General features: G+C 43.2%; 66 protein-coding genes and 3 tRNA genes. 5 read left to right on the forward strand and 64 right to left on the reverse strand.

Annotated elements, in window-relative coordinates:
- Positions 1 to 29 precede the first annotated feature (29 nt).
- The 5 genes from JW872_03415 to JW872_03435 all read right to left on the reverse strand — a co-directional run bounded on the left by JW872_03415 (position 30) and on the right by JW872_03435 (position 4,646).
- Positions 30 to 692 (reverse strand): hypothetical protein, encoded by a 663-nt coding sequence (locus tag JW872_03415; protein MBN1549683.1) that lies wholly within the window; start codon positions 690 to 692, stop codon positions 30 to 32.
- A gap of 33 nt (positions 693 to 725) precedes the next feature.
- Positions 726 to 1,358 (reverse strand): hypothetical protein, encoded by a 633-nt coding sequence (locus JW872_03420; GenBank protein ID MBN1549684.1) that lies wholly within the window; start codon positions 1,356 to 1,358, stop codon positions 726 to 728.
- Positions 1,359 to 1,495: 137 nt separating this feature from the next.
- The gene (locus JW872_03425) at positions 1,496 to 2,239 is read right to left on the reverse strand and encodes a hypothetical protein (GenBank protein ID MBN1549685.1); all 744 of its coding nucleotides are present in this window, start codon (positions 2,237 to 2,239) and stop codon (positions 1,496 to 1,498) included.
- A gap of 22 nt (positions 2,240 to 2,261) precedes the next feature.
- Positions 2,262 to 2,849 carry a hypothetical protein gene (locus JW872_03430; protein ID MBN1549686.1) on the reverse strand — a complete coding sequence of 196 codons (588 nt, stop codon included), beginning with the start codon at positions 2,847 to 2,849 and terminating at the stop codon, positions 2,262 to 2,264.
- A 66-nt stretch (positions 2,850 to 2,915) separates the two neighbouring features.
- Entirely contained in the window at positions 2,916 to 4,646 is a 1,731-nt protein-coding gene (locus JW872_03435; protein ID MBN1549687.1) for an ATP-dependent DNA ligase, read from the reverse strand.
- 98 nt (positions 4,647 to 4,744) lie between these two features.
- Between JW872_03435 and JW872_03440 the strand changes: the two genes are divergently transcribed.
- A complete protein-coding gene (locus JW872_03440) occupies positions 4,745 to 5,737 on the forward strand; it encodes a pentapeptide repeat-containing protein (protein MBN1549688.1) in 993 nt (330 codons plus the stop codon).
- 4 nt (positions 5,738 to 5,741) lie between these two features.
- On the opposite strand, the gene pgsA is transcribed toward JW872_03440, so the two are convergent.
- The 10 genes from pgsA to JW872_03490 all read right to left on the reverse strand — a co-directional run bounded on the left by pgsA (position 5,742) and on the right by JW872_03490 (position 13,313).
- On the reverse strand, positions 5,742 to 6,365 hold the full coding sequence (pgsA, locus tag JW872_03445; GenBank protein MBN1549689.1) for a CDP-diacylglycerol--glycerol-3-phosphate 3-phosphatidyltransferase: 624 nt from the start codon (positions 6,363 to 6,365) through the stop codon (positions 5,742 to 5,744).
- A 19-nt stretch (positions 6,366 to 6,384) separates the two neighbouring features.
- A tRNA-Met gene (locus tag JW872_03450) sits at positions 6,385 to 6,461 on the reverse strand.
- 17 nt (positions 6,462 to 6,478) lie between these two features.
- Positions 6,479 to 8,056: a protein translocase subunit SecD gene (secD, locus tag JW872_03455; protein MBN1549690.1), complete on the reverse strand. Its 1,578-nt coding sequence runs from the start codon at positions 8,054 to 8,056 to the stop codon at positions 6,479 to 6,481.
- A gap of 31 nt (positions 8,057 to 8,087) precedes the next feature.
- A tRNA-Leu gene (locus JW872_03460) sits at positions 8,088 to 8,174 on the reverse strand.
- A 49-nt stretch (positions 8,175 to 8,223) separates the two neighbouring features.
- Positions 8,224 to 9,645, reverse strand: coding sequence for a hypothetical protein (locus JW872_03465; GenBank protein MBN1549691.1), 1,422 nt, complete (start codon positions 9,643 to 9,645; stop codon positions 8,224 to 8,226).
- Between the two features lie 56 nt (positions 9,646 to 9,701).
- Complete coding sequence (locus JW872_03470) at positions 9,702 to 10,163, reverse strand: pyridoxamine 5'-phosphate oxidase family protein (protein MBN1549692.1); 462 nt, start codon at positions 10,161 to 10,163, stop codon at positions 9,702 to 9,704.
- 98 nt (positions 10,164 to 10,261) lie between these two features.
- Positions 10,262 to 10,771, reverse strand: coding sequence for a hypothetical protein (locus tag JW872_03475; GenBank protein ID MBN1549693.1), 510 nt, complete (start codon positions 10,769 to 10,771; stop codon positions 10,262 to 10,264).
- Between the two features lie 8 nt (positions 10,772 to 10,779).
- Positions 10,780 to 11,634, reverse strand: coding sequence for a DUF58 domain-containing protein (locus JW872_03480; protein ID MBN1549694.1), 855 nt, complete (start codon positions 11,632 to 11,634; stop codon positions 10,780 to 10,782).
- An 8-nt stretch (positions 11,635 to 11,642) separates the two neighbouring features.
- A complete protein-coding gene (gene serS / locus JW872_03485) occupies positions 11,643 to 12,878 on the reverse strand; it encodes a serine--tRNA ligase (protein ID MBN1549695.1) in 1,236 nt (411 codons plus the stop codon).
- 153 nt (positions 12,879 to 13,031) lie between these two features.
- Positions 13,032 to 13,313, reverse strand: coding sequence for an HU family DNA-binding protein (locus JW872_03490; protein MBN1549696.1), 282 nt, complete (start codon positions 13,311 to 13,313; stop codon positions 13,032 to 13,034).
- Positions 13,314 to 13,557: 244 nt separating this feature from the next.
- On the opposite strand from JW872_03490, the gene JW872_03495 reads away from it, so the two are divergent.
- Complete coding sequence (locus JW872_03495) at positions 13,558 to 14,361, forward strand: TatD family hydrolase (GenBank protein MBN1549697.1); 804 nt, start codon at positions 13,558 to 13,560, stop codon at positions 14,359 to 14,361.
- Positions 14,362 to 14,364: 3 nt separating this feature from the next.
- Here the strand turns inward: JW872_03495 and JW872_03500 are convergent, their stop codons facing one another.
- The 8 genes from JW872_03500 to JW872_03535 form a co-directional block, all read right to left on the reverse strand.
- Positions 14,365 to 14,826 (reverse strand): metal-dependent hydrolase, encoded by a 462-nt coding sequence (locus tag JW872_03500; GenBank protein ID MBN1549698.1) that lies wholly within the window; start codon positions 14,824 to 14,826, stop codon positions 14,365 to 14,367.
- Positions 14,819 to 15,967: a SpoIID/LytB domain-containing protein gene (locus JW872_03505; protein ID MBN1549699.1), complete on the reverse strand. Its 1,149-nt coding sequence runs from the start codon at positions 15,965 to 15,967 to the stop codon at positions 14,819 to 14,821. The genes JW872_03500 and JW872_03505 overlap by 8 nt, the downstream gene beginning before the upstream one ends.
- Positions 15,951 to 16,454 (reverse strand): ribonuclease HI family protein, encoded by a 504-nt coding sequence (locus JW872_03510; GenBank protein ID MBN1549700.1) that lies wholly within the window; start codon positions 16,452 to 16,454, stop codon positions 15,951 to 15,953. Before JW872_03510 ends, JW872_03505 begins: the two co-directional genes overlap by 17 nt.
- 6 nt (positions 16,455 to 16,460) lie before the next feature.
- Positions 16,461 to 17,177, reverse strand: coding sequence for a hypothetical protein (locus JW872_03515; GenBank protein MBN1549701.1), 717 nt, complete (start codon positions 17,175 to 17,177; stop codon positions 16,461 to 16,463).
- Between the two features lie 20 nt (positions 17,178 to 17,197).
- Positions 17,198 to 17,273 (reverse strand) — tRNA-Ile (locus JW872_03520).
- Between the two features lie 64 nt (positions 17,274 to 17,337).
- Complete coding sequence (locus JW872_03525) at positions 17,338 to 18,351, reverse strand: type I glyceraldehyde-3-phosphate dehydrogenase (protein ID MBN1549702.1); 1,014 nt, start codon at positions 18,349 to 18,351, stop codon at positions 17,338 to 17,340.
- Positions 18,348 to 19,220 (reverse strand): deoxyribonuclease IV, encoded by an 873-nt coding sequence (locus tag JW872_03530; GenBank protein ID MBN1549703.1) that lies wholly within the window; start codon positions 19,218 to 19,220, stop codon positions 18,348 to 18,350. Before JW872_03530 ends, JW872_03525 begins: the two co-directional genes overlap by 4 nt.
- Positions 19,221 to 19,227: 7 nt before the next feature.
- Positions 19,228 to 20,631, reverse strand: a complete 1,404-nt coding sequence (locus JW872_03535; protein ID MBN1549704.1) for a phosphomannomutase/phosphoglucomutase — start codon at positions 20,629 to 20,631, stop codon at positions 19,228 to 19,230.
- A gap of 106 nt (positions 20,632 to 20,737) precedes the next feature.
- Between JW872_03535 and JW872_03540 the strand changes: the two genes are divergently transcribed.
- Positions 20,738 to 23,449: an SMC family ATPase gene (locus tag JW872_03540; protein ID MBN1549705.1), complete on the forward strand. Its 2,712-nt coding sequence runs from the start codon at positions 20,738 to 20,740 to the stop codon at positions 23,447 to 23,449.
- Here JW872_03540 and JW872_03545 read toward each other — a convergent pair whose 3' ends face one another.
- From JW872_03545 to JW872_03745, 41 genes are all read right to left on the reverse strand, one after another.
- Complete coding sequence (locus JW872_03545) at positions 23,450 to 23,890, reverse strand: hypothetical protein (protein ID MBN1549706.1); 441 nt, start codon at positions 23,888 to 23,890, stop codon at positions 23,450 to 23,452.
- Positions 23,891 to 24,344: 454 nt separating this feature from the next.
- A complete protein-coding gene (locus tag JW872_03550; protein ID MBN1549707.1) occupies positions 24,345 to 24,887 on the reverse strand; it encodes a hypothetical protein in 543 nt (180 codons plus the stop codon).
- Positions 24,888 to 24,931: 44 nt separating this feature from the next.
- The gene (locus JW872_03555) at positions 24,932 to 25,543 is read right to left on the reverse strand and encodes a hypothetical protein (protein ID MBN1549708.1); all 612 of its coding nucleotides are present in this window, start codon (positions 25,541 to 25,543) and stop codon (positions 24,932 to 24,934) included.
- A gap of 105 nt (positions 25,544 to 25,648) precedes the next feature.
- The gene (locus JW872_03560) at positions 25,649 to 26,035 is read right to left on the reverse strand and encodes a hypothetical protein (protein ID MBN1549709.1); all 387 of its coding nucleotides are present in this window, start codon (positions 26,033 to 26,035) and stop codon (positions 25,649 to 25,651) included.
- A 21-nt stretch (positions 26,036 to 26,056) separates the two neighbouring features.
- Positions 26,057 to 26,623, reverse strand: a complete 567-nt coding sequence (locus tag JW872_03565) for a hypothetical protein (protein MBN1549710.1) — start codon at positions 26,621 to 26,623, stop codon at positions 26,057 to 26,059.
- Between the two features lie 90 nt (positions 26,624 to 26,713).
- Positions 26,714 to 27,250, reverse strand: coding sequence for a hypothetical protein (locus JW872_03570; GenBank protein ID MBN1549711.1), 537 nt, complete (start codon positions 27,248 to 27,250; stop codon positions 26,714 to 26,716).
- A gap of 34 nt (positions 27,251 to 27,284) precedes the next feature.
- Positions 27,285 to 27,776, reverse strand: a complete 492-nt coding sequence (locus JW872_03575) for a hypothetical protein (GenBank protein MBN1549712.1) — start codon at positions 27,774 to 27,776, stop codon at positions 27,285 to 27,287.
- Positions 27,777 to 27,846: 70 nt separating this feature from the next.
- Positions 27,847 to 28,203: a 50S ribosomal protein L17 gene (gene rplQ, locus JW872_03580; protein MBN1549713.1), complete on the reverse strand. Its 357-nt coding sequence runs from the start codon at positions 28,201 to 28,203 to the stop codon at positions 27,847 to 27,849.
- 3 nt (positions 28,204 to 28,206) lie between these two features.
- Complete coding sequence (locus tag JW872_03585) at positions 28,207 to 29,265, reverse strand: DNA-directed RNA polymerase subunit alpha (protein ID MBN1549714.1); 1,059 nt, start codon at positions 29,263 to 29,265, stop codon at positions 28,207 to 28,209.
- Between the two features lie 33 nt (positions 29,266 to 29,298).
- Positions 29,299 to 29,877 (reverse strand): 30S ribosomal protein S4, encoded by a 579-nt coding sequence (rpsD, locus tag JW872_03590; GenBank protein ID MBN1549715.1) that lies wholly within the window; start codon positions 29,875 to 29,877, stop codon positions 29,299 to 29,301.
- A gap of 39 nt (positions 29,878 to 29,916) precedes the next feature.
- Positions 29,917 to 30,300 (reverse strand): 30S ribosomal protein S11, encoded by a 384-nt coding sequence (rpsK, locus tag JW872_03595; protein MBN1549716.1) that lies wholly within the window; start codon positions 30,298 to 30,300, stop codon positions 29,917 to 29,919.
- 21 nt (positions 30,301 to 30,321) lie between these two features.
- Complete coding sequence (gene rpsM, locus JW872_03600) at positions 30,322 to 30,711, reverse strand: 30S ribosomal protein S13 (GenBank protein MBN1549717.1); 390 nt, start codon at positions 30,709 to 30,711, stop codon at positions 30,322 to 30,324.
- Between the two features lie 20 nt (positions 30,712 to 30,731).
- Positions 30,732 to 30,848: a 50S ribosomal protein L36 gene (gene rpmJ / locus JW872_03605; GenBank protein ID MBN1549718.1), complete on the reverse strand. Its 117-nt coding sequence runs from the start codon at positions 30,846 to 30,848 to the stop codon at positions 30,732 to 30,734.
- Positions 30,849 to 30,865: 17 nt separating this feature from the next.
- The gene (gene infA, locus JW872_03610) at positions 30,866 to 31,090 is read right to left on the reverse strand and encodes a translation initiation factor IF-1 (GenBank protein MBN1549719.1); all 225 of its coding nucleotides are present in this window, start codon (positions 31,088 to 31,090) and stop codon (positions 30,866 to 30,868) included.
- Positions 31,087 to 31,860, reverse strand: coding sequence for a type I methionyl aminopeptidase (gene map / locus JW872_03615; protein MBN1549720.1), 774 nt, complete (start codon positions 31,858 to 31,860; stop codon positions 31,087 to 31,089). The genes infA and map overlap by 4 nt, the downstream gene beginning before the upstream one ends.
- Positions 31,857 to 32,543, reverse strand: a complete 687-nt coding sequence (locus JW872_03620) for a nucleoside monophosphate kinase (protein MBN1549721.1) — start codon at positions 32,541 to 32,543, stop codon at positions 31,857 to 31,859. Before JW872_03620 ends, map begins: the two co-directional genes overlap by 4 nt.
- Positions 32,540 to 33,838: a preprotein translocase subunit SecY gene (gene secY / locus JW872_03625; GenBank protein MBN1549722.1), complete on the reverse strand. Its 1,299-nt coding sequence runs from the start codon at positions 33,836 to 33,838 to the stop codon at positions 32,540 to 32,542. The genes JW872_03620 and secY overlap by 4 nt, the downstream gene beginning before the upstream one ends.
- Positions 33,839 to 33,842: 4 nt before the next feature.
- The gene (gene rplO / locus JW872_03630) at positions 33,843 to 34,298 is read right to left on the reverse strand and encodes a 50S ribosomal protein L15 (protein MBN1549723.1); all 456 of its coding nucleotides are present in this window, start codon (positions 34,296 to 34,298) and stop codon (positions 33,843 to 33,845) included.
- The gene (rpsE, locus tag JW872_03635) at positions 34,285 to 34,800 is read right to left on the reverse strand and encodes a 30S ribosomal protein S5 (GenBank protein ID MBN1549724.1); all 516 of its coding nucleotides are present in this window, start codon (positions 34,798 to 34,800) and stop codon (positions 34,285 to 34,287) included. Before rpsE ends, rplO begins: the two co-directional genes overlap by 14 nt.
- Positions 34,801 to 34,820: 20 nt before the next feature.
- Positions 34,821 to 35,180, reverse strand: a complete 360-nt coding sequence (gene rplR / locus JW872_03640) for a 50S ribosomal protein L18 (protein ID MBN1549725.1) — start codon at positions 35,178 to 35,180, stop codon at positions 34,821 to 34,823.
- 19 nt (positions 35,181 to 35,199) lie between these two features.
- Positions 35,200 to 35,745 carry a 50S ribosomal protein L6 gene (rplF, locus tag JW872_03645; GenBank protein ID MBN1549726.1) on the reverse strand — a complete coding sequence of 182 codons (546 nt, stop codon included), beginning with the start codon at positions 35,743 to 35,745 and terminating at the stop codon, positions 35,200 to 35,202.
- Positions 35,746 to 35,754: 9 nt separating this feature from the next.
- A complete protein-coding gene (gene rpsH / locus JW872_03650; protein ID MBN1549727.1) occupies positions 35,755 to 36,150 on the reverse strand; it encodes a 30S ribosomal protein S8 in 396 nt (131 codons plus the stop codon).
- Between the two features lie 18 nt (positions 36,151 to 36,168).
- Positions 36,169 to 36,354, reverse strand: coding sequence for a type Z 30S ribosomal protein S14 (locus tag JW872_03655; protein ID MBN1549728.1), 186 nt, complete (start codon positions 36,352 to 36,354; stop codon positions 36,169 to 36,171).
- Positions 36,355 to 36,365: 11 nt separating this feature from the next.
- Positions 36,366 to 36,926, reverse strand: a complete 561-nt coding sequence (gene rplE, locus JW872_03660; GenBank protein ID MBN1549729.1) for a 50S ribosomal protein L5 — start codon at positions 36,924 to 36,926, stop codon at positions 36,366 to 36,368.
- 2 nt (positions 36,927 to 36,928) lie between these two features.
- Positions 36,929 to 37,165, reverse strand: a complete 237-nt coding sequence (gene rplX, locus JW872_03665) for a 50S ribosomal protein L24 (GenBank protein ID MBN1549730.1) — start codon at positions 37,163 to 37,165, stop codon at positions 36,929 to 36,931.
- Between the two features lie 12 nt (positions 37,166 to 37,177).
- Complete coding sequence (gene rplN, locus JW872_03670) at positions 37,178 to 37,540, reverse strand: 50S ribosomal protein L14 (protein ID MBN1549731.1); 363 nt, start codon at positions 37,538 to 37,540, stop codon at positions 37,178 to 37,180.
- 21 nt (positions 37,541 to 37,561) lie between these two features.
- Complete coding sequence (rpsQ, locus tag JW872_03675; GenBank protein ID MBN1549732.1) at positions 37,562 to 37,825, reverse strand: 30S ribosomal protein S17; 264 nt, start codon at positions 37,823 to 37,825, stop codon at positions 37,562 to 37,564.
- A gap of 11 nt (positions 37,826 to 37,836) precedes the next feature.
- Entirely contained in the window at positions 37,837 to 38,076 is a 240-nt protein-coding gene (gene rpmC, locus JW872_03680; protein MBN1549733.1) for a 50S ribosomal protein L29, read from the reverse strand.
- Between the two features lie 4 nt (positions 38,077 to 38,080).
- Complete coding sequence (rplP, locus tag JW872_03685) at positions 38,081 to 38,488, reverse strand: 50S ribosomal protein L16 (protein MBN1549734.1); 408 nt, start codon at positions 38,486 to 38,488, stop codon at positions 38,081 to 38,083.
- Between the two features lie 10 nt (positions 38,489 to 38,498).
- Positions 38,499 to 39,134 (reverse strand): 30S ribosomal protein S3, encoded by a 636-nt coding sequence (gene rpsC, locus JW872_03690; protein MBN1549735.1) that lies wholly within the window; start codon positions 39,132 to 39,134, stop codon positions 38,499 to 38,501.
- A gap of 4 nt (positions 39,135 to 39,138) precedes the next feature.
- Entirely contained in the window at positions 39,139 to 39,504 is a 366-nt protein-coding gene (gene rplV, locus JW872_03695) for a 50S ribosomal protein L22 (protein ID MBN1549736.1), read from the reverse strand.
- A gap of 18 nt (positions 39,505 to 39,522) precedes the next feature.
- Positions 39,523 to 39,813, reverse strand: coding sequence for a 30S ribosomal protein S19 (gene rpsS, locus JW872_03700; GenBank protein MBN1549737.1), 291 nt, complete (start codon positions 39,811 to 39,813; stop codon positions 39,523 to 39,525).
- A gap of 19 nt (positions 39,814 to 39,832) precedes the next feature.
- On the reverse strand, positions 39,833 to 40,651 hold the full coding sequence (gene rplB, locus JW872_03705) for a 50S ribosomal protein L2 (protein MBN1549738.1): 819 nt from the start codon (positions 40,649 to 40,651) through the stop codon (positions 39,833 to 39,835).
- Positions 40,652 to 40,668: 17 nt separating this feature from the next.
- Positions 40,669 to 41,028, reverse strand: a complete 360-nt coding sequence (locus JW872_03710; GenBank protein MBN1549739.1) for a 50S ribosomal protein L23 — start codon at positions 41,026 to 41,028, stop codon at positions 40,669 to 40,671.
- On the reverse strand, positions 41,013 to 41,684 hold the full coding sequence (rplD, locus tag JW872_03715) for a 50S ribosomal protein L4 (protein ID MBN1549740.1): 672 nt from the start codon (positions 41,682 to 41,684) through the stop codon (positions 41,013 to 41,015). The genes JW872_03710 and rplD overlap by 16 nt, the downstream gene beginning before the upstream one ends.
- Positions 41,681 to 42,313, reverse strand: coding sequence for a 50S ribosomal protein L3 (gene rplC, locus JW872_03720; GenBank protein ID MBN1549741.1), 633 nt, complete (start codon positions 42,311 to 42,313; stop codon positions 41,681 to 41,683). The genes rplD and rplC overlap by 4 nt, the downstream gene beginning before the upstream one ends.
- A 16-nt stretch (positions 42,314 to 42,329) precedes the next feature.
- A complete protein-coding gene (rpsJ, locus tag JW872_03725) occupies positions 42,330 to 42,635 on the reverse strand; it encodes a 30S ribosomal protein S10 (GenBank protein ID MBN1549742.1) in 306 nt (101 codons plus the stop codon).
- An 11-nt stretch (positions 42,636 to 42,646) separates the two neighbouring features.
- Complete coding sequence (gene tuf, locus JW872_03730) at positions 42,647 to 43,837, reverse strand: elongation factor Tu (protein MBN1549743.1); 1,191 nt, start codon at positions 43,835 to 43,837, stop codon at positions 42,647 to 42,649.
- Positions 43,838 to 43,868: 31 nt separating this feature from the next.
- Positions 43,869 to 45,941, reverse strand: coding sequence for an elongation factor G (gene fusA, locus JW872_03735; protein ID MBN1549744.1), 2,073 nt, complete (start codon positions 45,939 to 45,941; stop codon positions 43,869 to 43,871).
- A gap of 14 nt (positions 45,942 to 45,955) precedes the next feature.
- A complete protein-coding gene (rpsG, locus tag JW872_03740) occupies positions 45,956 to 46,435 on the reverse strand; it encodes a 30S ribosomal protein S7 (GenBank protein MBN1549745.1) in 480 nt (159 codons plus the stop codon).
- Positions 46,436 to 46,438: 3 nt separating this feature from the next.
- Positions 46,439 to 46,816, reverse strand: coding sequence for a 30S ribosomal protein S12 (locus JW872_03745; protein ID MBN1549746.1), 378 nt, complete (start codon positions 46,814 to 46,816; stop codon positions 46,439 to 46,441).
- 255 nt (positions 46,817 to 47,071) lie between these two features.
- On the opposite strand from JW872_03745, the gene JW872_03750 reads away from it, so the two are divergent.
- Together JW872_03750 and JW872_03755 are read left to right on the forward strand one after the other, a co-directional pair.
- Complete coding sequence (locus JW872_03750) at positions 47,072 to 48,205, forward strand: site-2 protease family protein (protein MBN1549747.1); 1,134 nt, start codon at positions 47,072 to 47,074, stop codon at positions 48,203 to 48,205.
- The coding region (locus JW872_03755) for a hypothetical protein (protein ID MBN1549748.1) at positions 48,202 to 48,777 on the forward strand (576 nt) is incomplete at its 3' end. The genes JW872_03750 and JW872_03755, both read left to right, overlap by 4 nt.

Raw genomic sequence — 48,777 nt, forward strand, 5'->3', positions numbered from 1 at the left:
ACCCTGGGCATTAGGATACTTGAACTGTTTTATTTTCCTAAAGCTACTCCACCAGGAGCAACAATCGTATCAATATGAACCTGGTCAACCTCTACGGATCTCCTAGATCCAGAACGCTCAGAGGCAGCTTTGAGATAGTTAGGTTTATCTCGAAGCTTTTCGATCTTCCCATCATTACCAAATGCGTGAATAGTAATTTTACTTATATATGCGGCCATATTAATCGATGATATGGTAATTTCAATATCCCACACATTTCCTGGCTTACGGCCTTGCATGTAATTAGAAATAACGACTATATCATCAAAATTTCCGTCTGGCGTCTTGGTAGTACAACGTACCGCATTGTCAGTCATCATCGCTATTTCAAATGAGTACATATCCGCAGCATTTGAACCTGTTGGGTTAATCTGAATCATCCCAGTTCCTTGCATGCCAGGCTTATTAAGCACAAATGGAACTATTGGTAGGTCAAGGCTTTCAAAATCTACTATTACAGGAGCCTCTGAATCATTCGTTGGACATACAAATGTTTTAGCAGGATAGGAACCAGCTTTTATTTCATAGATAAGAGGCATTTCCGATGTATACGAGCACTTTAGCTCATACACTAATCCCCACTCACCATAATTATAACCATAAGCAGTGTGTATCATTGCACACAGCATGAATGCACTCGTAATTTTCTTCATTCTGATATCATCCTTATTTCTACTGTATTCACCTCAGTGACAATTATTGCCTTCACAAGTAAATGATCCATAACCCAAGCTTAAGGATCCCTCGGTTGCTGCGACATGCACCTTTAGATCATAGGCCTGTCCTTGTCCTTGTATAGGCCACAGATATATGTACTTGTCCCAGGAACTATTGGATCCACCCCCGCTATCATTTGTCCAAAACTCGTAGTACACGTTAAATATGTTTTCTTTTGCAAAATTATTAGCACATTTACTTCCAAAGCTACATCCCCTAGTTCCCTTATATTTGATATAAATATTCCCTCTTCGTGCATGCCGTTGTGCTTCTGGATTACTGATAAAATCATATTCAACAGGCTGTGGAGTGTAATTACGACTATAGTAGTTCTTCTTTCTCAACCATGACACCCCCTGATCAGTGTAGAAAAAATCTGCATCAGAAAGATTATGCCCAACTAATTCAGCCACGGTATATTTCGTATTCTTGCTATTACAGGTAAAGTCTGGATTTGTAGACTGGCCTTGTCTCACTAATTGATTGCCAGATTTATAAATGCGGTTGATAGCATTGTTTGCAAAGCTTGTTACCTTTTTATTATATGGCAGAATTGTTGTGCTACACGCTAATAATACAAGAAGCCGCTTGGGTATTTCCATATTACATTCCCCTTTTTTCTTAGTACGGTTTATCTTCGTGCAATGGTAAAATAATCTCTTCAAAAAAAGCAAGTATTATGAAAAGAAAAAGCCACACCCAATAATATGAGTGCGGCTTTACAACATCAGCTTTAGAGTTATTTGGAGCTAGGGGGTTTAACTTTGCTCATCGGAATACCCGAAGGGATATTCACACCTAGCCCTCGGGTAGAAACAGCTTTCGTTCCCATCGTAGTTTGCCGAGCTTGCGTCCCCGCCGTAGAAGGGCTAGCACCGCACACCGTTAAAGAGGTATTATCTGCGGGACCACCTAAATATGCCGGAGGATCGGGCATAGGATAATTCTGTTGAGAGACATTATCGTATGAATGTCGAGTAATACCACTGATATAAGCAACTGCATTCGTGTAGATTATTATATCAATATCCCATACTGCACCCTCAGGATAATCCTTCATACAATCGGCTATATCAATTCTGTGTACAACGTCCTGAGTTGTTCCATCATCGAAGTTTACATTCTTGGTCCAGCACTCAATCATTGAATTATCAACCATTTTGATTTCGATAGGATACACCACACCAGAATCTGGCGTCGGTTCAAGTCTGACACCGCCAGTTGCTTTTCGTCCATGTCCCGCCTCGAAAGGCGCTGCCCAATCCCAAAATTCTTTCTTAGTTCCCTGCTGTAATGTCCGAGAATCAAATACCGGACTATCCGTGCCATCATCGCTTATTGCGCTCACCCTATAAGCAATCGGTGTCGAAGCAGAGTAGTTACAGGTAACTGAATATACAAGCCCAGATTGTCTCCAATTAATGACACTTCCTAACGCACTAGAACTAATCACAGTCAATATAAAAATAATACTCTTTTTCATATGCACCTCTAACATGCTTTCACTATTTAGCCCAACCGCTACAGTCACCCCTTGTTTTATCTCCATAACTGACATCGAAGCTTCCATCATACACTTTGACATGGAAATAAAGATTGTATTCCCCTAGGCCCCAACCAGCTGGTCCTATTGTGAAGTCTTTTTTGTTTCCACCAGAATCAAAATCAAGTGTTACCGTATAACAATTTGCTGCTACTGCATCATTGATACGAATCCTTAGGTTCCCATGTGTACGTTTACTTCCAGGATCATTAAGCCAATTAAAATCTTCGCTATCTTTTTTATAGTCCCGTGAGTAATAATTCATATTTTCAATCCACGATTGACCGCTATCGCTAAAGTAGAATTTTTTATTTTTTCTCTTACGAGCAACCAGCTCAGCAAATTGTTGCCATTCATGATACGCCCAATTTTCACTTGTTGAACCAACAGTGTAATTTGTTGAGGCATGAGCTCCTGGACCGTATTCATTTCCCTTGTATCTATAAATACGATCAGTAGTTTTATTTTCAAACCATGTCATTATCATGCCATATCTTGCAAAAGCTGAACCTGTCGCGCACAAAAGCGCTAACATCGCAATCTTCTTCATGCATCTCCCTTTAGAAAAGCACTATAAATAAGTTAGAAAAATAATAGTCATCGCAATAAGCAAAAATCAAGATTTCTTCATAAACTGATTGCGATACAATGTCTTAAGCTCATCTACCGAAGTTGCATCAATAGCACGTTTATCATCACGATAGCCCATGAAGCGTGGGAACCGCAATGCAAATCCAAGGTCACTTCCTGCAGCCCCTGCAGTATGTATGGGAGATTTAGTAATCTCATCAGCTCGCACCAAGCACACTAGCTCTGGTGATACCCAAACATCCGGAGTTAACGTGACGGGAAAAATAACCGACACCGGAGCCTTAGAAACTTTAAGAGCATCGCATTTTTTCTTTAAAAGTTTCCAGCCATCATCTTTCAGACCTGTACCTATCTTAGCAACCGTTTCAAACTGATCCTTTTTTTGATTATAGACACCTACAAGGAATGCCCCTATTCCAAATGATGCACGTTTACCATGCCCAGCATAATATCCCAAGATCACGCAATCGATCGTGTCATCAAGATGTCCCTCTTCTTGCCTCTTCAATTTAATCCAATTGAAATTCCGCTTTCCGGGTTGATAGGTAGAATCTTCACGCTTAACCACTAAACCTTCCAAGCCAGCTGTTATGGTTTCTGTAAAATATTTTTCTAATTCATCAGATGTCTGTATATGCCGCTCATCAATAACATGTACTACTAAATCTCCTGCCGGAATTAATGACAAAAGTTTTTTACGACGTTGTTTATGCGTTTTATCCAAAAAGCTTTCGCCATCAACGTAGAGGACGTCGAATAGAAATACCTGGAGTGGATACTCAGACATGGCTTCTGCAATCCCATGCTTACGTTTGCGTTTGACCGTTTCTTGAAAGGGCAAGAAGCTTCCGGTTTCACGGTCATATACAATTGCTTCGCCCTCACCAATAAACTCTTTAGCCTTAATCTTCTTACAAGCTGCCATTAAATCAGGAAACATCTCCGACATATCCTGCAGGTTCCTCGAAAAGAATTTTACCTTGCCATTTTTGACGTGAATCTGGATTCTGAATCCATCAAGTTTTGGCTGCGCTATACATGGCCCTATTTTTTCTATGATTGCTTTTGCGGTCGGTAACCGTTCCGCTGATGCCGGACGAATTGGAATCCCCACCTCAATGGTGGTCTTTCTAACGCCCTTGATCCCATCATTTTTGAGGCGATATGCAATCAAACCAATATCGGCAGATATGTTATATGCGTGTTCTAGATCTGCACGAAGTGATTTGTCTCCTTCTTCCATCCATGAAAGAGCATCAATCAGCGTCATATCAGAAAATCCAAGTCGTAGAGTTCCCAGAATGATACGTACGATATAGTTAGCAGATTGTGGTTCCATTGCTCGCAGCAATGTTTCGACAGCCTTGATCTTTTTTTCTTGAGAACCCGTTCCTGAAATCTTTTCAATCTCAACCAAGTCATCATAGACTGCTTCAAGAGATCTATGCCTTGTTATCGTCCAACTCCATTGCTCAAGTACGGAACCTAAATCACCCAGTCGTTTGCGCTCGGTGGTAACGTCCTTGATTGGGCAACCCAAAACGCGGGCAACCGCTTGAGCAAGCTGTTTTTCGGCAAGACCAAAATTATTTCCTTTATACGGCGGACGCAACATGCCAAGCGTCATATTACAGAGAATCTCCGCCTCTCTAGGAGTTGCTTCATGCAATAAATTCGCCAATTGTTTGGTCATTTCCAGACGACTGCTAACCTGTTCTATGCGAGAAAATATATGAGCAACTTCTTTAAATTTCACCGCAACTCCGATCTCATTTTCATGCCATCTGTATAGCAACACTCAACTCTTGCCATTTATGTACCATACTCCTCATCATAAAGAAAAAGGAATACGTCATGAATAAAAAACATCTCATTATTGGAAGCTTTATCACATTCGTCCTAATGGTCCTCACTAGGCTAACAATTTCATACACACAAAACACGGCATCCCCCTTTACTGCCGATACGCCAACTTGGAACGAACATATAATCACAGGAGTCAAAGGGGCCCAAATATTTGCCAATTCATCATCAAATGAAGTACTCAAGCTTCTGCCATGGATCTCTTTTATCATGTCCCAAAGCGGCATCACTGAAATTGACAATCAGACCACTCATCAATTCATTGCATATAAAGGGGAACAATTTGAAGCGATCCCTTTAGAAAAACTGACACTCAAGAAGAAAAAAATAAAATATGAAATAGAACCCTTTAAGAAAGAAACAGCAAGCGTCCGCGCCATCGTTCTCTCGCACCCTATCAAGTACAGTACCGAATCACCATCATCTATAATTATACCAGCACAAACAAAATCAACATTCAAGCAAGCGCTGTGGCCGTTACAATATACGAATGATATCCCGCGTATCGTATCAGATGATGATAACCATGAATTCAAGATTATTATCATACAATACGAAAATCCTGAAAGTACGTGTAAATGGTACGAAGATAGCAGATGTATAGAAGCGACAATATACAAAAACAATGAACGGTTAGACCATATGGTGGTATGTCTATGCGAGAAGATATTTGCAAACGCTCTGTGCGGGCTTCGTATCAATAAGAATTACACACTGGAGTTATACAACACTAATGAAAAACGTAGTTATAACTGGACCACTGATGGTTTGCCAAAACGATATGTTGGTAATCAGACGCACATTGATTTCTCGAAAGAGGAAAATTTACGCAGTGCTGATTTTAGTAATGCCGACTTAAGCTATTCCATATTCGATAATCAAGATCTATCCAATGCAAAATTTGATCATGCCTGCATCAAAGGAACAAGCTTTGCAGGCGCCAATCTTGTCGGTGCAAGTTTTATTGGAGTCACATCAAAATAACAAACTACGCTGTTGGCTCTTGCCATTCATCGTGTAGAAATGCTTCATCCTTCGGAGGCTTAATACCAAGATCACGAATGAAATGTCTGTAGTACCTAGATGCTGACCATAACGATAGCGTCAATGCACATATAAGCGCCAACAACTCTAGCTGGTTCCAGCCAGAGATATACCACAGCATGTGCTTGTTCGGGTTGAGAATTACAATCGTTACGTAAATCATTTGGAAAAACGTTTTGAGCTTACCAATAAAAGATACAGGAATCGCAATCCCCTGCTCGCTTGCTACTTGGCGAATACCAGTCACAAATAATTCACGAATTACCATAATCAAGACCCACACAAAGTAGATCTTATTGGCAGCAAGCAGCGCAATTAATGCAGAATATAACAATACCTTATCGGCAATCGGATCAAGAATTTTACCAATATCACTTTCTGCACCAAGTCGACGAGCAACATATCCATCCAGCAGATCAGTCACACTCAGGAGAACAAAAATCAACGCTAAAAGAATATTAATCCAGAAGACATTTAACGGCGCAAGATACACAAACAAAAAGGGGAGAAGAAAGGGAGAGACCAACATTCTAATGAGGGTAAGGACAGTTGGGATCAGGTCACGCATACAACGATTCCTAACAATTTGGTGGCGACGCTGGGATTCGAACCTAGGACCTCCGGATTATGATTCCGTTGCTCTAACCAGCTGAGCTACGTCGCCACTGAGTAAAAAGTATACTAAAATTTCAACGTTTGAACACCAATACGCTTGACCACAAAGGAAAAGATCGACCTCAAGAAGAACAGCCCAGTAACCAAAGTTGTCAAGATACCAATCATCAATGTGATGGCAAATCCTTGGACCGGACCCGTTCCAAATTTGAAGAGAACAACTCCCATGATAAACGTCGTAATATTTGCATCCAAAATAACCGCTAATGCCCCAGAGAAACCATGGTCAACTGCGCGTCCCAATGGAGCACCTACTGCCAACTCTTCCCTAATTCGCTCATAAATCAGAATTGAAGAATCGATCGCCATACCCAACGTTAGTACCAAGCCAGCAATACCAGGAAGGGTCAACGTGCCTCCAAACCAGGATAGAATCAAGAGAATCAAGAGCAAGTTATAGAGCAAAGTTCCAAAAGCAAATATGCCTGGCAAGCGATAATAAAACACACTAAAGAGAAATAAAAGCAGTAGCCCAAGCAAGCATGCTAGCGTACCCATTCTGATCGCTTCTGCGCCTAGCGATGGTCCAACCTGACGCTCTTCACCAAAGCTTACAGGGGCTACATAAGCACCTGATTTGAGTAAATCAGCCAATTCTTTAGCCTGCTCTTGGGTAAAGTTACCAGAAATAGAACCGCTGCTTCTGATTGCATCTTGAATCTGTGGCGCCGAGATCATTTCGTTATCAATGATGATCCCTAACCGACGTCCTATATTTTTGCTGGTAAGATCATGAAAGCGCCGACCGCCTTCAGTTGAAAATTCAAATGCAATTCCCCATCCTTTTACATCAACCACTTTTGGATAGGCATCCCTAAGCAACCGGCCCGTTACATCAGTGTGCCGCTGGACTAAATAGAATGCTCGTTCGGATTCATAGCCACGCTTTACCTTGCCCGGAACAACCATCATACCATCAGGAATTTCACCGTCATATTTATCAAGAAGCGCATCCATGTCATACGCTTCCTCTTCAACTAACTTGAACTCAAGCAACGCTGCCTTCCCAATCATCGCCTTAGCCCGCTCAGGATCATCTACATTGGGAAGCTCCACAATAATATTCCGATCTCCTTGTGCAGCAACGGTCACTTCACTAACGGCAAACTTATTCATACGGTTTTGTAGTACCGTAATATTGCTATCGATTGCTGACTTGCGAATACGCGCTTCTTGTCCTTTGCTCAACGTAAATACAATAGAAGCACCATCTTGCTTACCACGAATATCAGTTAGTTCATCACGTAAGAATCCGGAAACATCCCGTGCATCAGCATCAGAATCAAATGTCATAATAATTTGTTTATTAGTTACTTTGGATGAGTCTGGAAGTGGAAGTCGCGCATGTTTTAATTCATTACGAATAGTAGTGATATGTTCATAAAGCATATCCTCAACCGCCTTGTCAGTATCTACTTCGAGGGAAATATAGGTGCCTCCAACAAGATCTATTCCAAATTTAAGAGGTTTTGATTGAGCCCCAGGAATGAAAACAGGGGCAAGATAATACCCCCCGAGTAACGCTGCAAGAATCCATGCCGAAAATCCCGAAAAAAACAATCGTTTTTGATGTGCATATGCCATGCAAATCTCCCTTTTATCATTATGACGTTTTTGGTACCGAGGAGGGGACTCGAACCCCTACAGGATTTCTCCCACAGCCCCCTCAAAGCTGCGTGTCTACCAATTCCACCACCTCGGTGTTGACGAACATACCTATTCGAGCACTATAACAGATTTATAATGCCGTTTCAACGTGAAGTTTCGGCCTTTGGAGCAGCAGATCGGAACCATGAGATCACCCATGTCCAGGAGCGCGATGCGGTATCGCTGATCCACGATCCAGTAGAGCTAAATACTCCCTTGATTGAAGCAAACCAGCCCTTCTTTAATTCTTCAGGCTTAGTCTCTTTCTGGACAGAGCCAGCCTGCACTTGTTCAACCGAGTTTGGATCAATTTTCTTTTGAATCGCTACGCCACTTTCTTTGAGTGAATTAATACTGGACCGGATTGTATCCATATGACTATTAATCTTACTAATCGATGATGAAAAATATTGATTATATGGACCAGTAATATACTGATAAATCGCTTGTATATTCTTCAATAATGCATCCATGTAAAGATAGTGCTCTTTTGCCTTTTGGTCATCAAGCTCCTGACCAATTGCCTTGAATTTATCCCATGCCTGCCCTTCATAATCATGACACAGATTTATCTGCTTCATGAGTTCCAGCAGTGCAGCATCAAGAGCTTCATCTAATTCACTAATCGATTTAAGGTCTAAGCGTAATTGTTGAATTTCTTGTTTTTTTTCTGCAAGCGTTGCTTTGATTTCACGTTCCGCCTGATCAAGATCCCCTTGCACAAGACGATCCATTTCAATCTGTTTGATAAGTTCATCAATAATCTCTTCAAGCTCACCTTGAGCAAATCCTATATCAATGAAAAAAAGATTCGATGTCTTATCGATTGCATTACGCTGCGTAAAGAAACTCATACGTGCATCAATGACACGATCCATCAAATCCTTAATCTCTTCATACTTATCTTGGGCATCTTCCCAGATCACACGTTTTTGTAACCAGTTCCCACTTGAATCAATATCAAGAGTATCAATTCCCTCTCCATAATCGACTGGTTCTGGTGGCGTTACAGGAAGCTCTTCAGCTTCTTTATCTTCTACAACTGGTTGCGCAGACGGCATAGTCGATTCCTTAGGTTGAGGGAGCTCCACCGGCCCTAGATCTTCAAATTCAACCGGCTTTGCAAGATCCACTTCAGGGCTCGCGATAGGCTGTTCCGGTTGTGATGAAGAAAGCGGCTCTTCTTGCTCAGATGATGGCTCCTCTTCCGATGCAGACTGGTTCAAGGGTATAATATCTTCGGGCTCTTCTTGCGTCGACATATCCTCCGCGGTATCTTCATCTTGCGTCATATCCGCTGCGTCTGCACTCTCTGTATCGGTAGCATTGGCCGTTGGCGGAGCCGTTTCTTCGTCCTCTTCTTCGTAGTCCATCTCAGACTCTGAAAAAGCCGATTCATCAGTATCATTTTCTTCGATAGCATCTGCTGCTAAATCCGTTGCCCCCGTATCGGTTGCATCTTCCTGGGCACATATACATATCGTACACCCCATACCAATCATGAGAAACAACTGCCATAACTTCATAACATCAACCTTTTTTATGAAAAGAAAGATAATTCAGGCTGGAGTATAACGTAACTTTATAACGTTTTGGAGAGTTCTCGTAATTCGTCTAAAAGTGCAACCGAAAGCTCTTCAGCTTCTGGCGATGTATAATTCCAACGAACCCCGCTATCGACACGGCTCAATACCGAACGGTCACTCTTGATATCGATAATATCGACACGAACCACATTCATGAGTGGGTGCACAGACGATGGTGCACGCACGACACCTGCACGACCCAAGACACTGTAGGCAACGTTATTTTCATCAAGAAAACACAACATTACCTTTTTCTGCCAAACCATATTACGGTACCCTGTGTGATCCTTATGAATTGACATCAAGATACTTTCAAGCCCCTTGGGATAAAGGCATTGAATCGGCGTTGTATGGGGAAGGCCTTTTTCTGAAAAAGTCGCCAAAACCGCGACTGTCTTACCGGTTTTCAAAATAGCTATGAGATCATCAGGAAGCTTTACACCAACATGTTTCGCCATTATGATCAACCTTTCATTTAAACATGCTCATTAAAAATGCCGCAACTTAAAGGGATAGAGTCTTATTTAGTGTACCAGATGTGTCAAGTATATACTCGCTATATGGTCTCCCCAGAGGCCTTATCTGCAAGAATCCACTGCCGAACCACATTAACGTCTTGCGCATACTGCTCCGCACTACCGCTCTCGCCAGAAAATTTCAACGTACCAACACGCTGCAGCAACTCGCTAAGCTGGGCACTAGAGGTATTTTCTCTACCCAATTCCGCAAGCACCGCCTCCAGCTCTCGATCGCCAACGCTCATAACGTCAAGCTGATGCTGTTTATGAACATACTCACGCAAAACATTCGTAAGCATCACATACAAGTCATTAACCTCACCGTTATTCGTAACGAGAACATGTAACTGAGCAAGCGCCTCGTCACGGGGTACAGCATATGCAACCCGTCGACGAAATCGCAAGAGATACCGCACAACAGGAATAATAAGTAGACATGACACGAAGACAATAATTCCGAAAAACCACCATGTTTTCCAAAATGGAACGAACCAATAACCATAGTTGTCATATAACTCAGTCGAACTCAAACATAGATCTTCAGCCATATATATCCCTAGTACTGTAAGCGTCGTTTAAAAAACGTCACCATATCGCTGATCTTCCATGCCCCTGGTTCTAGATCAAGCACATCAACTCCATTCCTTTTAAAGACCTTGTTCTGCTCAATCATACGCTCCCGCAAAAATTTATTCACATGACGTACATCAACACAACATTCTTCTTGGGTTTCTGGATCAAACATTGTTATGAATCCCATTTCAGGAAGTTTCTTCATGCGGACATCACAACAACGAAGAGCAATAATTTCATGCACATGGCATGCCAATGACAACGATCGCGAAAATTGTTCATCAACAAAATCTGAAAGGGCAATTAAAAGTGCATTTTTTTGTTTGCACTCAAGAATGTAATTGAACGCCAATGAAATGCTTGTGCGAGCATGCGTTGGTTGAATCGTAAAAAGTTCCTTCATAACTCTATGAATATGCGCGCGCCCGCGAGCAGGCGGAATAAATCGATCAACCTCATTAGAAAAAATCAAAAGCCCAACAGAATCTTTACCATAGTCAGCCACTAAAGCCAATATTGCAGCAAGTTCCACCACCGCATCATGAGTTAATTGTTCACGTGAACTGAAAAACATCGACTGCGAACGATCCACCATCAGAATGATTGATCGGTTCCTTTCTTCAATGTACTCCCGTACCTGCAAGCGCTGCATACGTGCGGTGCTTTTCCAATCAATAAAGCGAACATCATCATTGGGGACATAATCTCGAATTTGCTCGAACTCAAAACCGGATCCCTTATGCGCTGTACTTACATCGCCAACATACATCCCACTCAACAACCGCCGCGTAGTAATTTCGATTTGACGAATTTTTTTTAGTACTTCAGGAGCAAGCATCGTCTTTCCTAAAACAAACCTTCCCGTTTAAGAACGTCAGGGATCACAATAGTACCATCTTTTTGCTGATAGGTTTCTATAAGCGCAACCATCAATCGCGACAACGCCAAGGATGATCCATTCAGTGTATGGACAAGCTGCGGCTTAGCGCCCTCTTTTTCACGATATCGAATACTACCTCGCCGCGCCTGGAAATCAGTACAATTACTACAAGAAGATACTTCAAAATACGCATTTTGCCCTGGCATCCATACTTCAATGTCGAATGTTTTTGCCGATGGGAATGAACAATCTTGCGTTGCTAGTAAACTCACACGATAGTGAAGCCCAAGCGCTTGCAAGATTTCTTCTGCGCATGTAAGCATGCGTTCTAGCTCTTGGCTACTATCTTCGGGTTTCGTAAATGCAAAAAGCTCAACTTTCTCAAATTGATGGACTCGAATAAGACCGCGCTCCGTTGCTCCATACCCCCCTGCTTCACGGCGAAAACAGCTCGTCCACGCACACAGTCTTTCTGGAAGTTGTTCAGAATGAAATATGTTTTTTCTGTACATATTAAGAAGACTTACTTCTGCCGTAGGAATCAAGTACAGATCTTCATCTTTTACCGCATAAACTTGATCTTTAAACTTGGGAAAATTACTTGCAACAAACAACGACTCTTCATTTACAAGTGCTGGCGGCAACACGGGACTATACCCATGCCTCATATTATGCTTCAGCATAAACATGGTTAGAGCATATACCAACTTGACAGCATCACCTTTGTAGAGAGGGAACTGACTTCCCGTCGTCACTGCTGCAGTTTCGAAATCAATCCATTGAGCTGCAACTGCAAGATCAAGATGGTGCTTTGGTGTAAATGAAAATGATGGCTGCTTACCCCACTCTCTGACTACCTGATTTTTATCTGGTCCCCCAACTGGTAAAGTTGTCTCTGGAATATTTGGACAGGAAAGATAGAGATCTGAAAACTCCGCACTTACCTGCTGAAATTCTTGTTCGGCCTGCTTTAATTTTTTACCAACCTCCGCAGACTGGTCACGCAACGCCTGTGTGACACCAGACTTCCCCTTATCGGCGAGGTCATTCCGCTGTTTCCGCAACGCCTCGATCCTCTGCTGCAACTCCCGGACAACAACATCAAGCTCAACAAGCCGTTCAGCGTTAAAGGATGGATCCTTTAATTTGAGCTTTTTGATAGTTTCTTCTGGTTGTTCACGTAGCAAATGACGATCGATCATGCTTTATTCCTTTATATGCATTTCCCCTTACACAATTTGGCTTACTATAGCTAAAAACCCAGAACGCTTCAAATAAAGAAAGGCCGTGGAAAACGGCCTTTCTGTGTAGATCAAGTTTTTCAGGTTCGGGTGTATTCCTACCCCTCCCTTTACTTAACCGATGGTACGTACGAGCTCTTTCAAGCCTTTGCCCGGCTTAAATCGAGGAACGTTAATTTCAGGAAGCTCAATACGCTCCTTAGTTGAAGGGTTAATACCCTTACGCGCAGGCCGACGAGATACCCAGAAAGTTCCGAACCCGGTCATAGAAAGTTTTGATCCCTTTTGTAGAGTCCTTTTCACAATACGTTCAAAAGCAGCAAGTACACGAGCAACGTCTTTTTTGCTGAACGTAGTTTCTTCACTAAGAGCGTTGATTAGTTCACTCTTGTTCATATGTGAGCTCCTTGAGAGTATGGTTAAATAAACATAACACTGCCATGCTATGTACACTTCACATTAGCGTAGCTTACTGTAGTTGCATTTCTGCCTTTGTCAAATATATCCTATTCCAAAAGGTTTTATTACCATCGGAGCAAAATGCACAATGCACATGATGCGTTTTTCGATAATGCGCAACACAAAGTGGTCGGCAACAAGAAGAAATGTTTTAAATGCACACTTATAATGAAGGAATATTATGTTTATCGACACGCATTGCCATATTAATATGATGGTAAAAAAAGAATTTGATGCTCCATTAACACAAAAAAATGTTGATCTGGCTTCATCTGTCGTCCAGGATGCTCATCATAAACACGTTATGAAGATCATTAATATTGGCACAAGCGTGCCTGAAAGCAAAAATTGTATTCTTTTGGCGAACACCTTTCCAAGCGTATATGCGACTGTTGCGCTTCATCCCAATGATTGCACAACACGCTGGATGGAGGATTTCAATATTCTTAGAAAGATGGTAGCTCAAAAAGAAAAAAACCAGATCGTCGCTATCGGAGAATGTGGCCTTGATTACCATTATCACGACCATGATAAACAACGACAGCACTATGCCTTTCATGCCCATATTGAATTAGCCCTAGAGCACCAATTACCGGTTGTTATTCATACCCGTGATGCTATAGAAGAAACGCTCAAGATTCTTGAACAATACACTCCTGATATACGAGGTGTCGTTCATTGCTTTTCAGAGGATCTTGCCATTGCACGAGAAATTATTGCATGGGGCCTCTATATCGGCATCGGAGGTGCCGTAACGTATCCTAAAAATGAAATACTGCAAACAGTTGCTCGTGAGATTCCTCTACAAAAGATCCTTCTGGAAACAGATGCGCCATTTCTCCCGCCCCAACAATATCGTGGCAAACAAAATCATCCAAAATATATCCCCCTGATCGGAGACTTCATCGCACAGCTGCGTCGCATTTCTTCTGAAGAAATTGCTCAAGTCACCACCTGCCAAGCAGAACAACTTTTTAAAATATAAGGGCTATAAACGTTTTATAGTACGTGCAACACCAAAATCAAGGAGTAAATGGGATAAAGCACCTATACCAAAAAATAATACCGACCACTGAGCAGGAACAACATATTGCGGAAAGGTTGTTCTGATATACAACCATGGAACAATGCAACAAAGGAGAATAAACCACGCTCTGTGAAAGATCCCTCTATGTCGAACAAAAAACGGAACTACTGACACCATACTCAGGGCTATGAAGAACTGATATTTTCCTGCCAGTAAAAAATAAATCAAGCCTGTGCTTACCGCATAATAAAAGATCTTGCGCCCTTTACTATGTGTATCAATGTCTGGAAAAAGAGATCCGAATAAACACCATCCAAGCCATTCCATACAGGTAATCCCTGTCGGATGAACATCACGGACGCCATACAACAAAAGTCCCCAGGCAACTACACCTCCAAGAAGGTGGCCTTTATAATTAGGCATGAGAAATTTCCGCTGCTCTCAGTTTCATAATGGTTGTCTCTGGATAGTAATAGTTGAGAATACGTTCATACGGCCAACAATCTTTAACCAACTGCCGTGCTCCCCATTGGCATAAGCCCATGTGGTGACCAAATCCCTTACCGTGCATCGTGATCTTACGCTCGGTTTGCTTCATAGTAAAACAAGCACTTTTCATATTTTCTGACAATGAAAGCAATTTGGATCCAGAAATATAGTGGTATCCACTGTTCGCTTTGATAAGAACACTCTTTACTACACCCGCACTATCTTTTTTATGTATCTGTACCGACTTAATACCACGAAGTCGAGGGATTTCTTTTCTAAGCAGCACCTCAAATTCTTGCAGCGTATATGATGTTGACCATTGATAGGATTTACATGACATGCAATGCGTACATGCATACGATCGTTTAAGATAGGGAGCATGCTGGAAGTTCATGCCCGATTTTTTTGCAGGAATAACTCCCCCGCAACAAATATCAAACATTGCTAATATTGGCTTTTCTTCGTATGCAAGAAATAAACCTTCTGTTTCTTTAACTGCCTTACGTAAAATTTCACGATTATGATAGCCACGGTACGTTTGATGCTTATTCGTACTCTTGATATGGTAAGGTTTCTTTCTTTTTTGCGCAGACATAATTTTTGCAATGGCATAGCTACGACACGTAATCGCAATAATCTTATTCATCTCTAGCGGCCATCCGGGAAAACTTTCAGCACGCAACACTGAATACAGATAATCTTCAAGATCCAATTGATTAATCAAGAGAGCTTGGTTGTCATACCAAATCGTATATAAAGTTCCCTGATAATAACGATCATCATAAAAGCAGTTCCCCTCTACCGGTTCTATTTTCACAATAGATATGCCTCGCACACAACGACCATTTTCGTCGTAAACAATCAATCCATGGATATCGTGTCCAATGGCAACTTGCTGGCACTGAGAACAGCGTGATGGGTCTTGTGGATTCGAGACATATACACCACGATCACCAGATATAATCCAATGTTTACCTGAATCTGATTCTTCATCGAGCAATACTCGTATTGTAAAATCTTGCGCCACGATTTGAAAAATAGCACAACAAACAAACCACTTACCACGCCACATCATAACTTCGCAACATCGCTATAAACGCTTCTGAAACTACAACCTTTTTATCAATTCCCTGATTTGCCAAAGCATCCGCTTGGGTATTTTTGTCGCGCATAATATGTTCTATGCCATAGGAAAATATGCTCAGCAGAGAAAATGCAGCTCGTTGAAGACGATGAAGTTCAGGGTGCTTCACTTTATATGTCCCCTGCATCTGACGGACAAGAAGTTCAGAATCGGATTTAATACAGACTTCATCACCTGGAAGCGCATGTTGTTTGAGATAAAAAATACCAAGTAATAAAGCCAAATATTCTGCTTGATTGTTAGTTCTAATACCGAGAAAATGTCCTTCTTGCACGATAGGTTTTGTTCCTTGACTCAAATATACACCTGCACCCGCTGGGCCCGGATTATTACGAGCCGCTCCATCAATAAACAAGACAAATTTCGGCTGAAGAGAACATGACGTACGGTCTGATTTAAAAAGAGACATCTGCTTCATGAAATCTTACTCTGCACCCACTAACACCGGATCATACAATAATCTGAAACATCCCTTGCACTGCAAGAGTGCACGACGTCTCAAGGCTAACAGATCCTGAGCGGGAAGCATAGTAAAACATGCGCTGCAACTATCATAGCTTACTGGAACAACTGGATCCGATACTGTGGTTTTCATACGAGCGTATTTTTCTAACCATTCTTCGGGAAGATCCTTGAGATATTTCTGCCGATCAACTTCGTGAGCTGCTATCGTTTCTTTCAAGGATGAAATCTCATCGCGGACAGTATGCAATTCTCGTTGTAGGGCCTCAAGGGCCTGTTCGTATGTTTCCTGAGAATCACGATATGTTCTGTCCGCCAGATCAAGTCTCTTCCATGATGAGATCAATATATCTTCGAATGAGTTTTGTTTTTCTTTTAATGTTTGCATTTCTTGTTTCATAGCCCGATACGCACGCTGATCTTGAACGTTGCCCAATTTTTTGCGAACAGCCTGTTCTTCCGTATCGAGAGCACGCATTTCCAATTCTTTTGTGTCAACATCCTGTTTCAGCTGCTTTAATTCTCTAGCTGCCGCGGCCCGAGAAGCGCTATGGTCAGCAATTCGCTGTTCAAGCTTTTTAGCATGTTCTGCCAGTTTTTGACAATTCTGAGAATACTGAAAGGTTTTTTGATCGTAGTTGATTAGGTCGATGAATCGCTTAAAGGGGGAATCTTCCATGAAGAACCTCTCTGGCAGCTTGGTGGGCCCACCAGGATTTGAACCTGGGACCTCTCGGTTATGAGCCGATTGCTCTGACCGCTGAGCTATGGGCCCGTTGTTTAGACGAGAACCAGTTATTCGAAAGAGTAAAGTAAAAAAGGCTCTGCGTAAAGTTAGATTAAGTAGATTCCGTAACGTATGATAGAAAATCGATTAAACGAACGGAATACGCCCACTCATTATCATACCAGCCATAGACCTTGGCCAGAGGACCACATACCTGTGTCATCTGCCCATCAATCACCACTGAATGGCTATTGCAGGAGTAATCACTCGAAACTAGCGGCTCCATCGTAAGGGCAAGAATTCCCCTCATAGACCCTTCGCTGGCATCCTCAAATGCTTCATGAATTGCTTTAATCGAGAGAGGCCTCTCTGCTTCAAAAACAAAATCTGCCAACGATACTTTTGCAACAGGAACACGAAGAGCATGCCCCTGAATCTTACCCTCCAGCTCTGGTATCACTCGTCCCATTAACTTGGTTGCACCCGTTGAAGTTGGCACAATATTTAAAGCTGCCGCACGATTCCTTCTTGGATCGCCGATGTCAACATCTAACAAGGCTTGTGTATTAGTATATGCATGAGTTGTTGCAATAAACCCGTATTTAATACCAAATGCTCTATTAAGTACATCTGACATTGGAACAAATGCATTCGTACTACAACTTCCTAAAGAAACAATGGAATGCTTTGTTGCATCATACTGACTCATGTTCACGCCGGGAATAATGGTGATATCCTCATCTCGAGCAGGAGCAGTAATAAGAACTTTATTCGCACCCGCCTGGATATGGCCCTGTGCTCCTTCACGCTTGGTAAAATGCCCTGTTGCCTCAACAACCCAATCAATATTCATTGCGCGCCAGGGCAACTTTTTCGGGTCACATTCTGCAATAATAGGAATAGCGTAATCATCAACAACAAGAACCCCTTTTTCAATCCGTGCGTCACCGGTGTATCTACCAAGTAATGTGTCATACTTGAATTCATGCGCAACAAATTCAGGATTTCCTGGACCAACATTAATAGCGCTCACTTCTATTTTTTTTCGCGCACGTTCATTTTGTAAAAAAGCACGCAAAAAATTTTTCCCAATTCTTCCAAATCCATTCAATGCTATACGAATCATAGCAACTCCTTCTTAACCTCGTGAGCCATATCAACAGTCGGTAACGACTCATGCCATTGTAGAACTTTTTTATAGGATGCATAGCACGCATCCTGAGATAGGGCTGGTAATTCTAGAATGACAGGAATATGCGCTAGCTTTTCATGTAGTATAAAGCGTTTTAGTGCCTCATCACAAATATTTCCTTGTCCAATGTCAGCATGTTGATCAATCCGCTTTCCTAGCCCCTTCTTGGAATCATTGAGGTGCAGCACAGTGACAGAATCAAGACCAATTGCAGACTCAAGAAGTGTAATAAAATCATCTTGTGCTTGAAAATCTGAAAGATCATATCCGTACGCATATGCATGTGCAGTATCAATACAAAAACAAATCTGATCAGGACGACGAACACGTCGCTTAACGTAAGCAAAATCATCAATCAAGCCACCAATTGAATAGCCGCCGTGTGCAACGTTTTCTAAAGTAATTTTCACTGGAATATCTTTTTGAGTAAGGCTATCAAGAGAAGAAACTAGTTCTTCCAAGCCACGTTGCTTATTGCGGCACCATTTAGCAGATCCTGGGTGAATAATGACAGCATGAAACCCAAGTAATGCTGCAAGTTTAATTTCTTTGCGAAGCGTATGGAAATTACGATGATCAGGCCGACACAGATTGGTTCTGTATGATGCGTGCACACATAGCATACCCATTTGCGAAGAAAGACTCTTCATCAAATCTCTTTCCTCATCGGTAACAGATAGCACCTTGCCTGACGCATGATCAGTTAAAAAACATTGGAGCATGGGCAACGAAAAGCGTAGCGCTTGATCTATAACCTCCTGCAGGGAATGTACCATCCTCAAATGCAGGCCGAGTAAGCGCATCTCTCATTCATCCTCGTAACATATGATCTAATAATGCTTCATCAAAAAATGGTTTAAGTGCCACAGCAAACTCATCTTTTAAGCGCTTGAGATCTTCTTGAGAAGATGCCTCAAATCGCATTGATATCATTGGCTGTGTATTTGAGGCGCGCACTAAGCCCCATCCGTACGGCATTGCAGCACGAATCCCATCAATAGTAATGAGATTAACATCTTCGCGCGCAGTAAAAAATTTCTTAACCGTATCAACGACATTCTGCTTGGCTTGCTCATCACATGAAATTCTGATCTCTGGCGAATGAACAGTTTGTGGAAAGGTAGCCAACATGTCCTTCAAGGATTTATCACTTTCGAGTAAAAGTTCAAACAAGCGAAGCGCTGCGTAAACACCGTCGTCAAATCCAAAATACCTATCCTTAAAGCAGAAATGGCAACTAAGTTCACCACCAACTAATGCCTCCGTTTCTGCCATTGCGCGCTTGATCATTGCGTGACCACATGGCGAGAATCGTGGTTGCCCACCCCATCGTGTAATCAGATCAACTAACGCGGTTGATGCTTTGACATCAAATACAACTGAACGTCCGGGATTGTTTTTTAAAATCGGTTTACTAAAGATCGCCAGAAGTTGATCACCCGGAATAAGCTCTCCGTCATGCGTCATAGCACCCATACGATCACAGTCTCCGTCAAGACCAATGCCAACATCATATGTTCCGCTTTGTAATTTCTTCTTGAGGTCTTCCATGTTTTTTGCAACAGAAGGATCTGCTTCATGATTTGGATATGAACCATCAACCTCTGGATACAATAACTCTACTTGTTTCCAACCAAATGCCTCGATTAAACGCGGGAGCACAATGCCACCAACAGCATTTCCACAATCAACAATTGCACGCAACGGCATGTTATGTAAGTTTTTAAAATTGTCTGCAAGCCATTGTACATAGAGTGACACAACATCACATTCTGTATAGGTGCCCTGACGTGATGCGTTGAGTTGTTTGCCTGCAAAAAACAGGTCGCGTAGTTCTGCAACTTGTTTACCAAATACCGATACTTTCCCGATACACATCTTGATTCCGTTGTACTCTGCAGGATTGTGTGAGGCAGTAATCATAACACCAGCATCAACTGGCAAGGTATGAAGAGAGAAATACATGACCGGGGTTGGACACATACCAATAAAGAGCACATCGATACCACTATCTTGTAAACCACGTACCAATTCATCTTTGATAGCAGGAGAATGGGTCCGACCATCCATACCTACAGCAACAAGTTGTAATTGTGGTTCTTTACGCCTCATATAATAAGCAAGTGATCGTGCAAAGGAATAAACGTTTTCAACGTTCAACTCTGATCCTACAATTCCACGGATATCATATTCTCTAAAAATATGTTTTTGCATGATACTCCTTATTGTGCATTTCCTGGCATAACGGCACCATAGCTTAGCAGATTGAGCATAGTTCGCTATACTTACTGCTCACTTTTTAGCGGACGGAGAATAGATCATGATCCCCCACCAATTACAGGTAAAAAATTTCCTGAGTTATGGTCCTGAATTACAAACTATTGTCTTCGGAGATCATCGTCTTATTTGTCTTTCCGGAAAAAACGGTCATGGTAAATCGGCATTACTGGATGCATTGACTTGGGCTATCTGGGGTCAAGCACGTAAAATTGGCAGTGCATCAAAAGCAGATGAAGGATTACTGCGACTTGGCCATACGCATATGATGGTAATTTTTGATTTTAGTTTTCATACAACGATGTACAGAATCCGACGGGAATTTCGTATAGCGCGAAGCAAGGGATACACCAATCTTGAATTCGGAATCATTGACCAAGAAATGGACCAGGTGATCCCTCTGACAGAGAAAACAACACGTGAAACACAGATAAAAATCGAAAACATAATCGGTCTTAATTTTGAGTCATTTGTAAACTCAGCATTTTTGCGCCAGGGACAAGCAAACGAATTTTCTAAAAAATCTCCAAAGGAAAGAAAAGATATTCTAGCATCCATTTTGGGGCTCGAAAAATTTGACCTGTTAAAAAAGGCAGCGCTTGAAAAAATTAAACATGCATATAATGAGCAAAAATCGCTCACCAAAGTGATTGAACGCATTCAAAATGAACTTAATCAAACGGGAGCGCTTACAGACCAACATACGAGAAACAAAGCAATGCTTGAAACCGTTGAACGCCAAGCAACCACACTAACCAAGGAACATGAGCAACTCTCTGCACAGCTTGAAAAGATCAACAAGCAGCTTCACGAACTATCACTACAGATCTACCGTGACGAACAATTACAAAAAGAAGAGCTTCAGTATTGGGAACAACTTCAAACACTCAAAACAACGTGGCATCAAACACGCGCAACAACACCAGTTACCTCATCTCTTGATCAATTAATGATTGATAAAAAACAGGTTCATGATCTCCTGACACAACAACACTCACGCCAAGAGCATGCCGCTCAACTTCATAAGCAACATGCCACAATCGTGTCACAAGAACATGCTCTGGCAACGCATCTCTACGCCGAACATGCAAATGCTCGCACGCATGCATCGCGTGAAATCGAACGACGTGCCACATTACTCGAAGCATTGAAGCAAAATCTCGCCGAACTACAACAACGTGTCACCAAACTAACCAACGATAAAACCTCACTTCACACACAACGGGAGCAAGTAACCAAAGAACAACAATCACTTCCCTCGTTAGAAACAATGCACACGCAAGAGCGGGAATATCGCAATAGCCAAGAACAATACAATAAACAGAAAATGCAACTCGAAGCGTTAAAACAGGAACATACCATGCTGTTACAAAAAACTGGCATGGCACTTGATAGCAACAACCCAAGCTGTCCTGTCTGTGAGCAAGCGGTATCTGCAGCACGCAAACGGTTCCTGCAAACACGTTATAACAAAGAACAACACGAGCTCGAACACAACATTAACACTGCAATCGCTACAACAAAACACCTAGAAGAGATCGTCTTAAACAACGAAGCCACCCTAAAGGACACTACAACCGTACGTGAACGGCATGCGGCATTCGCATCACGTCAGACAGAATTGATAAAGCAAGTCACTCAGATAGATGAAGAATTGACAGAACTTACACATCGCAAACAAGAACTTACAGATTCGATACGAACACACACATCACACCTTGAAGCCGCTCATAAAAAGCTCACCATGCTCGACCAAGACATGCCACTAGAACGATCAGATGAATATAAGAAACTACTGATACAAAAAAAGGAATTAGAACAAAATATTACTGAGAATGCTATAGACCAAGAACAGCTCAAACGACTTACTCATGAACTTCAGACGATTGAGAAACAAATCAGTGAGCATCTCACACAGGCCCAACGTGTTGCCCAACATGAACAATGCAAAACAAGAATGTCAGAATCGATTGCTTGCTTAAGAAAAATCAAAATTGAAAGAGCAGAGCTTGCACACTACCGTACTATACAACAGGAGCTTACTAAGCAACAGACAGAACTATGTAATCACAGCGAACAACTCCAACAAGAGCTTCGACTATTACAAGGCCGCACTACACAACTACTCCAAGAACGTGCAACGCTTGAACACCAACAACACGCACGAGATTCACTCAAAAAAGATCTTAACACATATACTGCGACTATTAAGCAGCATGACGAAACTATCGATACGTATCAGATTTTAGCTACAGCGTTTGGAAAAGATGGAATACAAGCATTACTCATTGAAGAAGCTCTCCCTGAAATAGAACACGAAGCAAATGCATTATTGGCAAAGCTAACTGAAAATCAATCACAAATCATTATTGAATCGGTACGTGATCTTAAAAAAGGCGGCATGAAAGAAACACTCGATATCATGATCTCGGATCCTGTTGGTATTCGATCATATGAGCTGTTCTCAGGTGGTGAAGCATTTCGCATTGATTTTGCACTCCGTATAGCAATCTCAAAACTACTTGCACGTCGCGCAGGAACGTCACTCCAGACACTAATCATCGATGAAGGATTTGGATCACAGGATGAAGAAGGGCTCTCACATATCATGGATGCACTTTATAAAATTCAGGATGATTTTGAAAAGATCATCATTGTATCGCACTTACCATCTATGAAGAATCAATTCCCGGTCCACTTCACCATCGAAAAGGGAAGTCGTGGAAGCACGGTCAGTGTTTCTTACAATGGCTAGTCACGCATTAATCGACATAACTCCTGAAACACAACACCTGGCTCGTCGTGCAGTAGGCTGCTCATCGTCATCGCTCCATGCCTCGTCATCATCAGGACCGCAGAAGACAAAACAGCACGGACTCATTGTTTGTGCGGCCTCCATGACTCGGTCACGAGCTTCTTTTTTTCGTTGTTGTTGATCTAGCCGATTTTCATAAGCCATTTGAATACGATGAGCTTCGAGATGTGCGTCTGCGGGGAACTGCTCTTTATTCACTATCGCTAATACTTGACCCAGATGGCTCACTACAACAAGCCACTTTTCAGGATCAACTTGTAAAAGCATCGCGCGCTCCCTCTCTGAGAGCCTATCCTCTCGCACTCTATACTGAACCATGGCCCAATTAGTATGAAACATACCCATACATAACAACATGATGCATTCATGGACCATATTCATAACACTCCTTCAGCATGATAGTGGTTGGTAATTTATGTAAGTAGGTAACACGATTTTTTCAGCAGCGAAAAGTGCTTTTTAAAATTGATTCATTTGATTAGAAGGGGTATATGAAAGAGAGTACAAATCTTAAGTAGACATGAGCGTTATGCAACAAAAAGGATGTTTTCTCTTGAGACCAACACAGCAAACAGACTCTTTTTACAAGCGTACGTGTACACAACATGACAGGCGCCACCCGTCCAATATTCTTAAGCATGGAGCCGTTGCCGCGCTCTCGTCGATGGTGTAATACGAGTCCAAATAAGCGCTCTTTATTGATGAGCAGTCGTGATCTGTTATTACTTCATCACAAACGTAGTGGGTTTGTTTTCTGATAATGATGTAAACACAAAAAAGAGGAACACCCATAATGAATGTTCCTCCAATATATTTATGAAAATTAAGCGTGCGATTATTCGGCCGCTTCAAGCTCCCACGGTAGTAACAACGCATCTTCTGCATCGATACCGTATTCTGCAGCTTCTTCTTCGTATTTAGCAGCACGCACTAAAGCATAGTGATTCCACAAACCAATAATTCCTGCAAACATAACAGCCACGCTTGCTCCAGCTATAGTTGCAGACTTTCTTGTCCATGGAGTATATGAAATGTCATCACCAATGATCAAAGTGTACTCTTCAGAAGACGGACCATCCTTTAAGGTATAAACACCCGAACTCTCCTGAACCTCTACATCAGCATTTTGCATTTGCCATGCAAATCCATCGGTTAGTCGATTTTTAAAGTAGATACCTTGTTCTGCATGACCTTCTTCGCTTACTTTTCTGATGGCGCGTTGAGACGCAACAACCATAGCTCCAGGAATTGAGTTCAGAGCTCTTACCCCCAATTCTCTAGCGGTAACCCCTAAAGCTCGCGCATGGTCAGCAAAACCTGCCTGTGCTGAAGCTGCAAACAATAAGCCTGGAATAATGTATTTAATGTTCTTCTTCATACGAGAGATTCCTTCCAAAGGAAAAAATAAAAATATGCCTTACCTTATACTGCTTCTTCGTACTCTAAATATTGCACGTCTTCTTCACATCCTACTTCACCGCAGCCACTGAGACTCTTGAATGGTATCTGGCGATTCATTCCACGATAAATCGCATATCCTCCTACTAAAAGGACAACTACTGTAGCTTTACCTTTATTCATCTCTAATACAGTTTTATCATCTTCAGGATTTAGAGCAGGATAATCACTGCCCCCACTCAAAAAAAATTTTCGCCGTGCACGTGGCGACGCCACAGGCTTCCATGGACTTGTTGCCATAGCCATATATCTGGTGTTTTCTGAAATCCCTTTGGGTTCATCATACTTTTCAACGCTATCGGTAGCTATTGCTGCACCATGCGCTACTGGGGTACCTTGACCTACAAACGACTGAGCTTGAAGATCTCTCTCCATTGCAGCTCTTGCAGCTGCTTGTGCATGAGTCATAGCTACTCTATCCGCAGCCTGCCTCTCTTGAAATTCACGCTCCGTTTTTTTAGCTCGCTCTCGCGAGATAGCAATCCTTTGGGCACGAGTTAGCCTCTGCCTTCCTGCGATAATGTTGCCAGAAAACAAAAACCCGAGCACCAATAATGTAGATAGTATCTTATTCATCTTTTCATAACCCCATTACCTAATAATCAAAATTATACCCTCACAAAGGTACTTTTTTCTCATAATAACGCAAATGCCCGCCTATACCATACCATCATTTTGTAGTTACTCTTCTAGCAAGTGCTCATCCTGTTGATACTGCAAATATGGCCGAATTTTTCTTTTGTATCCTTCGTAGGCAATCCATACAGCAACCCCCGCCACTGCGATAAGTGCTGGCGCCATACGCCGCGGCTTGATTTTACCCGTGCCAGTGCTTCTCTTAGCCTGCCGAGGAAGTGTTCCACGCGCAGCAGCTTCTACGCGAGCTTTTTTCTCTTTTTTTAGAGCCTTCTTTTCGGCGTCAACCCTTGCTAAATTTCGCTGTTGGCGTAGTGATAGCGATTCAGCAGTATCGTCAGCCGTTGAAGTACCCTGATCCATGCTATACAACGGCATAACCGAGCAAAACATTACCAAAGCATACAAATAATAAAAAGTAGATTTAACCATACCCCTAGCCCTCGTTTAAGATTATGATACTCGAGGAGGATTCACACCCGCCCTCAAATGCTTCTGTGCTCGATACCAACGTCGACCGACTTCCTCAAGCACACCACCGACCACAAGTGTCAACGCACCCAATCTCATTGTGCACTTCTTACTGAATCTTAAGCACCCAACACGAGCAATCGCATCTTCATCTCCTCTTCTAGAACCGAGCCGACTGGACGCATCGTGTTCTTGATCCTGTTGCTCGATAACAGCACCTTTTTGCTCTGCATGCTGATCCCTCACCATCGCCACCCACGCAGGTGCAACATATCCACGGTTTACATCGTCGGATTCATATGCTGTCCAATATCGAATATTTACAGGGTATCCGAGCATGTCGTTTCGCGTACCGGCAGAAGCCTCATGGCCTTCACCATCCAAAGACAAACATGAAAAGCGTTCTATTAAATCGCTATCACATTCTTCGTTATGATCCAAAGCGCTAGGACAGTCTCTGTCTTCTTCTGAATCGCTATCTACGCCTAACAACCCCACAGGCCCTTTATACCCTTCATCCTTCCAAGGATGCGCAGTCAACGACGACACACATAAACTTATCAAGATTACTGATAAAAATTTGTTGCAAGATTCCATGATGTATATAAATTCCCGCTCATTCCATTACAAAATATATAGTTATATCTCTCGTGTATCGACATCAAAGACGTCGTCGTCTTCTTCGCTCACTGCACACGACCGAAGCAACGCAGCCTTAACAAACTGACGAACTATAACCAAAATGACAACCGTTCCAACGCCACCAGTTGCGGCGATTTTGAGATTGCGCTTCAGTATTGCGAGCTCATCTTTGGTACTTCCAAGCTCATCAACAACCCTTTGGAGCTGTTCAACAATTGTTCCCCCTTTAGGTTGCGTTACTTTGCCCCTGGTTCCAAAGACAGCCTGACCAAGATCAGCTATCCCCTCATGAGCTTCTTTGGCAACGCGCTCCACCTGTTCAAACCGCGGCACAACACCTTGTAAGTTTTTTCCTAGATCCTTCTCGGCCTCAGCACGAAAATGCTGCAAAGCCATAACTTTCGCGCGTTCGCTGGGCATTATTACTTGAGGAGCATCACCATTATGGACCCCAGCGGCTTGAGGTCGATCTTCTTGGGCACACAAATACACCATGCTCGAAACACCTATGAGCAACATCACCAGCTTGTTCATCCGTAACATGAGTTCCACTTTCTTTACTAAATGGTTAGCAACACGCACACCCAGACTCTTTTTCTTGAGAAAAATCCTCTGCCTGAACTGTCAAACGTTTTCGTTCTCCGAAACTCCCAATCTGATCCCTCAATGACTCTAACTCTGCACCAAAATCACCAAAGTCACGCATCCCCTCCTCTTGATACAGGCTATGGACATCAATCACTAGTTGCTGAAATTGTTGTAATAATCCACTTTCAATTGCAAGATCAAATTCACCCTGACGTAACGCATATCTTGCAAGATGGGGTCTCCGCCTGAACCAGTCAGTCACTTCTCCCTCATTTGCCCAACTCGTATATCTTCCTGTAGGACTCTTGCCCATCATTTGACGAGCACGTGGGGAAACAGACAAAGTCAATGCCGCCGCTGTAACCGCTGCGCGGCTCTTGGACTGAGGAGTTCTTGGAGCTTCGTCCATAGCAAGGACAGTCATGTTTAGCACAACCATCATACTACCTATAAACACCCACATTCGAACCATAATTCCCCCTTATAACGTGGCTTTCACGCCACAGAGTACCACCCCAGGTTACTGGTCTAGCTCAACAGCCCTATACCCATTCAAGACGGGCAATAGGTGCCGTATCACTCACGCGACGCCCCATCGGAATCAAACGAGTGTAACCACCTGGACGTTCTGTGTATTTTGGCGCAATTTCAATGAACAATTTCTTAAGGGCTTCTTCCTTGTATGGTAACAACGCTTTTGCACGACGACGCGCATTAAAGTCATTACCGACACGGGCAATCGTCACCAGCTTTTCAGCAAACTTTTGTGTTTCTTTTGCGCGAGTCTTGGTTGTTACCAAATGGCCATAGGTAATAAGATGGATTACCTGATTACGCAACAAAGCCTTGCGATGTGACGAACTTACGTTCAAGCGCTTTTTACCATTTTGATGCATCATGGCTTATACCTTCTTCTCTTCATCTTTTTCTACAAGCGCCTTCTGAAGATCCCCATCTTGAATGTTCATGTTAAATGATAACCCAAGATTGGTCAGAGCATCAGCAACTTCTTTTGCTGATTTGCGCCCAAAGTTTTTTATCTTCATCACGTCATCATCGCTAAGATTGACCAAATCAACCACACGCTTGATGCCCGCATTCACAAGACAATTATGTGCACGAACAGATAGTTCAAGTTCATCAATTGGCTTCAATAAAAGATCAATTGGCAATCCCCTCAATGGTGATTCCTGTATCTCTTGAGTTGATGCTGCTTCTTCGACAACTTCTGGCTGTGAAAGTTCATTGAACGGAATTTCAGCGCTTGCCAAGAAATGCTCTAACTGCGTGCGCAATACCGAAACGGCATAGTGCAAGACATCAAGTGGATTTTCAGCCCCATCGGTATGAATATAGAGACTCAATTTATCATAGTCGATGGTTCCACCCACACGTGTCTTTTCAACTTCAAATGCTACTTTTTTGATCGGTGAAAACATTGCATCTAAATAAATACGACCATCTGGCTGCAATGCTGTATCGGCTGGCCATTGCGCTGGCTGGTATCCACGACCTGATTCCACAAAGAAATCAACATCTAATTCTCCACCCGCTGCAACATGTGCAATCACATGATCAGTATTGATTAATTCTAAATGTTCATCAGCTTTAATATCCCCGACACGAACGGTTGATTCCCCAGAAATTTGAAGACGCATACGACCTGTCTTACCAGTACGATTCCGAATCACAATCTCTTTGAGATTGAGGATCAACTGCATCGTATCCTCTACTACACCCGGGATACTCGAAAATTCATTATTGACGCCTTTAATCACCACTGAGGTTACAGCCGAACCTTCAACAGCACCCAACAAGACACGACGAAGCGCGCTTCCAAGGGTCATACCAAACCCTGGTTCAAGCGGCTGCGCAACCAATTCACCATAGGTGTCACTGATCGTTTTTTTCGTCCATTGTAATTTGGGAAGTGTCAGCGGCTTATATTCCAGTTTATTCATTGAGTCTCCTGAGCTAAACAAATGGTGCAGCTATTACTTCGAATACAACTCTACAATGAGATGTTCTTCGATTGGAACCTGAATATCAGAACGAACAGGTAAACGAAGGACTTGTCCCTTACGAACATCCTTGGTTAATTCGAGCCATTCAGGAACCTTGATACCTATATTGAGACGCTTATCAATTACCTGTTCTACAAACTTAGCCTTATCTACGACATTGTCTGCCAAGTTGATAACGTCATTAACTTTGACCAGGTAAGATGGCGAATAGACCTTTCTGCCATTCACCTTCACATGACCATGAACAATAATTTGACGGGCCTGACGACGCGTTGTCGACAATTTCAAACGATATAACACATTATCCAAACGACGCTCAAGCATACTCAGGAGGTTTTCACCAGGACCACCCTCATGCTTGGTAGCAATCTGGAACCAGCGGCTGAATTGCTTTTCACGCATACCATACATATGCTTTACGCGCTGCTTTTCTTGGAGCTGTTTACCGTATTCAGAAAGCTTCTTCATGCGGCCGCCGGATGATCGTTCACCCTGCTTTTTGTCCGCATCGCCTTGCTTGTTTGATTTATTTACTTTTGTCTTATTCACGATCAGTAACCTATCTATCTCGTAATCAACTTACCTACTTTACACCCTACGCTTTTTAGCGGGGCGGCATCCATTGTGTGGCAATGGCGTAACATCACGCAATACCGAAATCAACATACCACCTGACTGCAAAGCGCGAACCACAGAATCACGACCAGATCCAGGTCCCTGTAAGTTCACCTCAACATACTTGATTCCCATTCCAGCCATATCCTTGGCCAAATTTGCACCAATCTGAGACGCTGCAAACGGCGTTCCCTTACGAGAACCCTTATAGCCAAGAGCCCCTGCACTGCCACGAAACAATACATCGCCATCTGTGGTCGTAATCGTTACCAACGTATTATTGAAAGATGATGATACATGAGCGATTGCAGAATCAATGTTCCGCTTTGTTTTTTTTGTCTTCTTTTTATATGCCATAATTCCGTTCCATCTCAATCATTATTTCTTGGTAACCGCACGCTTCAAGGCAATCTGACTACCAGCTTTGCGTGGACCTTTACGGGTACGAGCATTAGTCTTCGTACGCTGCCCTCGACATGGCAAGCCCCTTTTATGACGCAAACCACGATACGAGCCAATTTCTTGAAGACGCTTGATGTTGAGCATAATCTCCTTGCGAAGATCTCCCTCAACCGCATATTTAGACGTTAATGTTTTTTGAATCGCAGCAACTTCCGCATCCGTCAGATCTCGTACTCGCTTATCTAAACTAATGTTTAATTCGTTAAGAACCTCACGAGAACGAGCAACCCCTACCCCAAATACATAGGTAAGTCCGTACTCGATACGCTTATTGACTGGGAGATTAACACCTTCTATTCGTGCCATACCGTTCCTTATATTACCAGTTACCCCTGGCGTTGCTTGTGCCGAGGATTTTTCTTACAAATTATTCGAACAATTCCTGCTCGACGTATTATGCAGCAATCTTTACATATAGGCTTAACTGACGTTTTTACCTTCACCGTTGTATCCTTACTCGTTAATTTTTGTATCGTAACGTGATTCTACCGCGTTTGAGATCGTATGGAGAAAGTTCCACCGCTACTCTGTCCCCTGGTAAAATCCGGATGTAGTTCATTCGCATTTTACCAGAAACATGCGCTAAAACCAAATGTCCCCCCTCAATTTCCACCCAGAACATGGCGTTGGGAAGCGTCTCTTTTACGATACCATCAACTTTAATAACATTATCTTTCTGCTTCATCGCACTTTCGCACCTCTGCTGTGAGGTCTTGTTAATATCTGAGGCCCTCGATCTGTCACGAGTACCGTATCCTCTACATGGGCAGCCAAACCACCATCCGCTGTCCGGGCTGTCCACCCATCAGAATCAACCCTAACATCATAACTCTTTTGAGCAATCATTGGTTCTAAAGCAAGAGTCATACCATGCCGCAAAACTGCTCCCTCACCAGGTCTGCCGTAATTCAGAATCTCTGGATCCTCATGCATACGCTTACCAATGCCATGCCCCGCAAAGACACGTATGACCCCATAGTCATGACGTTCAACTGTCTTCTGGATCGCTGCCGAGATATCTGATACACGATTTCCCACACAAGCTTGCTCTATCCCAGCATCCAATGCCTCTTGCGCTACTGCAATCAAATCAAGCGCATCCCTGCTAATGGAACCGACAGGGAAACAGCGAGCCATGTCCGCACCATATCCCTTCCAGGATACGCATACATCCACCTTCACTACATCGCCATTTGCAATAAGACGTGAACGTTTTGGCACACCGTGGACTATCTCGTCATTCAGAGAGATGCAACTGACGTGCCGATAGCCATTGTACCCCTTCATCATTGAGATCATACCCAACTCTGAGATCCTTTGTTCTATCCATGCGTCAATCGTAGCGGTACTGATACCGGGAACAATAATGTCAATGAGCTCTTCAAAAATCTGTGATAATAGCCTACCAGCTGTCTCCATTTTGGCTATGGCTAACTTATTTTTTATGGTAATCATGATGCATCAAGGTAAAAATGATTCTTGAGTTCAACAAAAATTTCTTGAAGCGGCCGATCAACCCGAAGCTCCAAGATCGGTATTTCTACATGATTATAAAAATCGAGCAGGTCTCGCTCATGACGATAATATGTCTTAAGACGCTCAGCAATCGCAACCCGATCATCGTCGCTTCGCTTTGCCAATGGACTGCCACATTTATCACAAATCATGTCGTGTTTTGGCAATAAGCCGGAGCCCTTACGCACCGAGTACGCGGCCTGACACTCTTTATTGGTACAGGTAGCGCGACTCAACAATCGCACCATCACCTCTTCGTCATCAACTGACAAGCGAACGACTGCTATAGAGCATGCCGGCAGTTTACGATCAATAAAATCTTTTAACGATTGAGCCTGAACCAATGTCCTTGGATAGCCATCCAAAATCAACGTAGAGGTATGCGCAATGTTTTCTAGAATCCAAGGCTCAACTACATTAATAATCATACGATCTGGGACTAATTTGCCCTCTTTAAGCGCAGCATCAATCTGCTTTCCTATCTCTGTTTTCTCAGCAATGTGTTTACGGCATAGATTCCCTGTAGACAACTGAACCCAGCCAAATTGGTCAACACACATCTGAGACAATGAACCCTTTCCTGAACCAGGAGGCCCAACAAAGATAAGAATCTGCCTTTTCATCGACGGCCTCGCATCTTACCAGAGGTTAAGAACCCCTCATACCGCCGCTCTACTAAATACGACTCAATCTGCGTTGCTAAATCAAGAGCAACACCAACACAAATCAGCAATGACGTTCCACCAAGGTAGAACGGCAACCTAACTAACATATTCAAAATATTTGGAAATAGATCTAAGACTGCAAGGTAGATCGCTCCAACCAAACCAATACGATTTAGCAAGTAGAAGAAATATTCAACAGTCTTGCGTCCTGGACGAATACCAGGAATGAATCCACCACTCTTTTTCATATTAGCCGCAAGTTCATCTGGATTAATCACAATTGCAGCAAAGAAAAATGAGAAAAACATAATGAGCAAGAACTCAACCACCATATGGATAGGATTACGCGGATCAATAATCGCTGAGAGAAATTCAAAACGATCTGAGAATAATTGAGCAATCTGCATAGGAACAGTCAGCACCGTTCCTGCAAAAATTACCGGCATCACACCCGCAGAGTTAATCTTCAATGGAATATAAGTACTTTGTCCACCGTACACACGATGACCAACAACACGGCGAGCATACTGTACGGGAATCTTGCGCTCACCTCGCTCCAAAAATACAATACATGCGCAGATTGCAATGAATACAAGTAAAATGATAATAGCTACTATCGTGTCAAGGTTACCCAATTGAACAAATTCAATCGTTTGACGAACATAACTAGGAAAACGCGCAACAATCCCTGAAAAAATAATAACCGAACTTCCGTTGCCAATACCATGCAATGAGATCTGCTCACCAAGCCACATGACAAACAATGCACCAACAGTCAACGAAACAATGAATAAAATCCTAAAACTCCAACCGGGTGCCAGGACAAAATTATTGCGCTCCAAAACCGTGGCATACCCTGTACTCCATAAGACGGACAAACCTACCGTCAAATACCGCGTATACTGATTAATCATACGACGACCATAGTCGCCTTCTTTGTTGAGTTGCTCGAGCGAAGGGACAGCCATACCAAGCATTTGCATCATAATAGATGCGGAAATATAGGGACCAATACCTAGAGCAAATAAAGTACTCTTGGTCAAACCACCACCAGAAATAACATCGAAATAACGCAGTAAGCCACCAAGCGCACTTGCCTGTTTCATCATATTTGCCAGCGCTGCCACATCAACACCAACAACCGGAATAAATAGACCAACCCGACAAATAATTAAGACGCCCAGAGTAAACAACATACGCTTGCGCAACTCTGGGACTAAAAAGATATTTTTGAAGCTCTGTAATAAAACCACGGTCTTACCCCTCCGTTATGACCTTCGCCTCACCACCTGCTTGCTCGATTGCTCGTTTTGCACCTTCACTAAAACGATCAACTTCAACTATTAATTTCTTGGTAAGCTTTCCGGCACCTAATACTTTGACAACACAGCCCGTTTCACTCTTTTTGCGCTTGAGCAATCCTTGCTCCATCAAAGCTGCCTTGTTAATGAGTGCCCCCTCTTCAAAAGCCTTTTCTAAATCTTGTATAGAAACGATATAACACACTGTTTTAAAGCGAGCATTGGTAAATCCACGCTTTGGCAAACGACGCGCCAATGGCATCTGCCCGCCCTCGAAGGTCAAGCCTAGGCATGGTCCTGAACGCGCCTTTTGGCCCTTGTGTCCTTTTCCTGACGTACCGCCCCGGCTTCCGCCACGACCAATACGCTTACGTTTCTTACAAAGAGGTTGAAGATTATTAAGCTGCGACATGGTCACCCTTTACAAGTTCTTGAACTGTTTTGCCACGTAGCTTTGCAAGATGATCTACTGAACGGAGCTTAGCTAGAGCGTTAAACGTAGCCTTCACAACATTCAAAGAATTTGCGGAACCCAATGACTTTGCAAGAACATCTTTCACACCGATTGCTTCAAATACCGAACGCATCGCACCACCAGCAATCACACCCGTTCCCTTATACGCAGAGCGAATCATAACCTTACTTGCACCATGACGACCCTCAACTTTGTACGGAATGGTAGTACCGCGAAGTGGGAATGTAATAAGATTCTTACGAGCACGGTTAGTTGCCTTAGCAATTGCAGCAGACACCTCTTTACCCTTGCCCAAGGCCATACCAACGCGTCCTTGTTGATCGCCTGATACAACAAATGCAGCAAAAGAAAAACGCTTGCCGCCCTTGGTAACTTTTGTAACCCGCCGTACATCAACAACGGTATCGACAAACGTTGAGTCTTGTTTATTTTCAGCCATTAGCCAATTCCTGTCTCTCTTTAAACTGATAATCCACCTTCACGCAAACCTTCGGCAAGCGCTTTTACACGGCCGTGGTAGCGATAAGCACCACGCTCAAAACAAATCTTTTCTATCTTTTGAGCCTTAGCACCCTCTGCCAGAGCTAATCCAACTGCTTTTGCTTGAGCAGTTTTATCACCTGCTGACGCTTTATCCAACTTCAACGACGACGCACTCGCTAACGTTTTACCCTGTGCATCATCAATCAACTGTGCATAAATCTCTTGTCTGCTGCGAAACACAGATACTCGTGGCAATGATGAATGCTTACGTATTTTATGACGTACCCGCTGTGCACGGCGCTGTGATCGCTTTTGATTAATCTTTTTAAGTGACATTTTCTATCCTACGTTAGCCTTATGCAGATTTTGCCTTACCGGTTTTACGAATAATCGTTTCATCTGCGAGTTTAATCCCAGTTCCTTTATATGGCTCAGGTGGTCGACAGTCTCTGATGGTATCACACATTGCACCAACAGCTTCTTTATCCAACGCACGAACAACAATATTTTGTCCTGTTTTATCAATATCACACGAAATTCCATTCGGAACATCTAATTCTATTTTATGGCTAAAGCCCAACGTTAAAATAAGCTTGTTGCCGGACAATGCTGCCTTGTATCCAAGACCATTAATTTGAATCTTTTTTTCAAACGGAATCGAAACACCATGAATTTTATTTGCCAACAACGCCCTATGAAGACCCCACGCAGCATTCAGCTTATGCGAGATTTTCTTTGCACGAGGCTTGACGACGAGCGCCTTGCTAACAAGGGCAACTTCAAATTCTTCAGGCACTACGTAAGAACCTGTCCCATGCTTACCTTTATACGCTACGCCCTGACCCTTGACTTCGACCGCCGTATCACCAATGTTGATAGGTTTTCTTCCAATCTTTGACATAGCAGCCCCTTACCACACCGTGCACAACACTTCGCCGCCGACATTCAATGTCTTGGCTTGATGCTGCGTCATAATTCCGCGATTTGTTGATAAAATTGTTATACCCAAACCACCAATAACTGGCTCAATAGTACGAGCACATGAATACCTGCGAAGACCAGGAGTACTCTTGCGAGTGATGCTATGAATTGCTGACTCACCATCAACGTATTTGAGGGTAAGCTTAAGAGACTTCTTGTTGGCGTCTTCTTCAATCACATACACGTCGCTAAGAAAGCCTTCATCCTTGAGCAGATTGGCAATTCCTTCACGCATACGCGAATGGCCCATCTTAACCCACGGCTTTCCGACCATGACACCATTTCTTATGATGGTTAAAAAATCTCCGATAGCATCAATTGACATTGATATCCTTCCTCACAATTACCAACTTGTTTTTTTCACACCAGGCAACTTGCCATCGAGCGCCAATTTTCTAAAGCAGAGGCGGCACATTTTAAAAATTCTCATATATGCACGAGGCCTGCCACAGAGTTCACAGCGATTTCTTGTTCGTACCGAGAACTTCGGAACCCTCTTTGCCTTTTCTATTAATGCCTTTCTGGCCATCGTTCTACCTCTTAAGCTTTACGTTTACGAAACGGCACATTAAACATACGTAACAGTTCACGCGCATGATCGTCATTCTTTGCAGAGGTACAAATTGTGATATTCATACCAAATGACTTCTCATCAAACTCTTGATCAAGCTCAGGGAAAATAACCCAATCTTTGATCCCCAAATTATAATTTCCGCGGCGATCTAATTTATCACTTACCCCTTGAAAATCACGAACCTTTGGCAACGCCAGGTTGATCAATTTATCGAGGAATTCATACATACGCTTGCGTCGAAGAGTTACCTTCGCCCCGAGCAACATGCCTTCACGAATCTTGAAGCCTGCAATAGACTTGCGCGCCTTGGTTCGAATTGGCGCCTGACCCGTAATACGAGCCAATCCCTTTTCGATTACCGGAAGAAGCTTACTGTCGTTGGTTGCCCCTGTAGCGCCAACATTGACAACAATCTTTTCAATACGAGGCACAGCCATAATATTCTTAAGCCCCAACTTCGTCTTGAGCTCCGGCCGTATCTCCTTGGTATATAATTCTTCTAGTCGAGCTTTCTGTGTCGTTTTCATCGCTAATCAATCTTCTTCACATTAGAAATATGAATATACGCTTCTTCTTTCTTAATACCGGCAACTTCACCTTGTTTACGGGCTTTAGCGTGACGTGTGACCATATTCACACCCTTAACCATAACTTTACCTTCTCTTGGTAAAACTTCAATTATCTCTCCCGTCTTACCCTTATCGCGACCGGTTAAAACAACAACCTTCTCACCCTTTTTTACATGTGTCTTTACACGCATACTCATATCAATTCCTCTCTACACCAACTCTGGAGCACGTGAAGCAATTTCCGTGTACTTACCACGTACTTCCCGAGCAATCGGACCAAAGATACGAGAAGCGATCGGCTTATTGTCTTTAATAATCACTGCGGCATTTTCACCAAAACGCACGTAGGTACCATCTTCTCGTCGAAATTCTTTTTTCGTTCTTACAATTACCGCATCCACGACTTCACCCTTTTTCACCATTCCTTTAGGGATCGCACGTTTCACGGCACATTTGATGGTATCACCCAAGTATGCATAACGCTTACGGGTACTTCCATGAATATGGATACACTGCAGGGCCTGTGCACCTGAGTTATCAGCAACTTCTAGATACGACTCTTTTTGAATCATGATTGTTTACTCCAATGCCATCTACTTCGCCGCAGATTCGACAACTCGAGAGAGATACATGTACTTCGTCTTGGACACAGGACGTCCTTCGTAGAAGTCAACAATATCACCAACTTGAGCTGCTTCGTTCTCGTCGTGGACCTTATACTTTTTTACGCTTCTAATAACTTTACCCAGCACAGGATGCCTATAGTCTCTGGCAATCTGGACAACAATCGTTTTTTCAGTCTTATCCGAAACAACGGTTCCGCGCATGAGTCTTTGTTTCTTTGTTTGTTCAGCCATGAGGCACCTTCTTACTTCGTCTGTATACTTTGTGTTTCAGCAGATTCTTGAACCAGTTTATCCTGCTTTTGGCTCAAGTAGGTAAGAGCACGTGCAAGATTCTTTTTCAATTTACTAAATTGAGAATAATCCTTTACATGAGCTGTTGTTGCGTTCAATTGTAAGCTAAAGAGCTCTCTACGATATCCCTCTACCTTTTCACGCAACTCCTGTACCGAGCTGTTGTGCAATTCTTGCTTTACCTGATTCATGATCCTATGCCTTTTTCACAAACTTTGTTTTCATCGGCAACTTATATGCCGCTTTTTGCAAAATGATGCGTGCTGTTGCTTCATCAACATCGGCAACCTCGCATATAATTCTTCCGCGTTTAACTACTGCTGCCCAAAATTCAGGGGAACCCTTACCTTTACCCATACGAGTTTCGGCAGGTTTCTTCGTGATAGGCTTATCAGGAAAGATACGCAAAAACATTTTTCCCACTTTTTTCATACGGCGAGAAATAGTCACACGCAGTGCTTCAATTTGTTGCGCAGTTACCCAATGCGGTTCAAGCGCTTGTAGCCCATATTCTCCAAACTGAACGTCACGCGCACCCTTAGAGAGACCTTTCATCGTTCCGCGTTGCACTTTTCTATATTTTGTTTTTCGTGGCATTAACATGGTCTCATCCCTACTTACTTAACTGGAAGTCGCCTTTGTAAATCCAAACCGTTACACCAATCACACCATACGTGGTATGTGCCGTAACCTGTCCGTAATCTACATTCGCTCTCAAGGTGTGCAATGGAATCGAACCAATACGAAGCCATTCTGCACGAGCAATTTCAGCTCCACCCAAGCGACCCGCACATCTAATCTTAATACCTTTAGCACCTGCTCTGAGAGCGCCCGCTGCGGCACGCTTCATAGCACGCTTGAAGCTCACACGACGCTCTAACTGTTCTGCTATGCTTCTCGCAACTGTCATCGCATCAGCGTCTGGATTCTCAACTTCTTGCACCGAAACTTCAACGGCGCGACCAGGAAATTTTGAAGAAATCTTTGTTCTCAAATTTTCAATTTCCTGACCCTTTTTACCAATCACAATGCCAGGACGTGCTGAGTGAATAATAATGCGAATATTTTCACCCGCTTTTTCCAACTCAATACGTGAGACTTCCGCATTCTTGAGCTCTTTAGCCAAGAAGCGACGAATAGCAATATCTTCCATCAGTTGATCCGCATACGAACCACGAGCAAACCAACGAGAATCCCAATCCCGATAAACGCCTAAGCGAAATCCTTTTGGATGAACTTTTTGTCCCACGACGCTATTCCTCTTTCTTTTTGCTTTGTTCAGTTGACACTTTAGGAGCCACCATAACCTTCAGATGACTGAGCCGCCTGCGCTGTAAATTTGCGCGACCCATTGCCCCTGGTTTGTAATACGTAATCGTTGGACCTTCATCCACACAAAACTCTCGCACTACCAAATCCGACTCTGCAAGGTTCGCCTGGCTCTTAGCATTGGCAACAGCAGATTCTAGAATCTTTTTCAATGGCCTCACTCGTTTAAGTGCACAGGTTGAAAACCAGTTCAACGCATAATCCGCATCCTTACCACGCACCACATCAACTAATGGACGCAGCTTGTAGGGCGAGAAACGAATATAACGAGCTTTTGCTGTAAATTGCATAATTTTACCTCTTCAACCTTACTTATCAGCAGACTCTGCCCCGGTCTTCTTCTGGCCACTATGTAGCCTGAAGGTACGCGTTGGCGCAAATTCACCTAAATAATGACCCACCATGTTTTCCGTAATGAAGACTGGAAGGAACTTTTTACCATTATGCACTGCAATTGTTAACCCGACAAATTCAGGAATAACCATACTTCTGCGAGACCATGTCTTAATAGCCTCTTTTTTGCCAGATTCTTTCACCTTGTGAACTTTCACAAGGAGCGACTCATCTACAAATGGGCCCTTCTTGGTGGATCTTGCCATAATGCGTTACCTTTTCCTCTTACTTCTTGCGTCGTTTTAAAATTCTTGGATTTTTCTTCTTACGAGTACGTGTACCCTTGCACCCTTTTCCCCAAGGAGTTGTTGGGTGGGCCCCTGACTTAGAACGGCCTTCCCCACCACCATGCGGGTGGTCAATTGGATTCATCGCCATACCACGAACCGTAGGCCTAAATCCCTTGTGACGGGTTCTTCCCGCCTTACCAATAACAATATTTTTGTGATCAGCATTACCAAGAACGCCAACCGTTGCCCAACAATCTTGATGAACTAAACGTATTTCACCAGAAGGCAATTTAACAGTTGCATACTCATCAGCCTTGGCGACGATCTGAACCGACGATCCAGCACTACGAGCAAACGTACCGCCAGAACGAGGGTTGAGCTCAACATTATGCACCGAAAACCCGACTGGAATATTCTTTAGTGGTAATGCATTTCCAACTCGAGGCTCAACTCTTTCACCAGCTTCTACAACCGAACCAACTTTCAAATTTTCTGGCATGAGCATATAACGCTTCACGCCGTTAGCATAGGATACAAGACCGATGCGCACATTACGATTAGGATCATACTCAACGGCAATTAATCTTCCAGGAACATCACGCTCTGACCGCTTAAAATCAACAACACGATATTTACGAATCGCCCCGCCACCGCGATGACGAACCGTAATCCTACCATATGCATTTCTTCCGCCACGCTTCTTCAAACCGATCGTCAACTTTTTTTCAGGACGATGCTTAGTAATGTCGCTTGAATCAGTATATGACTGATATCTGAGCGATGAGTTACGAGGTTTTCTTGTTTTAATAGCCATCTTTCTGTCCTATATCGTTACTTTTGCGCTTCTTTAACCGGCTCTACCGATGTAGTCTCGGGCGCAACTGTTCCACCCTGTGTAAGAAGATCAAGCGAATACCCATCAGCCAAGGTAACAATGGCTCTCTTTTCAAGAGGGTCCTGCACAAACACACGATTCATACGGGGACGCTTTAACTTTCCTTTGCGGATCACAATACGCACTGTCTTTACTTTAACATTGAACAAGCGTTCAAGAGCCTCAATAACCTGGCGCTTATTAGCCTGAGGATGAACCTTCAAGACAATCTTCTTCAGATTTTGATAGAGGCGATAGGCCTTATCACTGATGACAGGACCTTGTATAATATCATAAATACTTAACTGGAGAGCCATGGTTTAACCATTTCCTTAAATGCTTGAAAATCTTTCTTTAACACAACCCATGTATCTCGAGCTAACAAGTCATACACATTCGCTTCATCAAAGAACAATGTGTTCACGTTGGCAATGTTTGCAAACGAAGCTTGGTTCAAGAAATCGTTTGCCTTGAGAAAGAGGGTAACTTTTGTGTCGCGAAGCCCGGCATCCCTAAGTAAACGAGCTGCCGCAGCTGTCTTTGGAGTACCAACACTCAAAGACGAATCGTCAACACGAACTATCTTACCATGCTCTAATTGATTCCAAAAGACCGAGCTCAAAACTCCGTTGCGCATTTTTTTGCCAACCTTAAGCGTTTTCACTCGTTCTTGTGGTCCATGCGCTACACCGCCTCCACGCCAAAGTGGAGAACGAGGCGAACCTGCTCGAGCACGACCTGTTCCTTTTTGTTTCCACGGCTTCTTATTAGAACGTGAGATCAAATCTGATCGGCTCTTCACAGCAACCGTTCCCTGACGCCATCCTTGACGCAATACACGAACGCAAACCGCAATATTTGCCGGGCAGATCTCTATTTTGTCAGACGCCTTTGCACCAACATCTTTTGCAGTAACCACATGGGCTAATGACTGCGCCTGCTCTACCATTTTTTGCTTAGTCTCTTCACTCATTTTTCACCCATTTGCTTTCGCACAAAGACACAAGAACCTGATGAACCAGGAACTGCACCCTTCACCAATACAAGGTTGTCTTCAGGACGAACCTGAACAAGCCTCAGTCCTCTGACTGCTGTTGCTACCGCCCCCATATGACCAGGAAGCGTTTTTCCCTTCGGAACCCGACCTTCAGATCTCCAAAAACTGATCGAACCGGGGAGTCGATGGAAAGTCGATCCATGCGTGGCGGGCCCACCAGAGTAGCCATGACGCTTTACAACACCCTGAAACCCGCGACCCTTGGAAACACCAAAGACGTCAACTAATCCACCTTCCTGTAAAGCCGAAGCTAGATCACATGCTTGGCCTACCGTGAAGCCTTCGGCATCTTGCGCAAGAGATATTTCTCTAACATGCACAAAATACTTCTTCATGCTTTTCAACCATGCTTGATCAAACGAAGCGCCTTCGTAACGCTTACGCACTCGACCACATTGAAGAGCGCTATACCCATCCTTGTCCTGCGTTTTAATTGCAGTAACAAACCAATGGCCTGTATCGATAACAGTTACAGGAACAACCTCATTTTTCTCGGAGAAAACCTGTGTCATTCCAACTTTTTTGCCCCATAAACCTGTAATCATCGACAACCCTTCAAACCTATCTAATCTCAACATCAACACCAGAAGAAATACTCAACTTCATAAGAGCATCCATGGTCTGATCGGTTGGCGACACAATGTCAAGAATGCGACGATGCGTAGTCAACTCAAACTGTTCACGGGACTTCTTATCAATGTGTGGCGAACGAAGCACCGTAAAGCAGCGCTTTCTATTAGGCATCGGCACAGGCCCCATCAACTGGGAGCCTGTCCGACGTACCGTTAATACAATCTGTTTCACTGCCTTATCAAGCAGCTGATGATCGTATGATTTTAATGTTAAACGAATACGTTGCTTCTTCATGTGTAACCCAATTACTCAATAATCTTGGTAACAACACCCGAACCAACAGTTCGCCCGCCTTCACGAATTGCAAACCGTAAGTCTTTTTCCATTGCAATAGGAGCAATCAACTGTACGGAAAGCGACACGTGATCACCAGGCATTACCATTTCACGCCCTGCTGGCAAGGTAACAATCCCGGTAACGTCTGTGGTTTGGAAGTAAAACTGTGGTTTATATCCTGAAAAGAATGGAGTTTGACGTCCACCTTCTTCTTTAGTCAAGATATACACATCGCATTCGAAATTTCTATGTGGAGTAATTGAGCCAGGAGCTGCAACCACCATACCACGCTCGATATCTTCTTTTTTGACACCACGAAGCAACAACCCAACATTATCGCCAGCTTGCGCTTCGGTCATGGTCTTACGGAACATTTCAACGCCGGTAACTGTTGTCTTATAGCTTTCGCCAAAACCAACAACTTCAACTTCGTCACCAACTTTGACTTTACCACGCTCAATACGACCGGTAGCAACTGTACCACGACCAGAAATCGAGAACACACCTTCAACAGGCATCATCAACGGCTTATCGATATCACGTTCTGGTTCAGGAATATAGCTATCAAGCGCATCCATCAAACGTGCCATTGCTGGCATACCAAGATCGCTAGAATCGCCTTCAAGCGCCTTAAGAGCAGAACCCTTAATAAAAGGAATCTTGTCTCCTGGGAAGCCGTACTTAGTCAATAAGTCACGCACTTCTTCTTCGACCATTTCAACCATTTCAGGATCGTCAACCATGTCAACCTTGTTAAGGAATACAACGATCGCAGGAACGCCAACGTTACGAGCAAGAAGAATATGCTCACGAGTTTGAGGCATAGCACCATCGGCAGCAGATACTACCAAAATCGCACCATCCATCTGTGCAGCACCGGTAATCATGTTCTTCACATAGTCAGCGTGACCAGGACAGTCAACATGCGCATAGTGACGCTTATCAGTTTCGTATTCAACGTGTGAGGTTGCAATCGTAATACCACGAGCTTTTTCTTCGGGCGCATTATCAATTTGATCAAATGCCTTAGCATCTGCTAATCCCTTTGATGCACGCTCTTTGGTAATCGCTGCGGTCAACGTAGTTTTACCATGGTCAACGTGACCAATGGTTCCCACATTCACATGGGGTTTTTTACGTTCAAAAATTTCTCTTGCCATAGGGAGCTCCTACTTGCTTAATACATAACACCTATTTACTGTTCACGACTTCATCTTGCGCATGCTTTGGCATTTCACGATAGCATTCAAATTCCATCGTGTAGCTCGCACGGCCCTTCGTCTTAGAGCGAAGATCCGTTGCATAACCAAACATATTTCTAAGTGGAGCTTCAGCAGAAATAATCTGCGAACCACCTTTCGCATCCATGCCGAGAATTCGGCCTTCACGCGCACTCAAATCACCCATTACATCACCCATATATTCTTCAGGCGTCTCCACCTCAATCTTCATGATGGGTTCCAATATAACTGGGGAAGCTTTTGACATACCACTTCTGAATGCCATGGAAGCGGCAATTTTAAATGCCATTTCTGATGAGTCAACGTCATGGTAAGATCCATCATACAACGTTGCCTTACAATCAACAACTGGATAACCCCCAAGGACCCCAGAATTTAATGATTCCTCAAGACCTTTTTGCACTGCAGGAATATATTCTCTGGGCACAGTACCACCGACAATAGCATTTTCAAATTCGAATCCTTTACCGCGTGGTAATGGCTCCAATTTAATCCAAACGTGGCCATATTGGCCCTTGCCACCAGACTGCTTGATATACTTACCTTCAACCTCAACTGGTTTTTGAACGGTTTCTTTATAAGCAACCTGCATCTTACCTTGCGTCAACTCAACCTTCTGCTCACGCTTCATACGATCAATGATAATTTCCAAGTGCAATTCACCCATACCACGGATCACCGTCTGTGCGGTCTCTGGATCATAGGTAAACTGGAAGGATGGATCTTCTTGCATCATCTTCTTCAAACCATGTACCATCTTTTCATGATCGGATTTGTTATTTGGCTCAATAGCCACGGAAATAACAGGTGCAGGAACATCGATAGATTCGAGTAATACAAGCTTCTTTTCTTCACATAGCGAATCACCCGTAATGGCATCCTTCACACCAACCAACGCAGCAATATCACCCGCATGAACACTAGGAATTTCTTCACGCTTGTCAGCGTGCAACTTAATAATTCGGCTAACGCGCTCTTTGTTATTATTCTTTGCGTTGTACACATAGGAACCCGATTTAAGTGATCCCGAATACACACGAATAAATGATAACACACCAACAAATGGGTCGGTCATAATTTTAAATACAAGTGCCGCAAACGGTTCTTTTGGATCAGCGTGTCTAACAATTTCTTCACCAGTTTGAGGATTAGTACCGATTACCGGAGGAACATCAAGCGGCGACGGCAAGTAATCAACAACTGCATCTAGCGCTAGCTGGATGCCCTTATTTTTGAAAGCCGTACCACAGAATGCTGGAGTCACTTCGCGAGCCAAAACACCCTTACGTAAAGCAGCCTTTATATCGCCAATCGAAAGTTCTTCACCATTTATGTATCGCTCTGCTAACTCTTCATCGAAATCGCATGCACGCTCAATAATCTGAATGCGCATTTCTTCAGCTTGCTCTTTGTATTCTTCAGAAATATCGTGCCACTCGATGCCCGCGCCCATGTTATCGCTTGAGAAGATAGCCATCTTTCCCGTGAGCACATCAATGATTCCACGAAGATTTTCTTCCTTACCTACCGGTATCTGCATAGCAAGCGCATTACCATGAAGTTTGTCATTAACTTCACTCACAACTTTGAAGTAGTCAGCTCCAATACGATCTAACTTGTTTACGAAAACAATACGTGGAACTTTATATCGATTTGCCTGGCGCCACACAGTTTCAGACTGCGGCTGCACACCACCGACACCACAAAAAACACCGATCATTCCATCAAGTACGCGGAGCGATCGGCCAACTTCAATAGTAAAATCAACGTGTCCCGGGGTATCAATAATATTAATTTGATGATCTTGCCAAAAACAGGTTGTCGCAGCAGAGGTAATGGTAATACCACGCTCACGTTCTTGCGCCATCCAGTCCATAATCGCTTCGCCCTCATGCACTTCGCCGATCTTATGAGAGATACCGGTATAGAATAAAATACGTTCGGTAACCGTCGTCTTCCCCGCATCAATGTGGGCGGCAATCCCAATATTTCTATACCTATCTAGTGAAGTATTCTTACTCATCGATCAACCTTCATTTACCATGAGAAGTGCGAGAAGGCACGATTTGATTCGGCCATTCTATGCATATCAACTTTTTTCTTAATTGCCCCGCCACGATCCTGCACTGCATCCATAAGCTCATGCGCTAAGCGCTCGCCCATGGTCTTACCAGAACGTGCAGATGATGCATTGATCAACCAACGCATAGCTAGCGCCCTACCACGATTGCCCTCTACTGGACGAGGAATCTGATAAACGCTACCACCCACACGACGAGGACGAACCTCAATGGCAGGAATAATGTTATCGAATGCCTTATGGAATAGAGCAAGCCCCTTGCCTTGATCTCCCGCCTTTTTGACGAGGACATCCATGGCATCATAGACAATTGCGCGAGCGGTGCTCTTTTTGCCTCGTTCCATAACAATATTGATCAACTTCTGAATCAAAGAAGACCCATACTTTGGGTCAACTCCAATGTTGCGCTGCAAATTAACTGACCGACGCCTTGGCATACCTTATCCTTTATTTGGGCGCTTTGCGCCATACAGAGAACGCGACTGCTTTCTATTTTCTACACCAGCAGCATCATAGGCTCCGCGAACAATATGATACTTCACACCTGGCAAATCCTTTACACGACCACCACGAATCAACACAATAGAGTGCTCTTGGAGGTTATGACCTTCTCCGGGGATGTATGCTGTTACTTCATTACCATTAGCCAGTTTGACACGGGCTACCTTTCTCAACGCAGAGTTAGGTTTCTTAGGGGTGGTGGTAAACACACGAGTGCATACACCACGCGCCTGAGGACAATTTTTTAGAGCAATGCTCTTGGACTTGGCTTTATAGCTCTTGCGTCCTTTTCGTGAAAGCTGACTTATCGTGGGCATAGCCTTACGTTCCTATTAAAAAATAACAAACTTGTACCTAAAAAATGACGGGGATCGAAATACCGAACCTGATGATCACGTCATGGCTTTAGTCACAAAAACCCTTCCAAAATGGGCATGTGACGGTATAGGGCTAGTGTAGACGTTCCACTGTTTTTTTCAAGTATAATTGAACAATGTATGTCTTGATGCTACGGTGTACGCACAGTATATTCATACTTTGGTACGATACCCTTAAACGTAAAGGTCTCCTCTATGGTCCCTTCGATTGGTTCTGTTCAAGCGTTGCTCTCGTTTTTTTTTAGCAAAACACTCCTTTTCGTAATCCTTGGCTCCCTTGGTATCGGTTTTCTGATCGGCTTCCATGAGCTGGGCCATTTTCTGATGTGTAAGTTACTCAAGATAGATACCCTATCATTCTCAATAGGAATGGGCCCCCGACTCATTTCAAAAAAATGGTGGAAGACGCAATTTTCATTTTCAGCACTTCCCCTGGGTGGCTATGTAGAAATCAACCCAAAATCGTTTGATACACATCCATATTGGCATAAATTGCTTGTCATGCTAGGAGGCATAGGCTTCAATCTAATTTTTTCGTATGTGGTTTTCATTGCGCTACATATCACAGGCATGCCCGATTCCATGCTACCAATCGCACAAAGTAGCAAGCCTATTATTGCCGCCATAATCCCAGAATCACCAGCAGAAATTGCAGGGCTCAGACCAAAAGATATAATCCTCAAAATCAATGGATCAAGCGTTGATGGCAACGTTGAAACCATCATCACAAAGGTAAGCGAAAACGCTAATCAGGCGATCGATCTTACTATCAAGCGAAAACGCAAAGAGCGAACCGTTTCCGTCAAACTTGGTGAGCAAGTTGTAGGAAGATCAGTCTTTGGCTACTTGGGTGTTCAGTTTGAGAAAGCTGTCAGAAAATCTGTAAGTATTTGGCAATCAGTCGTAGATGGCGTTGCCTATACCAACCGTCTCATTTACCGAATTGCACTCGCTTTTAAATCAATGATCACCACCAAAAACATATCAGGTCTTGGCGGTCCTATTATGGTGGTATCACAGACGGTACATCATGCATCTAAGGGAATGAAGATTTTCTTAGCCTTACTTGCATTGATCAGTATCAACTTGGCAGTATTGAACCTGATTCCTGTACCAATCATGGATGGAGGACAAATTTTACTGCACACTATTGAAGCACTACTACGAAAAAAACTACCCTTAAAAATTAAGGAAGGCATCTTTCTTATCACTTGGATTCTTTTCTTCGGACTAGCTTTATTTCTAAGCCTGAGAGATGTCGCCAACCTATATCAAGAAAACCGCGCTCAGAGCACTGAGCATCCCATTCATAAGAAAGGACACATGTGAAAAAACATCAAAAAATCTGGTTCATCGCCAGTATCTACGTAGGGTTGCTGATCCTACTTCCATATCTTGCTAACTCCCTATGGATGTCTAAGATTGCTCGGTATCTGATGCTAGCAGTTACCTTCAAACTCTACACACTATTTTTTTTGGGAAACTTCATCTATGCAGCATATCTCCTTTGGAAAAAGAAGAATCTCCAGTCCGTGCTCCATACCATATCAAGCTTGATGCTCTTAGTTATGCTTGGCTTTGCAACAACCATGCAGTCCTTCACCTATTTTAAACTTGGGTGGGATGAGTGGAAGGCAGCTGCCACACCTCAAGAGAGTGTTATTGTGAACGTCGATAGTTACGACAGCTTACAGGAGCTAGTCAAGAAACATAAAAAGCCCGTAATTGTAAAATGCTCTGCCATTTGGTGCCCACCATGCAATGCAGTCAAACCTCATTACCACAAGCTTGCTGAAGAGCTCAAAGATAAAATAACATTTGTAGAAATTGATACAGACTCGTTCACTGATGCGCAAAAACTCAACATCAAGGGAATCCCCGCATTCATCGGCTACAAGCAT

Source organism: Candidatus Babeliales bacterium (assembly GCA_016929235.1).
Lineage (GTDB): Bacteria > Babelota > Babeliae > Babelales > JABCYS01 > JAFGJD01.

Coding starts and splice junctions, on each gene's coding strand:
- JW872_03415 (MBN1549683.1), bottom strand. CDS start 692: ATGAAGAAAATTACGAGTGCATTCATGCTGTGTGCAATGATACACACT.
- JW872_03420 (MBN1549684.1), bottom strand. CDS start 1,358: ATGGAAATACCCAAGCGGCTTCTTGTATTATTAGCGTGTAGCACAACA.
- JW872_03425 (MBN1549685.1), bottom strand. CDS start 2,239: ATGAAAAAGAGTATTATTTTTATATTGACTGTGATTAGTTCTAGTGCG.
- JW872_03430 (MBN1549686.1), bottom strand. CDS start 2,849: ATGAAGAAGATTGCGATGTTAGCGCTTTTGTGCGCGACAGGTTCAGCT.
- JW872_03440 (MBN1549688.1), top strand. CDS start 4,745: ATGAATAAAAAACATCTCATTATTGGAAGCTTTATCACATTCGTCCTA.
- pgsA (MBN1549689.1), bottom strand. CDS start 6,365: ATGCGTGACCTGATCCCAACTGTCCTTACCCTCATTAGAATGTTGGTC.
- secD (MBN1549690.1), bottom strand. CDS start 8,056: ATGGCATATGCACATCAAAAACGATTGTTTTTTTCGGGATTTTCGGCA.
- JW872_03465 (MBN1549691.1), bottom strand. CDS start 9,645: ATGAAGTTATGGCAGTTGTTTCTCATGATTGGTATGGGGTGTACGATA.
- JW872_03470 (MBN1549692.1), bottom strand. CDS start 10,163: ATGGCGAAACATGTTGGTGTAAAGCTTCCTGATGATCTCATAGCTATT.
- JW872_03475 (MBN1549693.1), bottom strand. CDS start 10,771: ATGGCTGAAGATCTATGTTTGAGTTCGACTGAGTTATATGACAACTAT.
- JW872_03480 (MBN1549694.1), bottom strand. CDS start 11,634: ATGCTTGCTCCTGAAGTACTAAAAAAAATTCGTCAAATCGAAATTACT.
- serS (MBN1549695.1), bottom strand. CDS start 12,878: ATGATCGATCGTCATTTGCTACGTGAACAACCAGAAGAAACTATCAAA.
- JW872_03490 (MBN1549696.1), bottom strand. CDS start 13,313: ATGAACAAGAGTGAACTAATCAACGCTCTTAGTGAAGAAACTACGTTC.
- JW872_03495 (MBN1549697.1), top strand. CDS start 13,558: ATGTTTATCGACACGCATTGCCATATTAATATGATGGTAAAAAAAGAA.
- JW872_03500 (MBN1549698.1), bottom strand. CDS start 14,826: ATGCCTAATTATAAAGGCCACCTTCTTGGAGGTGTAGTTGCCTGGGGA.
- JW872_03505 (MBN1549699.1), bottom strand. CDS start 15,967: ATGATGTGGCGTGGTAAGTGGTTTGTTTGTTGTGCTATTTTTCAAATC.
- JW872_03510 (MBN1549700.1), bottom strand. CDS start 16,454: ATGAAGCAGATGTCTCTTTTTAAATCAGACCGTACGTCATGTTCTCTT.
- JW872_03515 (MBN1549701.1), bottom strand. CDS start 17,177: ATGGAAGATTCCCCCTTTAAGCGATTCATCGACCTAATCAACTACGAT.
- JW872_03525 (MBN1549702.1), bottom strand. CDS start 18,351: ATGATTCGTATAGCATTGAATGGATTTGGAAGAATTGGGAAAAATTTT.
- JW872_03530 (MBN1549703.1), bottom strand. CDS start 19,220: ATGCGCTTACTCGGCCTGCATTTGAGGATGGTACATTCCCTGCAGGAG.
- JW872_03535 (MBN1549704.1), bottom strand. CDS start 20,631: ATGCAAAAACATATTTTTAGAGAATATGATATCCGTGGAATTGTAGGA.
- JW872_03540 (MBN1549705.1), top strand. CDS start 20,738: ATGATCCCCCACCAATTACAGGTAAAAAATTTCCTGAGTTATGGTCCT.
- JW872_03545 (MBN1549706.1), bottom strand. CDS start 23,890: ATGAATATGGTCCATGAATGCATCATGTTGTTATGTATGGGTATGTTT.
- JW872_03550 (MBN1549707.1), bottom strand. CDS start 24,887: ATGAAGAAGAACATTAAATACATTATTCCAGGCTTATTGTTTGCAGCT.
- JW872_03555 (MBN1549708.1), bottom strand. CDS start 25,543: ATGAATAAGATACTATCTACATTATTGGTGCTCGGGTTTTTGTTTTCT.
- JW872_03560 (MBN1549709.1), bottom strand. CDS start 26,035: ATGGTTAAATCTACTTTTTATTATTTGTATGCTTTGGTAATGTTTTGC.
- JW872_03570 (MBN1549711.1), bottom strand. CDS start 27,250: ATGAACAAGCTGGTGATGTTGCTCATAGGTGTTTCGAGCATGGTGTAT.
- JW872_03575 (MBN1549712.1), bottom strand. CDS start 27,776: ATGGTTCGAATGTGGGTGTTTATAGGTAGTATGATGGTTGTGCTAAAC.
- rplQ (MBN1549713.1), bottom strand. CDS start 28,203: ATGATGCATCAAAATGGTAAAAAGCGCTTGAACGTAAGTTCGTCACAT.
- JW872_03585 (MBN1549714.1), bottom strand. CDS start 29,265: ATGAATAAACTGGAATATAAGCCGCTGACACTTCCCAAATTACAATGG.
- rpsK (MBN1549716.1), bottom strand. CDS start 30,300: ATGGCATATAAAAAGAAGACAAAAAAAACAAAGCGGAACATTGATTCT.
- rpsM (MBN1549717.1), bottom strand. CDS start 30,711: ATGGCACGAATAGAAGGTGTTAATCTCCCAGTCAATAAGCGTATCGAG.
- infA (MBN1549719.1), bottom strand. CDS start 31,090: ATGAAGCAGAAAGATAATGTTATTAAAGTTGATGGTATCGTAAAAGAG.
- map (MBN1549720.1), bottom strand. CDS start 31,860: ATGATTACCATAAAAAATAAGTTAGCCATAGCCAAAATGGAGACAGCT.
- JW872_03620 (MBN1549721.1), bottom strand. CDS start 32,543: ATGAAAAGGCAGATTCTTATCTTTGTTGGGCCTCCTGGTTCAGGAAAG.
- rplO (MBN1549723.1), bottom strand. CDS start 34,298: ATGTCGCAGCTTAATAATCTTCAACCTCTTTGTAAGAAACGTAAGCGT.
- rpsE (MBN1549724.1), bottom strand. CDS start 34,800: ATGGCTGAAAATAAACAAGACTCAACGTTTGTCGATACCGTTGTTGAT.
- rplR (MBN1549725.1), bottom strand. CDS start 35,180: ATGTCACTTAAAAAGATTAATCAAAAGCGATCACAGCGCCGTGCACAG.
- rplF (MBN1549726.1), bottom strand. CDS start 35,745: ATGTCAAAGATTGGAAGAAAACCTATCAACATTGGTGATACGGCGGTC.
- rpsH (MBN1549727.1), bottom strand. CDS start 36,150: ATGTCAATTGATGCTATCGGAGATTTTTTAACCATCATAAGAAATGGT.
- JW872_03655 (MBN1549728.1), bottom strand. CDS start 36,354: ATGGCCAGAAAGGCATTAATAGAAAAGGCAAAGAGGGTTCCGAAGTTC.
- rplE (MBN1549729.1), bottom strand. CDS start 36,926: ATGAAAACGACACAGAAAGCTCGACTAGAAGAATTATATACCAAGGAG.
- rplX (MBN1549730.1), bottom strand. CDS start 37,165: ATGAGTATGCGTGTAAAGACACATGTAAAAAAGGGTGAGAAGGTTGTT.
- rplN (MBN1549731.1), bottom strand. CDS start 37,540: ATGATTCAAAAAGAGTCGTATCTAGAAGTTGCTGATAACTCAGGTGCA.
- rpsQ (MBN1549732.1), bottom strand. CDS start 37,825: ATGGCTGAACAAACAAAGAAACAAAGACTCATGCGCGGAACCGTTGTT.
- rpmC (MBN1549733.1), bottom strand. CDS start 38,076: ATGAATCAGGTAAAGCAAGAATTGCACAACAGCTCGGTACAGGAGTTG.
- rplP (MBN1549734.1), bottom strand. CDS start 38,488: ATGTTAATGCCACGAAAAACAAAATATAGAAAAGTGCAACGCGGAACG.
- rplV (MBN1549736.1), bottom strand. CDS start 39,504: ATGCAATTTACAGCAAAAGCTCGTTATATTCGTTTCTCGCCCTACAAG.
- rpsS (MBN1549737.1), bottom strand. CDS start 39,813: ATGGCAAGATCCACCAAGAAGGGCCCATTTGTAGATGAGTCGCTCCTT.
- rplB (MBN1549738.1), bottom strand. CDS start 40,651: ATGGCTATTAAAACAAGAAAACCTCGTAACTCATCGCTCAGATATCAG.
- JW872_03710 (MBN1549739.1), bottom strand. CDS start 41,028: ATGGCTCTCCAGTTAAGTATTTATGATATTATACAAGGTCCTGTCATC.
- rplD (MBN1549740.1), bottom strand. CDS start 41,684: ATGAGTGAAGAGACTAAGCAAAAAATGGTAGAGCAGGCGCAGTCATTA.
- rplC (MBN1549741.1), bottom strand. CDS start 42,313: ATGATTACAGGTTTATGGGGCAAAAAAGTTGGAATGACACAGGTTTTC.
- rpsJ (MBN1549742.1), bottom strand. CDS start 42,635: ATGAAGAAGCAACGTATTCGTTTAACATTAAAATCATACGATCATCAG.
- tuf (MBN1549743.1), bottom strand. CDS start 43,837: ATGGCAAGAGAAATTTTTGAACGTAAAAAACCCCATGTGAATGTGGGA.
- fusA (MBN1549744.1), bottom strand. CDS start 45,941: ATGAGTAAGAATACTTCACTAGATAGGTATAGAAATATTGGGATTGCC.
- rpsG (MBN1549745.1), bottom strand. CDS start 46,435: ATGCCAAGGCGTCGGTCAGTTAATTTGCAGCGCAACATTGGAGTTGAC.
- JW872_03745 (MBN1549746.1), bottom strand. CDS start 46,816: ATGCCCACGATAAGTCAGCTTTCACGAAAAGGACGCAAGAGCTATAAA.
- JW872_03750 (MBN1549747.1), top strand. CDS start 47,072: ATGGTCCCTTCGATTGGTTCTGTTCAAGCGTTGCTCTCGTTTTTTTTT.